The sequence below is a fragment of the Haloarcula sp. CBA1127 genome (assembly GCF_001485575.1).
Classification (GTDB): domain Archaea; phylum Halobacteriota; class Halobacteria; order Halobacteriales; family Haloarculaceae; genus Haloarcula.
The window spans coordinates 2,123,275-2,180,239 of record NZ_BCNB01000006.1 but is presented as its reverse complement, the minus strand read 5'-3'; the positions used below and the strand labels follow the sequence as shown (position 1 = coordinate 2,180,239).

Below are 56,965 nucleotides of genomic sequence, written 5' to 3'. Positions count from 1 at the left end.
GAAGAAGGGGCCGATCTGGGACTCGATTTCGTCGATATCCGACTGCTCCCAGGACCCCCGGCCCTGCAGGAAGTTCGGGTCCATGACGTGGATGTCGGCATCTATTTGGTAGAACTGCTCCTTCCCGACACCGCTGTCGCCCCACAGCTCCTGGATCGAACTCCCATCAACGCTGATGCCCGGGATCTCGTCGTAGTACTGGGTATGATATCGCGACGGTAGCCAGACTCCCTCAGGTGCATCAAGGCCAAGCGCAATCCCCATGTCGGCCCAGCTCCCGTTGTTCGCAACCCAGACCTCCGGGACTGACTCGAAGGTGACCTCGCCGACCGGCTCCATCGAGACGGAGTAGGCCGAGTCCGTCGGTTCCGTGGTCGCTGTCGGAGTTGACTCCGCGGTTGTCGTCCCGGAATCTGTCGCATCATCAGTCGCGCCGTTACTACCAGTCCCGGCCTCGGACTGGCCCGAACAGCCGGCGACGGTACCTGCCAATCCGACCCCGGCCGCAACGATGTACTCTCGTCGGTTCATATCTTTTTAGGCTTGCCTAAATGGTTTAAATCTTCCCATATTTAGGCAGGCCAAAATCGCCCTGAATCGCCAAACAGCACCCCAGCCCCCGGCAGTGAGAATCCACACAAAGTATATCTGTGCGTGCTAACCACACACGAAATATGCAGGAAGCCTGGCTCCAGTTACAATGTCCGGCGTGTTCAGTCGCCTGGGAAGAGCAAGTGTCCGACCTCCCGTCCCCGGAGACACAGTTCGCCTGTGACGACTGTGGGGCCGAACGGTCGCTGTCGGAGTTTATGCGGACCACTCGCGACCTCGAAGTACTGCAGGAGTTTACCGAATCTTAGTACTGCGCTCGCGCCGCCGCCTTCCACTCCTCGCCTCGCTTGACGTTGTTGGGAGGGCGGCGTTTGCCCACGCTCGCCAGCCGTCCGGCCAGCGTCCACTCGTCGACGTACTCGACAGTCGAGCGCTGCGATGACGCTTTAGCGGCCCGCTGGCGGTCGGTCAGGTGAGCGCTGATCGCAGCGGCGATAGCCGCTGCTTCTGCCTGTGAAGCGTCCGCCGGTATCGACAGCGACAGGTCGTCCGGGTCCGCGCTCTCAGTGGTCAGCGCCGTCTCCGTGTCCGACTGTGGTGTATCGTGAGTCGCCATGTTACAGTGGGATGTTGCCGTGGTCTTTCGGCGGCGTGTCCTCGCGCTTGCGCTGCAGGAGGTCGAGGTCCTGAATGAGGCGCTTGCGCGTCTCTTTCGGTTCGATGACGTCGTCGAGATAGCCCCGCTTCGCCGGCCCGTACGGATTGGCGAACTCGTCGCGGAACTCGTCCATCAGTTCCTGCCGCCTGGCGTCCGGGTCGTCGGCGTCCGCGATCTCGTTCCGGTAGAGAATGTTGACGGCTCCCCGCGGGCCGAGCACTGCCATCTCCGAACCGGGCCAGGCGTAGTTCACGTCGCTTCCCAGGAACTTCGAGGACATGACGATGTACGCACCGCCGTAGGCCTTCCGCACGACGACCGACAGAAGCGGGACCGTCGCCTCTGCGTAGGCGTAGATTAGCTTCGCGCCCCGCCGGATGATGCCGTTGTGCTCCTGATCCGTTCCGGGCATGAATCCGGGCACGTCGACGAGCGTGAGAATGGGGATGTTGAACGAGTCGCAAAAGCGGACGAACCGGGCCGCTTTCTCCGCCGCGTCGATGTCCAGCGTTCCCGCGCTCACGCGCGGCTGGTTGGCGACGACGCCGACCGACTGACCGTCCATCCGCGAGAATCCCACGACGACGTTGCGCGCCCAGTTGCCGTGGACCTCGAAGAAGGAATCCTCGTCGACGATGGCGTCGATGACCTTCGTCATGTCGTAGGGCTTGCGCGGAGCCGACGGGACGATGTCGGTCAAGCCGGGAATTTCCCGGTCGGGGTCGTCCCACGGCTTGACCCTTGGCGGGTCCTCCATGTTGTTCGCCGGGAGGTACGACAGGAGCCGGCGGATGTTTTCGAGGGCTTCCTCCTCTGACGGGTACGAGAAGTGGGCAACACCGGATTTAGTGGAGTGCGAACCCGCGCCGCCGAGTTCCTCCTTCGACACCTGTTCGCCGGTCACCGTCTCGATGACGTCCGGCCCGGTGATGAACATGTGGCTGGTGTCTTGCACCATGAAGGTGAAGTCAGTCAGCGCCGGGCTGTAGGTGGCCCCGCCCGCACACGGCCCCATGATAGCGGATATCTGGGGGATGAGCCCGCTGGCTTTGGTGTTGCGCTCGAATATCTTGGCGAAACCGACCAGCGAGTCGACGCCTTCCTGAATGCGTGCGCCGCCGGAGTCGTTGAGGCCGATGACCGGGACGCCGTTCTCGATGGCCCGGTCCATCACTTTACAGATCTTGTCGGCGACGACCTCGCCGACCGAGCCCCCGAGTACGGTGAAGTCGTGGGCGAACAGGAACACCTTCCGGCCGTCGACCTCACCGTAGCCGGTGACAACTGCATCGCCGGCAAAGCGTTTCTCCTCCATGCCGAAGTTCGTCGACCGGTGCTCGACGAACGGATCGACCTCGTTGAACGTCCCGTCGTCGACAAGGAAGTCGATGCGCTCGCGGGCGGTCATCTTGCCCTTCTCGTGCTGGGATTCGATGCGGGCTTCACCGCCCCCGAGTTCGGCTTCGGCTCGTTTCTGTCGCAACTCTTCGACCGCGTCGTCAGGCGCCCCAGTCTCGTCGTCTGGTTCTTCCTGTTGACTCATCCTACCACTCCATCCCGCCGTTAACACCAAGTACCTGTCCTGTCATGTAGCTCGATTCCTCGCTGGCAACGAACCTCACGATGCCGGCGATGTCCTCAACGCGTGCGAACCGGTCGAGCGGAATCTCCCGCAGAATCTTCTCCTGCACGCGTTCGGGCACCTCCTCTAGCATGTCGGTCTTGACAAAGCCCGGCGCGACGCAGTTCGCGGTCGAACCCGTGTGTGCCAGTTCGAGCGCAAGCGTCCGTGTAAAGCCGAACAACCCGGATTTCGTCGTCGCATAGTTAGCCTGCCCTATATTGCCCTGCTGGCCGACGACGCTGGAGATGTTTATGAGTCGGCCGTGGTCGGCGTCGCGAATATCATCATAGAAAGCCTTCGTCCCGTTGAATACGCCGCCGAGGTTGACGTCGATCACCGTCTCCCAGTCGTCGCGGGTCATGTTCTCGAACTTTTTGTCGATGGTGATACCAGCGTTGTTGACGAGCACGTCCGCGGGCCCGAACTCGTCGGCCACCTTCTCACGCATCGCCCGGACTTCATCGAGTTTCGCCACGTCGGCCTGCGCCGCGATAGCGGTGCCGCCGCTGTCGCGGATATCCTCGACGACGGCACGGGCTTCCGCCTTCGAGGAACGGTAGTTGACGACGACGTTGGCCCCGTGAGCACCAAGGTCTTTGGCGATTCCGCGACCGATCCCGCGTGAGGACCCAGTGACGACACAGGTTTGATTATCCAGGTTCATTTGTGGTTGACAGGAGCCCTGTTGCTTCGTACGCTCATCACCTAATCTGGCAAAGCACAGCCAGATAATAGTTCTCCTAATACAACATTAAACGCCAGATTTGGAATATAATGATATGCCAGTTACAGAATAAATGACCGTTAGAAAACAGATTCACGAGGGAATCAAAGTGAGAACGCCAAATCTTTTAGGATGGCCTAAAGAGGTAGGGTCAGTACATGACAGCCGACATCTGCGTGATGGTGCCGACGATTCGAAACCACGAATGTATGCGTTCGTACTTCCAGAACGCACGGGACCACGGGTTCGATCTAGACCGACTGTTCGTCGTACTCATCACTGAGGACTTCTGTGACACCGATGCGATGGAACAGATGCTCGACGAGGAGGGCGTCGACGGGGCCGTTTACGACGGTACCGCACGCGAGGCGTGGTTTGAGACCCACGGCGCGAGCGAGTATTCACACCTTATTCCCGAAGCGAGCCACGCCCAGACGTCGTTTGGCCTCCTCTACATGTGGGCCAACGACTACGAGTACGGCGTGTTCATCGACGACGACACGCTGCCACACGAGGACGCGGACTTCTTCGGCACCCACATGTCGAATCTGGCTTTCGAGGGCGAAATCGAGACGGTCAGTTCCGATGAACAGTGGGTCAACGTTCTCTACCAGAACGAGGACGAACACGGCCTCTACCCGCGTGGCTACCCTTACGCCGCGATGGACGAGACGGTTTCGACGGAAGCGACTCAGGTCAACGACGTGGTCGCCTCGCAGGGCCTCTGGACGAACGTGCCCGACCTTGACGCGGTTCGCATCCTGATGGACGGCGACCTGCAGGGGCAGGCGCAGACCCGTACCAGCGGGGCGGACTTCGGCGATGACTTCGTCGCCGCCGAGGGGCAGTACCTCACCGTCTGCTCGATGAATCTCGCGTTCCGCCGCGAAGTCATCCCGGCGTTCTACCAGCTCCCGATGGACGACAACGAGTGGGACGTGGGCCGCTTCGACGACATCTGGTCGGGCGTGTTCCTCAAGCGGGCCTGTGACGTGCTGGGCAAACAGATCTACAACGGCGACCCGCTGTGTGAGCACAACAAAGCGCCCCGGTCGACGTTCTCGGACCTGACTAACGAGGTCCACGGGCTCGAACTCAACGAGCACGTCTGGGAAATCGTCGACGAAGCCGGTGCAGACGCCGACTCCTACGCCGAAGTATTCGACGCGATCGCCACGGCGATGGCCGACGGCGATTTCAGCGACTGGGAAAACGGTGCCTTCCTTAACTACTGCGGCGAATTCATGCTCGACTGGCTGGAATGTCTCGACGAGCTGGACGCCGCCGCGACGGAACAGGTCCCCGCAACCGCCGACGACTAGAAAGGCCTAAGTTGTTTAGGCAACCCTAAATCAAACAATGAGTGATTCTAACGATATGACTGGACGTAACGCGACGCAGTCTCGACGACGCTTCCTTGCTCTCGGCAGCGCAACTGCCGCGACAGCGCTTGCTGGTTGTTCCGGCATCCTCGGTGGGGGTGACGGCGGCGACGGCGGAAGCGACGGCGAGGCCGGAACCACAACCGGGCAGCAAATTTCCCTGTCGGACTTCCGTGGCTCCGGGCCACTGGTCGCACAGCGAGAGGCCCCCGGTGGCACCTCGATTGAAGACCTGCCGGACCTCAGCGGCGAACTGACGCTGTATCTGGGTGGCGGGGAGGGCGGACTCTATCTTGACCTCATCGAATTGCTCGAACAACGCTACCCGGATTTCACGGCGAACCACCGGCTCGAAGCCTCCAGCGACCTCGCAAACACCATCATCGAGGAAAACGAGGCCGGCGCAAGTCCTGCTGACGTGTTCATGTCCATCGACGCCGGCTCGCTCGGTGCTGTGGCAAACGCCGACGCGACCGCGAGCCTCCCCGACGAGGCGCTTTCGACGGTCCCCGACGCGTATCAGGACAGCGAGGGGCGCTGGGTGGGCATCGCTGGTCGCGCCCGGGCGATCCCGTACAACACGAACCAGATATCCGAATCCGATATCCCGTCGACGGTTCAGGAGTTCCCCGAGGCGGCTGCCCTCGAAAACAGCATGGGCTGGGCACCGAGCTACGGTGCGTTCCAGTCGTTCGTCACCGCAATGCGACTCATTCGCGGCGACGACGAGACGATGTCGTGGCTTCAGGCGATGCAGGACCACGGTATCACCACTTACGACGACGAGTTCCGCGTCTCCAATTCCTGTGCTGACGGGGAACTGGCCGCCGGCTTCGCTAACCACTACTACACGCTTCGGGTCCAGTCGGCCCGCGAAAACTCGCCGATCGGCCTCGCGTTCACCGAGGGCGACGCTGGCGCACTCGTCAACGTTTCGGGCCTCGAAATCATCAACGGAACCGACCAGGCAGACCTGGCATCGAACTTCGTCCGGCACGTCCTCTCGGCGGAGGCACAGGAGTTCTTCGCCACCCGGACGTTCGCGTATCCGATGATTCCGGGTGTCGCACCGGTCGGCGACCTCCCGCGCATCGACGAACTGAACCCACCAGAGATCAACCTGACCGAACTGGCCGACGTGGCCGGAACCGTTGACTTATTGCGGGACGCTGGCGTCCTCTAATATGGGCACAAAAGACCGGTACGAGCGGCTTCGGGAGCAGGCGACGACATCGGAACGAGACTCGTCGCCGCACACGCTGCTCGCAGTGGTCTCACTCGCGATATCGCTACTGTTACTGGCGCCGCTAGTGTGGGTTTTTCTCCGGGCGGGCGAAATCGAGTTCGCGCGTGCGGTCGAACTGTTGACGAGCGATACGACCGTCTCGGTGACGCTGAACACGCTGGCGCTGGTGACTGGCGTCACTGTCGCATCGATTCTCATCGGCGTTCCGCTGGCGATTCTCACCGCCCAGACGGACCTGCCGTTCAAGCGATTCTGGACGATTACGTCCGCACTGCCGCTGGTCGTCCCGAGTTACATCGGGGCCTTCGCGTTCGTTTCAGCGTTTGGCCCCCGGGGCGTCCTCGCGGACCTGCTCTCGCCGCTTGGCATTGAGCAAATTCCGACAATCTACGGCCTGCACGGCGCGATACTCGTGCTGACGCTGTTTACGTACCCGTACGTATTTTTGACCACGCGCGCGTCGCTCCTGTCGTTCGACGGGACCGTCGTCGAAGCCGCCCGGACGCTGAACCACACGCGCTGGGAGGCGTTCCGCCGCGTCACGCTGCCACAGATCGCACCCGGTATCGCCGCTGGCGCGCTGTTGGTTGCGCTATATGCTCTGTCCGACTTCGGGACACCAGCGATTATGCAGTACGACGTGTTCACCCGGATGATATACAACGAGTTCGGCGCTCGCCGGCTTGACTATGCCTCCGTGCTCTCGATGCTGTTGCTCGTGATGGCGCTTGGTATCCTCGCCGTCGAGTCTCGCCTCAGCGCCGGGCGAGACGGTGCCTACGTCAGCAGCGGCTCGCGCCGGCCCGGGCTCATTGAACTCGGGTACTGGAAAGCCCCGGCACTGCTGTTTTGCGGTGCCATCGCATCCCTGTGTCTGGTACTGCCGATCGGTATCCTGCTCCAGTGGCTCCTGCGCTCCGGCACGGGCTACAGCGGCGGTGGCTTCGCGTTCGAGGCGGCCTACGCCTGGAACTCGGTCGGTCTCGCGGCTGCTGCAGCCGCTATTTGTGTTGTGGCGGCGCTCCCGATAGCGTATCTCTCTGCGCGCGGTACCTCGGGCGTCTCGTCGCTTCCCGAGCGAGCTACGTACGTCGGCTACGCCGTCCCCGGTGTCGTGCTCGGCCTGGCGCTAGTGTACCTTGGCCTTCGGTACGTCCCATTCCTGTACCAGAGCGTCATCCTGCTGGTGTTCGCCTACGTGATTCGGTTCCTTCCGCAGGCCGTCGGGACGACCGAATCCTCGATTCTTCAGGTCGACCCGGGTTACATCGAGGCGGCGCGGTCGCTGGGCTATCACCCGCTTTCGGCGTTTCGGAAGGTCGTCTTGCCCCTCGTTGCCCCGGGTATCGCCGCCGGGGCCGCGCTGGTGTTCCTGACGACCATGAAGGAATTGCCGGCAACGCTGATGTTACGCCCGACGGGCTTCGAAACCTTCGTCACGTACATCTGGCTCGTCCAGGGTGCCGGCTACTACGGACAGGCGGCGGTCCCGGCCCTCGTGCTCGTTGGCCTTTCCGGACTCTCCATGCTGGTCATTCTTCGACGGGAGGATACAAGCTAATGTCTCGACAAACACGCACACAGCAAACATCGGACTTCGACGACGTGGACGCAGCGGTGGCAAACCCGAACCGGACCGTGCTGGAACTGGACAATGTCTCCAAAGACTACGGTCACGAAGTCGCCGTCGAGAACCTCTCGCTCGACGTGAAAGACGGCGAACTACTGACACTGCTGGGACCGTCCGGCTGCGGGAAGACAACGACGCTCCGGATGATTGCCGGGCTGGAACGCCCCTCCGACGGACAGATATCAATCGCCGATGAAGTCATCGCCGACGGCTCCTCGTTCCGCAAGCCAGAGGAGCGAAACGTCGGTATTGTCTTTCAGGACTACGCCCTGTTCCCGCATCTCACCGTCGCCGAGAACATCGCGTTCGGCCTGACCGAGATGGAAGAAGACGCCGTCGCGGAACGGGTCGACGAACTGCTCGAGCTGGTCGACCTCTCGGCCCATCACGACAAGATGCCGAGCCAGCTTTCCGGCGGCCAGCAACAACGTGTCGCGCTTGCCCGTTCGCTGGCTCCGGAGCCGGATGTGCTCTTGCTCGACGAGCCGTTCTCGAATCTGGACGTGCGCCTGCGTGTCGAGATGCGCGAGGAGGTTCGCAAAATCCTCAAGCGAGCCGGCGTCACCGCCATCTCCGTGACCCACGACCAGGAAGAGGCGCTGTCGATAAGCGACCGCGTCGCCATCATGAACGATGGGACTATCGCCCAGATCGGCGACCCCGCTGAAGTGTTCGAAAACCCCGAAAGCCGCTTCGTTGCGAGCTTCCTCGGCCAGGCGAGTTTCCTCTCCGCCCGGGTGACCAACGACCGCATCGAGACGGGGCTGGGCTCGTTTGACGTGGAGTTGCTGAACGGGCCAGTCGCGGCGTACAACGGCGCGATGGTGGACGTACTCGTCCGGCCCGACGACCTGCAGGCGATGCCGACAAACGAGTCCAAGGCCGACGGCTACGTCGTTCACCGCCAGTACAACGGCCCCTCGTTCGTCTACCGGGTCGAACTCCACAGCGGCGACGTCGTCCACTGTATGCACAACCACGTCGAGACGTTCGAACCGGGCCAGCCCGTCGAGGTTGACTTGGTCGCCGACCACGACCTGGCCTGGTATCCGACGGAATGAAGCGACTGCGCCAGCCGGGGGTACAGGCGGGGCTGGTGGCACTGCTCGGCGGGGTCGTCGTCTTCGCGCTCGCTCACGTCGTTTTTCCACACCACACAACCAACCACGACGAAGGCGTCTACCTCCAGCAGGCCGCCATGCTGCTTGAGGGGCAGCTGTTCATCTACCCGCCGGTCGAAGAGTCGTTCCGACCGTGGTTTTTTGTGGCTGACGGCGAGCGGCTGTATCCCAAGTACGCGCCGGTTCCGGCGGCGATGTTCGCTGTCGGGAAACTGCTCGGCGGGTACCGCGTCGCGCTCGGCCTGATTTCGACCGGCGCGCTGGCGCTGACGTATCACACCGTCCGCGAGGCTTTCGACGCTCGAACCGGCGTAGTAGCGACCATCCTCATGCTCGGGTCGCCGCTGTTTCTCATTGACGCCTCGGTGTTCCTCTCGTATGTCCCGGCGACGCTCTGGAACCTCGGTTTCGCCGCGGCGTACCTCCACGCCGACCGGACCGGAAGCCGAAAAACAGCGGCCTGTGCCGGCCTTTCGATTGGCATTGCTTTCTTTGCGCGACCATATACCGCCGTGCTGTTTGCGACGCCGTTCATTATCCACGCGCTGTGGTCGCTCCGGACGCGAGACCTGACGCGGTTCACGCGACTGTCGCTGACCGCCGTCGGCGGGCTCACTGGCGTCGCCGCGACGCTTGCATACAACCACGTTGTCACCGGCTCCGCCATGCTGTTCCCCTACGAGGTGTTCGCCCCGCAGGACGGGCCGGGCTTTGGCTACCGTGAGATTCTGGGCTACTCTCGGGAGTTCACCCCGGCGATGTCGCTGGACGCGAATACCGAACTCCTCTGGAAACTCGCCACACAGTGGGTTGTCGCCGGTCCGCTGGGGACGGTGGCAGCAGCTATCGGCCTCGGGGCCGTCGTGCGCCGCGGGATAGACGGCCGACAGGCGGCGCTGGCCGGCGTCCTCCTGACGGTCCCGCTCGGCAATGGCTACTTCTGGGGCACGGTGAATATGCTCGGCGACCTCTCAGACCCGACCGACGGGCTGGTCACCTTTCTGGGGCCGTTCTACCACGTCGATATGCTTGTTCCGCTAACTGCTTTCGGTGCTGTCGGCGTCGTTACCGTCGCCCAGCGGACGCAGCGGCTGGTCACCGGGCGGGTCAGCGCGGACCGGGCCCGTCCGGTCCTGTTCGCGGTAGCGCTCTGTGGCGCGGCGCTGGGCGGCGGCGCGGCCGTTACAACGGCGGCCGAGCCGGTCTCAGATAACTACGAAGTGACCCAGCAGTTCGAACAGGCCTACGAGCCGTTCGAGGAGCGGGACCTCGACAATAGTCTCGTCTTGCTCCCGACGCCGTACGGTGACTGGCTCAATCATCCGTTCCAGTCAGTCCGCAACGACCCGGGCTTCGACGGCGACACAGTCTACGCGATGCAACACCGCCAGTTCGAGGTTATCGACGCCTACCCGGACCGAACCTACTACCGCTACGTGTTCCGCGGCGAGTGGGTCCCGTATCTGGGGCTGCCCGTCGAGCCGCGACTCCAGCCGGTATCTGTGGCGGCGGGCGAGACAGTCCGGACGGACGTATCGGCGTCAGTTCCGGAGCAGGCCGGGCTGGTCTCGATCCGGCTCACAAGCGAGGGTGAGAACGACTACGCGACGGTTACCGGGGCTGACAGGCTCGATTTGCAGCTTTCGACTGACCGGAATCAGACGCGGCTCACCGGCGATGGCATCGACGAGCAGGTCGGCGTGCCGACACCGGAAGACGGGTCGGTCACGCTCATCATGTTCGTCGACTACGGCACCGGCGCAGGGTTCGAATACCGGGCGGAACTCCCAGTTGCACAGACGGACGGCGGCGTCCGAACTCTGACTCCGCGGCTCGAAGTCTGTAAGGACCAGCGTCGCTGCGACGGCGAAGCAGCTTACGTCCCGGGCGCGCACCGCGATGGAATCGGCATGAACGCAACCACGACGGCGGAGAATACGTGAAACCAATGGATGACTGACTACGAACTCACCAGGCGTGACGCACTGAAAGCACTCGGCGCGGCGGGTGTCACCGTCACCGGTGGCGCGGCGGCGCTCACTTGGAACGGATCGGAAAACGACGATACTGACGAGTCAGCTGAGGACGACGCTACCAGTTCCGAACCGGACTTCGGGGGCCACGAGCGCGAGACGTACCGCGCCGTCGCCACTATTGTCTATCCGAGCGAGGTAGCGGGCATAGAGGAGTTCGTCGACAGCTACGTCGCTGGACGGGTCGAGGCAGACCCCGAGCGGGCGACAGACATGGCGACCGCTGTTGCGGATCTGGACGCCTACACTAGAGAGTGGGAGGACACCGTCTTCACTGCGTTAGACACAGAGACGCAGGAAGAAACGCTACGAGGAATGGGTGTCAACGCTTCCGACCCGGACCCGCATGGCGACCCGCGGCACCGCGTGCGCTACTACCTCGTCAACGACCTCCTGTTCGCGCTGTACAGTTCACCGACCGGCGGCGAGCTTGTCGGCATCGAGAATCCGCAGGGCCACCCCGGCGGAACGAGTAGCTATCAGCAGCCACCGAACGACCAGTAAGCCGGGTCCCGTCGCCGATTGCTCGGTCCGTTAGCGGAACTGTTCTTCGAGCGCAACCCGAACAATGGACTTTGCGATGGCGGCCCCGCCGGAGAACGGGTCGAGTTTCGTCTCGCCTTTCCGCTCGTCGTACTCAATAGGACGCTCACGCACGTCGTACCCCCGCATCAGCGGCCGCATAAGGAGTTCGGCCGAGAGGCCGGTGTTCTCGGTCCAGACGATCTTCTGGAGGACCTCACGGCGGTAGGCGCGCATTCCGGTGGTCGTGTCGTGGACGCGCTTGCCCATGAGTACGCTCGCGAGTAGCGCGAACAGTTCGTTCCCCAGTTTGTTCATCCCCGGCATCTGTTCGGCCCCGTAGTACAGCCGGTCGCCGCTAACAACGTCGGCCCCATCATTTATTTCGGCGAGGAAATCGGGCAGACGCTCCATCGGATACGTGTCGTCACAGTCCGTCGTGACGACGACCGGCCGATCCGGTGTCAACACGGCTTCGCGGACCGCCACGCCGTACCCCTGTGGTTCCTGTTCGATGACTGTCGCACCGTGGTCGCGGGCGATCTCTGGTGTCCGGTCGCTGGACCCGTCAACACAGATGACTTCCGCGCGCTCGTCGGTCACTGTCGCGATATCATCAAGAACGGTGCCGATCGCTTCTTCTTCGTTGTACGTCCCCATTACGACCGCGAGGTCGTCGAAGGTGTAGCCGCCCGGCTCTTCGGTCCGCGTGCCCTGAATAGCCATTGCTCATCCGTCAGAACCCACGGTTCTTGAATGTTTAGGTTTGCCAAAATCAGTGATCGGCGAGATACGTCTCTATCGGGGTTGCATCCTCCCAGAGATGCGTAAACAGATCTTTTGCCCATGAAATGGCGCTGTCCGCTTCCGAGACTATCTTCGCTGACGGCCAGGCCCCGTCGAGTTCTGGAAGCGTCAGGATCATCCAGTCGTCGGCGACAGCGAGTGCGTACGGGACCGGTGTGACACGAACGATCGTCTCCTCGTATCGATCTGTATCCAGTGAGACGTCCTCCTTGCCGAGCATCTCGTCGACGACAGCACAGCTCACCACCAGCCTCGAATTAGAGCTGTCTGGCATCGCAGCCTCGTACTCAGGGTGGTAGACGGGCGAGACAACGTCACAACTGGAGACGTTCTCAACGCGGGTGACGACTTCGCGGACGGGACGGTTGATATCGGTCTGTGTACTACGGATGACCGTGTATTCGTCGAGTTCAGGCAGGCGACACCGGAACGGGTGTGGCAGCACTGACGTGTCGTGGGACTCCCAGTACTGGGGGGCCATAGCGAAAAGCTCCTCAAGGCGCTGCTGGCGGTGGATCGTATCCGCGACCAGACGGCCGGTGCCGGTAAGTTGCCACCCGTCATCCATCGAGGTGACCAGACCGCGGCCTTCGAGGTTCGAAAGCGCGTCGTAGATCGCTGACTCGCTCGCAGTGACTGCTGACAGCAGTTCGTTGGTGGCCTTGGCTCCGGGACACAGCGAGCCGATGATATCCGTCCGGACGGACGACGTTCGGACGTATTGAATAAGCGATTCTACGCCCATACTGTCCCCATATACTGTAGCTCATATTTTTCGCACATATCAGTTTCCATTTGTAATGGAATCTTCTTCGACTGGAACACTATTCTCTCGGACACTGGATATTATTGCAGCCAATGTGCCCATCTTTTTTACCGCTCACGACGCAGACACTGTTGCTGTCCACGTACGGCCACGTCCCCGCTGAACGCAATGGAGCACGTTGGTCTCGTGGAATTGCCACGTTCGGGCCCGGCGATATCGTGCCTCTGACATACTTCGCCAGCCCGAAGGGTCATGCAATCACCGTGGGTTGCCCACCCACGGTGCTCATTGTCTCCGCTGTCAACTCGTCCAGCCGTGCCCGTTTATTGTGGACTGCTGTCTCTCGTTTCCGGATCGACCGTCTACAATCGGGCAGCAATCACGAGAAGCACCACAGCCGACTATATGATCAGTTCTCGGGCGGTTCGTCCGTTCCAATTCGGATCTCGTACGCTTCGATATCCTCGAACGCAGCGACCTGTCCACCGACCTCGACCGGCCCCTCTGCCGTTTCGACGACCAGCGTCGCGACCTCGCGGTTCGAACTGAACGACGCCTGGTCCACTTTGCCTTCGACGACCCGGTGGTCGCCCGTTTCGACGTCCCGACCCTCTATAGTTGCGTAGAACTCCCCGTCCAGCGTCACCAGATCAGAGATACAGCGCCTGATCGTCCCATAGCGGCGCGGGAACGGCAGCCCGTCCCCGTCACTGGCAATCGTTTCGGCCGTCGTCCACAGCACTGTGTTGAGGAACCCGGACACCAGAAATCCGAGTTCCGACCGATTGAAGATGACGCCATACCGGTCCGTGTCACCGCGGACGCTCTCGCGGGTGGCGTACATCGAGTAGTTCCCGTCTGCGACGGCGACGACCGGCGTCGTGATACCGCGACGAGCCTTCACCGTGGTCGCGATGGATTCGTAATCGAACCGCGCCGGGTCGGGGGCGTCCACGCTCGGCGAAATGAGAATCTCGATCGCGATGCCGGACTGCTTCCGGCTTGCGAGCCTGTCTTCGAACCGCTCTAGCAGGGCCGGCGTCAAGGATAGCGTCAGTTCGTACTCGGCCGTCTCGATGATGTCTTCGAGATACCGGAGTATCGTCGGCCGGGATTTGACGAGCGAGACAGCTTCGGGCTCTCGGGCGGGTGCCGTGTAGCGCGAGGACAGGTCGTCGACGAGGTCGTCGAGCGAATCCTGAATCCCCTCAAACGCTTCCCGCGGGTCGATAGCCAGGACCTTCATCGGCCGGGACTCCTTGAGTTCGACCAGCCCGACATCGCTGAGGCTTCGAACTGTATCGTACACCCGGGGCTGTGGAATGTCCGTGTTCTCTGATATCTCCGACGCTGTCAGCTCGCCGTGTTGCAGCACGGCCAGGTAGGCTGAAATCTCGTATTCGCCGAGATTGAACCGCGCAATTACCTGTTCGAGCGATGCTTCCAAGTCGTCACTAGACATAGTGGGGCGTTTGCGAGTCGAGTACTAAGAACTTCGGCACTCTCCTCAGCAGACAATTTCAGGACTATTCGCGTGCCTATGCGCTACTGTTCACTGTTCCGTCAAAGCGGCCACCTGCGGACTCCGATTGTTCGAGTTGCTACAGCGAAAAAACTGCGCGCTGCGATGCGTTATTAGTAGGAGCTGGCTATCTGTGAGACAACGTCCGCGGGCGCAGCACCGGAGTTCAGCGACGAGATAGCGGATTCGAGCGAGGACTTGACTGCCGGCGGTGCGGCCAGACCGTGTGCGACGGACGGCGGCTGGGCCTCGCTGTTCTGGAAGTCCGCTATCTGGTCTTTGGAGAAGTCGTTGAACGGGTCGGTGTTCACGTCAGTCCGCGGCGGAATCGACCCCTTCTTCGGGTTGAAGATCTCCTGTGCCTCCGACGTCCCGACGAACTGGCACCACAGCGTGGTCGCTTCCGGGGACGGGTTGTTGACCGGATACGGGAACGAGTCCATGTTGAGGGCGTAGTAGCCATCGGTGCCCGGGAACGTCACGTGATCCCACTCCTCGCCGTACGTGAGGTCGTTCGTGATGTACGTTCCGGCCGCCCAGTCACCCTGATGGAGGAACGCCGCTTCGCCGTTGATAACCTGATTGTTGGCCTCGGTCCAGGAAATCGAACCGGCGTCGCTCGGGATGTAGTCGAGATAGGACTGCGTGGTCTCGACTGCCGACTCCAGCGCGTCGCTGTTGGCGTCGACTTCGCCGTTCTGGAAGATGGCGCTGTAGGTCTCGGCGTCCGTTTCGCCGAGGAGAACCGTCGCGAACATCTGGAAACTGGACCACGGCGACCCAGTCTGGTGTGCCATTCCGGTGTAGCCGGCCTCGTCGACCGTTGCCATTGCGTCGACAAGGTCGGACGGTGTTTCGAGGGAGGTCGGGTCGACCCCGGCATCCTCGACAACCTCAACGTTGTAGAAGAGGTTGTTGATCCGGTGGATGTTGAGCGGGACCGTCACGTAGTTCCCGGCGGGCTGGGCCGCGTCCTTGACACCCTGGAGGTACGCGTCCTCCATGCTGTTCTCCGACCACACGGAGTCGCCGATGTCCTTCAGCAGGTTCGCATCGGTGAACGGGAGCAGATTGTTTCCGGGCCAGGCCTGCCACGTACTCGGGTGGTTGCCGTTCTGCACCCGTGTCCGGATGTTCGCCTGCAGGTTGTCACCTGCACCGCCGGCAATGAGGTTCTCGTCGAACGGAACGTCCGGGTGTTGCTCTTTGAAGGCATCCATGACGGACTGAATCGCTTCCAGTCCGTCGCCTTCACCCCACCAGTGGGCGACCTCAAGTGTGCTATACTGTGTTCCGCTGTCAGTACTTTCGTCACCGCTGCTGCCGTCGCCACTGCTGCCGTCACTACCGTCACCGCTGCTGCCGTCGCCGCTGCTGCCGTCACCACCGTCACTCCCACCGCAGCCAGCCAGCGAGGCCGCACCTGCTGCGCCAGCAATCCGAAGAGCGTTACGCCGCGTCAACCGTTTATTTGAATTGTCGTCAGTCATGGTTGCACCAATACCTCATAATTCCTTATTGAAGATTCGTACTTAATACTTCTGTATAGCGAAAGTCACCATTTCACATTCGGGTTGATCCCGGTAAATCATCTATATTACGTGATTTTTCGTGTTTGAGCGGTAAAACAAATTAATCGTATGTGAGTAAATACCTCACTACATTACATCTGTTAGATTACATTTTACCGACAGATCCGCTTCTAGATGGGGGCTATCCAGGCCATACTGCGACGAAAAAGCTCGGGCGCGGTTCGGCCCGAGGAGTTACAGCGAATCGAACTCGACGACTGCTTTTATCTGGTCGTCCCCGTCCTCGAAGGCCGCCTCGACGTGCTCCGGGTCGGTAACCGTCGTGATCAGATCATCGAGTAACCATTCCGGAAGCTCCTGTAACGTCTCGACGGCGTCCTCGAAGTGCGAGACGTGCGAGTTGACCGTCCCGATGAGACACTTGTTGTGCAGGACGATCTCGTTGTGGAGCGAACCGCCATCGACTTCAAACTCCCACGGCTCCGGGATGCCGAGCAACACGCCGACCCCGTTCTGGTCGAGCGCCTTGACCGTCTGGAACGCGTGTGGGGCGAACCCGGTCGCCTCGTAGATGTAGTCCATCGCCTCGTAGGCATCCGGGAGTTCGTCCACCGGCGTCTCGCGGGAATCGACGTACGTGCTGCCGATCTCGTCGATGATGTCAACCGTCGGGTCAGGACGGTCCCGCCGACCGACACAGTACGTCCGGTCGTACTCCTGGTCGAGCATCCACAGCGTCAACAGTCCGAGCGACCCGTTGCCGAGCACGCAGGCGGCTTCCGGTCGCCAGTCGAACGGTTCCCGGGTCGCGTAGGCGTGCTCGTTGGCCTTCTCGGTGATCGAGAGCGGCTCGACGAGGAAGCCGTACTCCGCGACCGACTCGGGGACGGGTACGAGGAAGTCCGCCGGCGAGGTGAAGTACTCGGCCATGAAGCCGTGGTCGCCGACGATGCCCCGTTCGGTGTACTCGCCGTCCGGTGCCATATCTGGCTCACCCCGGCGGAAGTACTCGTTCGTTTCGCCGTTCGGTTTCCGTCGGACGGTCGGTGCGACGACCTGCCCCGCCTCGAGCCCCGTGCCATTGGGCTCTTCGACGACGCCGACCGCCTCGTGTCCGAGAACCATGTGGTCTGCCCCGTCGGGGAACCCACCGTGGGACCCGTTCAGGACTTCGTGGTCTGTGCCGTCAACACCAACGCGGAGCGTCCGGACGAGTGCCTCGCCCGGATCAGGCGACGGTCGCTCCCGCTCTAGAAGCTGTGGACCGTTGTCATCCCGCGTAACACCAATCACTTTCATGCCAGGCAGAGAGTGAGAACACTGGGGATTAAGTCTTTCTTCAGGTCTCTGTCCTACCGATGCTGACGGCCGCACCAGTTTCGCTGGAGCGGTAGATTCCGTCCATCACGCGCTGGACCCGTAGCGCCTGCTCGACGGTGTTCACCGACGGCGGCGTCCCGTCTCGGACCGCCGAGACGAACCGTGCCTGCTCCTTTCGCTGTGGGTCCGAGCGTTGGGTCTCGATGTCGGTCGTCCGGTGGTGCATCCGGCCGATGTCGGCCGTTTCGAACAGCGTCAGCGACTGGTCTGCGAGGTCGAGCTTCGCGCCTGCGTCCGTCCCGCGAACGTAGTACTCCTGACTGTCCGGCCGGTTCGTCGCCCACGCGACTTCCAAGGATATCGTCGTACCGTCATCACAGCGGATGAAGGCACTCGTCGAATCGTCGACGCTGAACTCGGCTGCGCCCTGATCTTCGCCCCACATCTCGACGTAGGCGTACTCTTCGTCGACGCCGAACTGAGCGCGGGTGTCACCCGATACCTCGGCGACGTCCGGATGGCCAGCAACGTGTAGCGCTAGGTCGATAGCGTGGGCCCCAATATCGATGAGCGACCCGCCGCCCGCCACGTCGCTACGCGTGAACCACGATCCGCGGCCGGGAACGCCGCGACGCCTGATGTAGTTCGCTTCGATATGAGATATCTCGCCCATATCACCCGCGTCGCGGTAGCCCACCAACGCCTCGACCGGATCGGCGAACCGCTTGTGGAAGCCGACCATACAGAACCCGTCGGCCGCTTCGGCAGCCGTAGCGATCCGTTCGGCGCTTTCGAGCGTGTGCGCCAGCGGCTTCTCGACGAGCACGTCCAGCCCCGCCGCAAGCGCCGCGACGACGTACTGCTCGTGGTATCTGTTCGGCGTCGTCACCAGCACGGCATCGACGGACCCGAACATCGCCGCAGCTTCCTCGTACACTGCGGCGTCGTACGTCTCGGAGAACCGGCGGCGCGCATCGGCATCGACGTCGACGCCCGCCGCTATCGAGACCGGCTGGTCGAGCTGTTGGAGGTTAGTACAGTGAATGTCCGCGATGTTCCCCAGTCCGATGATGCCTATCCGAACGGTCTCAGTCATTGGCAATAGTTGTCACCAAATTGAATTAATACAACTGCTTTTCACGCTCTTCGCGTTCCTCTTCCTGTTCCTGTTTCGCCTTCTCTCGCCGTCGACCGCGCCGATACTGGATGATGCCGGGAACGATTTTGTTCTTCAGATCGAGGACGAACGACACGATACCGTACGCCCAGAAGAAAAACAGCACGAGCATCCCGCTCCAATACAGCATCGCGAGGTGGCTACTCATATCAGTCGTCTGATTCTACTTCGCTACTGGATGCAGTGCCTTCGGCCTCGTACGGAATGAGGTCGTGGACGATCGCCTCGCCGGTGGCCGAGTCGAACAGGTGGACGTTCCGCCGGTCGATGACGACCCCGATCTCATCGTCCTCTTCGAGGTCCGAGTCAGGATCGATGCTCATCAGCAACTGGTCGTTCGTCGCCAGTTCCTGAGACATCGACGTTTCGCCGTCGCCCAACAGCAGGTAGGCGAATATCTCGTCGCCCATGGGTTCGAGAATGTCGGCCGTCGCCGTAATCATTCCCGACGGGTCGGGGACCTCCGACTTGAGCTCGCCCGGATAGATATCCTCCGGGCGGATGCCGAGTGTCACGTCGTCACCGACTCTGACGCCTTCGATGGACGACGGATTGAACTCGAGCGAAAAGTTCGGTGTTTCCAGTGCATTCTCGGTGACTGTTCCCTCAACGAAGTTCATCGACGGCGAGCCGATGAACCCGGCGACAAAGAGGTTGTCCGGTTCGTTGTAACAGGTCAGCGGCGGGTCGATCTGCTGGAGCTGGCCCGAATCGAGGACGGCGATCCGGTCTGACAGCGTCATCGCCTCCTCCTGGTCGTGGGTCACGTAGATGATTGTCGTGTCCAGTTCCTTGTGCAGGCGCTGGAGCTCCGTTCGCATATGGACCTTGAGCTTCGCGTCAAGGTTCGCCAGCGGCTCGTCCATCAGGAACACGTCGGGCTCGCGCACGATGGCGCGGGCGATGGCGACGCGCTGACGCTGTCCACCGGACATCTCCTCTGGCATCCGGTTGAGCATCCCCTCTAGCTGGACGATATCCGCAGCTCGCTCGACCCGTCGGTCGATCTCGTCCTGTGGATAGTCCCGTAGCCGCAGCCCGAAGGAGATGTTGTCGTACACGTCCATGTGCGGGAACAGCGCGATGTTCTGGAACACCATCGCGATGCCGCGGTCCTTCGGTGGCAGGTTCGTCACCTCGCGGTCGCCGATGTATATCTCACCCTCGGTCGGGATGGTGAGCCCGGCGATGGTCTCCATCGTCGTCGACTTCCCGCAGCCGGATGGGCCGACGAAACAGATGAACTCGCCGTGGTCGATGTCGAGGTTCATGTCGTCGACCGCGGTGACCACGTCACCCTGGTCGTCGTAGCGCTTCGTTACGTGTTCGAGTCGTACTCTTGCCATTGTGTTACTCCTTGAGTGCGCCTGAGGTCAGTCCGCTGACGATGCGTTCCTGTGCGACGATGACGAGGATGACGACGGGGAGGACTCCGACGATGCTCGCAGCCGCCATGAGGTTGAACTGCGTCGTGTACTGGGTCTGGTAGCTGAGAATCCCGCCGACGATCGGCGACCATTTCGCCGCCTCCGGCGAGGTCGCCATGATCGAGCTGAAGAAGTACTCGTTGTAGACGGCGATGAACGTCAGCACGGCCGCGGTCGCCACGCCCGGCGCGGACAGCGGCATGATGACCCGGAACAGCGCGCCCAGCCGCGTCGTTCCTTCGACCCGTGCAGCGTCCTCCAGTCCGTCTGGAATCTGGCCGTAGAACGTCGTCAGGATGAAGATGGACAGCGGCATGAACAACGCACTGAACGGCAGCACCATCGAACCCGGCGTGTTCAGCATCCGTGGTGGGGTAAACAGCGGAATGGACGTGAACGGAACCGTAATCGGCGCGTTGCCGGCAAACGCCTGAAACAGCGGGATGACGAACGCGGCTGGCGGGAAGTAGCTGATCGCCAGAATACCGAGCATCAGCAGTGCGCGGCCAGGGAACCGAAGTCGGCCGAACACGTAGCCGGCGAGGCTGGCGACGAACAGCACGATGACCGTCGTCGTGACCGCCAGTGCGAAGCTGTTCAACATATACAGGTGGAACGGCACCTGTTCGAAGACCGTGACGAACGCGCCTGGGTTGAAGCCTTTCGGCACCGGGAGCGGGAACGTCCCGCTGACGCCGAAGAGGTTGACCGTCGGGAGGAAACTGCCAGAGAGCAGGTTCCCTTCGGGGGTCACCGCCAGCACGACGAGCCAGTAGAAGGGGAACAGCGTCGTCACCAGGAAAAACACCATCGCTGCGTAAAACAGCGCCCGGTACACTTTGTCCGGGTTCTGGATGGCGCTCTGTGTCCAGCGCTGTAGCGGTCCGTCGCTCGACTGCTCCTGGGTGTCGGTTGGCGTAGCCATGTTAGATCGCGTCCTCCCCTTGCCAGGCGATGAGTCCCATCACGACGATGCCGATAATCGCGGCCGTCACGAACGCGATGGCCGCGGACGTCCCCTCGCGGGTAGTGAACGTCGCGACGACCATACACGACAGCGACGGCACGACGGTACAGCTCGACACCGTATCGATGATGCCGTACACTCGCATCGCTTGTACCGACCGGAACAGCACGGCAACGCCGATAGTCGGCAGGATGAGCGGGAACGTGATGAGCTTGAACTGCTGCCATTTCGTCGCGCCGGCGACCTTCGCCACGTCGTACAGGCCCCGGTCGATGCTCTGGAGCCCCGCCAGAATGAGCAAGGCCATGAACGCCGACGTCTTCCAGATGTCGGCGACGATGATGATAAACGTCGCACTTGCCGTGTCGTTGAGCGTGTTCGTCGGCGCGAGCAATCCGAGGTCAGCGAGCGGTGGCGTCAGGAACCCGACGTTCGAATTGAACATCAGGAAGAAGATTATCCCCTGGATGACGACGGGGACAGCCCACGGAATGATGATAGCCGCGCGAATCCACCGTCGACCGTAGAAATCTTGATCGAGGATGAGCGCCTGTCCGAGACCGATGAGCGTCTCGAACAGCACACTTGTGACAGCGAAGATTATCGTGACGACGAGGGCGCTGTTCAGTAATGCACCTAAGCCAAATCCTTCAGGAAGGAACGTCGTTCCGCCCGGTAGGTACCGGTTCTTCCCGCCGGTGAACAGCTCAACGTAGTTCCCAGCGCCGACGAAGTTAGTGCTCGAAAAGTCCGCCGAGAGCGCGAACAGCGACAGCTCGAAGGTCCGCAACAGCGGGTACAGCGCGACGACACCCAGAAGCACGAACACGGGAATCAACAGCAGATACGCGTACTGCGTGTCGCTGAGGTTCTCCATCCAGCGCATCACGCTGACGAGTGCCCCCGAGCGTCTGGATTCACGGCCGGTTTCTGTGCTCATTCGGTTACCTCCGTCCGTCGTTTGAATGTGTCATGGTAAATAATCACAGGGGTGGTCTTGTAACGCTTGCCTGTGGCTTCAGGTCTGTTCTGTCGATTCGAGCGAGGACTCGAGTGTCGCCATCGCGTCGGCCGAGGAGGCTTCCTGCCCGACTGCGCGGTTTGCTTGCTGTGCGATCTTGCTGGACTGATCGCTCCAGACAGCCGTCACCGGGCGCGGCATCGTGTTGTTACCAGCGACCTGCAGCGTATCCATGTACCGGCCAACGACGGGCACGTTCTGGGCTTCGCTGGAGTTGAACAGTTCAGGCCGCGGCGGCAGCCAGCCCTGAACGGACAGCAGCGTGAGCTGGAAGTCCGGCTCCATGGCGGCGCGAATGACCTTCGTCACGGCGTCTAGCTGCTCGCTGTTGGGGTTGACCGTCATGTGCCAGCCACCGAGGGCAGCCGTGGAGCCACCTGTACCGGGCTGTGCGGCATCGCTCTCGGGCACGGCGTACGGGATGGGCATCGCACCGAGGTTCTCGCCGAGCGCCGGGTCATCGGTTTCCTCGGGATTTCGGCCGCCGAGTGCCAGCGAGTAGGGCCAGTTCCGATGGAAGACGGCGTTGCCGTTGACGAACGGCGCGCGAGCGTCTTCTTCCTTCCAGCCGAGGATTTCGGTCGGGGTAAAGCCGCCACCGTAGCCCTCGAACTGCCCGTCGAACTCCTCGTCGTGGACGAACTTCCGCATCATGTTCAGGGAGTTGATGACCTCTTCGTTGTTGACCGTGATTGGGCGCTCGCCAATCGGCCCAAAGAGGTTGTCGCGGCCGCCGAAGTACGCGCCGCCCCACGAGGACATGACCTCGTTGAACGTACAGCAGGAGGTCCCCTCGTAGATGTCCCACTGGGTGGTGAAGCCGAAGTCAACGTCAGCGTTGTCGTAGGTGTCCGCGGCGATGTTCGACCACTCCTCCCACGTCATCGGCTCGGTCGCCCAGTTGTTGCTTTCGGGGCTGTAGCCGGCGTCCTCAACGAGGTCCTTGCGGTACTGCATCGTCGGGAAGTCCGGGAACACCGGAACGCCGAAGAGGTCACCGCTGCTCGGGTTCCGGGCCGTGTCCGTGAACGCCGAGAAGTAGTTGTCCGACACGTCCGTGAGCAGTTCCTCCGGCAGCGTCTGCGAGAGGTTCTGGAGTTGGCCCCGCTGGATGAAGATATTCGTCCAGCCGTTGTCCATCAGGAACATGTCCGGGTTCGTCTCGCTGGCCGAGAGCAGTCGGTTGTAGTTCGACCGAGCCGCTCCGGTGTCTTGGTCACGCGGGACGAATTCGATTTCGATGGAGTCCGGCAGGCCGTTGTCGTGGAGTGCCTGCTTGATTGCGTCGCCGTTGTTCTGGACGGCCACCGGGTCGAAGCCCCACTGGACCGTCGTCGTCTCGCCACTGCTACCGTCGTCAGTCGAGCCACCGTCACTCCCGTCGCCGCCGTCGCCACCACCGACGAAGTCAGCACAGCCTGCCAGTCCACCGACGACACCTGCTGCTCCGGCAGCACGGACGAACCGTCGCCGGGAGACGCCTGTTGAGTTCCGCTCGCCGCTTGTGCCATTGTCCGACATATCTATTCTGAGCTATCCCGGACACACCTTAAAGGTTGTCCATAATTAACCACAGGTGTTGTTAATTACCGTCGGCAGCCCGGCGATAGTGATACTTTATTGACTATTCGCCACTGTATAAATCTTTCAGTATATATACGCACGGATAGGTCAAACAGCTGTTTGCCACACAGAGAGTCTTAAACGCGTAAACTGAGGGGGAGTTTAGCCACCCTGAGAAAGCAGCGTCTCGTTACTCGTACTCGACGTTCGTAATCGTAATTTCGGTAGCTTCGACTTCCTCGATGACGGCCCCCCAGCCACCGACTTCGTACGTCCCGTCGTCGGTAACCAGCGTCGCACTGATTCGACCGGCCAGTTGTGCCAGTGGGACGGGGTCCTTCCGACCGATGCTACTCCCGGTGTAGTCGATGTCGGTGACCTGCCCTATCAGCTCAACCGACTCTTTCGTTTCCGTGTCGTACCCCACAATGACGGCCTCGATAGTCGCGTCTTCGTTCAACAGCGGTTCGATGTCCCGGACGGCGTGGCGGAGGTCGACGTACGTCGTCGGGGTTTCCGGCGTCCGCTCGGTGTACAGTGTGTCCCAGATCTCCCAGAGACAGGTCAGGAAGAACCAGTGGAAGACGTAAGTGTGGGTCCGGTCCTTGACCAGCACGCCGTACTCGTTGACTGAGTCGTGGTGGGGTGCAAAACACGTCCAGGTCCGGTCGACCAGCACGAAAAACGGGGCTGGAATCTCGCGGTTCCGGGCCTCCGTACAGGTGCCTTCGATGTCGGAAAGCGGCGGTACGTCCTCACCAGCACCCGTGCAGATGCTGAGTTTGATATTCACGCCGCGGTCGTGGGCGGCAATGAGTTCCTCACGAACCGCGTAGAACTGCTCCGGGTCCACACCGACCTGAATCTGGTTTTCGGCTGTTTCGATGAGCTCCCGGGCTCGGCTGACGACCGTTTCGAACCGCTTGACGATACTGACCTCGTGGTCGGATATCTCGGGCTGGTTCCAGCGCTCTTCGATCGTCTCTGCTGCGTCGAGGTACTTGCTCGACCGGGACCGCAGGTCTTCAAGGACTACATCTGGGTTGCGGGCGCGGGCGGTCAGGCTGTCCTGCTGGAACGTCTCGATATACCCCTTCGTTTCCAGGTCCCGGAGTACGTCGTAAATCCGCGGGTCCGGAACGTCACAGGAGTCCGCGATGTCGGTCGCCGATGCGGTCCCCAGCCCAAGCAACGCCACGTAGGCCTCCGCCTGGTACGGGGAGAGACCGGCATCTTCGAGGACATCGGTTAGTTCGCTGTCGTCCATGTGTGTACAGGGAAACTGAGAACGCAGTTAACGTGCATGGTTATCTATCGAAGTCAACGGTCAGTCCTTACCCTCGACCGGCCACTGTGGCTGTTTTGGGGCTTCGATTCGGGCACACTCCTCGTCGGTCAGGTCGACATCGAGTGCACCGACGTTCTCCTCCAGGTGGTCCATCGTCCGCGGGCCGATTATCGGCGCGTCGACGACGTCCTGCTGGCAGAGCCACGCCAGGCTGACCTGTGCCGGCGTTGCGTCCTTCGTGTCAGCAATCGCCTGCACCTCGTCGAGAACCGCCCAGTTTTCGTCGCTGAACCGGTTTGCCGTGTACTCGTCCGTACTCGCCCGCCCCTCGGATAGGTCCTCGTCGCGGTCGTACTTTCCGGCGAGGAAGCCGCCGGCCAGCGGCGACCACGGAATGACACCGACCCCCTCTATCTCGCAGACGGGGAGGAGGTTCGCCTCCTCGTGCCGGTCGACAGCGTTGTACTCCGGTTGCATCGAGACGAACCGCTCGTACCCCTCGATATCCGCGGTGTACAGCGCCTTCTGGAACTTCCAGTTTGCCATCGTGCTCGCGCCGATATAGCGGACCAGCCCCTCGTCGACGAGATACGTCAGCGCGTCCAGTGTCTCCTCAATGGGCGTGTCCTCGTCCCACCGGTGGATCTGGTAGAGGTCGAGATAGTCGACGCCGAGGCGGTCCAGCGTGGCGTGACACTGGTCGATGATGTGTTTCTTCGAGAGCCCGCTCCCGTTCGGCCCGTCGTGCATATCGAAGTACACCTTCGATGCCAGGACCAGTTCGCCGCGGCGAGCGGAGTCGAGCGCACTGCCCAGAATCCGCTCGCTCTCGCCGTTCGAGTACGCGTTGGCTGTATCGAAGAAGTTGATACCAAGATCGAGCGCCCGTTCGAGTATCCGGCGGCTCTCGGTCTCGTCGTTTAGCATCCAGGGCTCCGCACTCCCGAAGTTCATCGTTCCGAGACAGAGTTCAGACACGTCGAGCCCTGTCGACCCGAGCGTGGTGTATGTCACCGGCGAATCGCTCATGACACTTTGTACCACAGCTGTTGTTAAAGAATTTTGGGACTGCATATCGTCGTCCGAACATGAGCCGGGAACCCGCACCGCAGGAATCTGACCCGATGGGAGTACTCGAAACCCTCAGCGACGAGTCCTACACCGGACCGAACAGATGCTGGCCGTGTACAATCCTGAATCTGGGGCTCGTTGGAATCGCTGTCATGTTCTTGCGCGCACGCAACCGTCAGCGGGCGAGCCTGCTGGTCGGCGTTGTCGGCGTCGCGGTGGTCTACCTTCGGGGGTATCTGGTTCCGTACACGCCCGAATTTGCCCCGCGGTTGGTGGCGGCGTCACCGGTCCCCGACGAGTGGTTCCACGGGGAGCCAGCACACGACGCGGCAACGCAGGAAGCCATGGCCCACGAGGAGCGTGACTCGCTGGCCGAGGACGTGGACCTGGACGGCGAAACCATCCTCCGGGAACTCTCGGCAGCCGGCGTCATCGAACTCGAGGGCGAACGGCTGTTTCCCGAAGCAACCGTCGACACTGCCTGGCACGACCGGATGGACGAACTGGCAGCGGAATCACTTGAGGCACTCTCGACGACACTGCAGGCGTCGCTGGAGCAGGTCGGGCACGCGGAGCCGTACGTCGACGACGCGGAATGGGTCGTGCTCGGTTCCGAGCACAAACAGCTCCTGCCTCGTCCGGTCGTCGTCGCCGAGCTTGCAGCGTACGAGGTCCTTGGCGAGCGTCTCAACGACGAACGGCTCAGAATCGCCGGTGCAGAGGCCTTCCGGATGTTTCTCGATAGGTGCCCGGTGTGTGGCTCCGAGCTGGTCGAGTCGTCGTCGGTGTCGTGCTGTGGCGGCCATCTGGGCCCGCGTCAGGACCCCGACGAGACGCTCGTCTGTCCGACCTGCGAGCAGCGACTCTACACCTTTGAAGTGGACGACAACTGAACCAGACACACTGAACGGCCGAACCGGTGTCAGGTCTGGTGTTCAAGACGCTATTCGGGTTCGACCTAGAGAGACGATGGACGGCAAAGAGCGGGAGAATCCCGCCTGACCGCTGGTGCGTGCGGTCCCGCGGACAACCATGCTGTGTGACAGACGGTTGGCGTCGGCCGGGTTGGGATGGGGATGCTGGTGACCTGACGGGATTGCCACCTGGCCCCGGATAGCAGGGAGAGTGTACCCAGCCAATAGATTAGTACAATGACTGTTGTAAATAGATTTTGGTGGGTGAAGAACACTGCCTATTAAATCCTCGCACACGGAGATGATGGTATGAAGAATATCGACGACCTCGTCGACAGCGCGTCCGACCTGGCACAGCGTGGCCTCTCTAAGGGCGAGATTGCTGATGAACTCAACGTCTCCCGGGAGACGGCGAGTTGGCTTGTCGAACGCAGCGGCACCGGCACGGAACCGGAGACGAGCGACGACGGCGGTCCCCACGACATCCACGTCGACTGGTCCGCCGTCGGTCGTGACAGCAACCGGCTGTACCACACGGGTGCGGCGATGGCGGACCTGCTCTCAAAGAAAGGCGACGATGTGGACCTTACCATCGGCATCGAGAAGGCCGGCGCGCCGCTTGCGACGACCGTTGCGCGGGAACTGGAAACCGACCTCGGGACGTACGCCCCGACCAAACACCAGTGGGACGACGACGAGAGCGAGACCAGCGATGGCTCGTTCTCCCGGAACTTCGCGCAGATCCGGAACCGAGACTGCTACGTCGTCGACGACACTATTACGAGCGGCAAGACGATGGGGGAAACCATCGATGCGATCCACGAACAGGGCGGCAATCCCGTGGCCTGCGTCGTGCTAGCTGACAAGCGCGGCGTCGGTGACATCCGCGGCGTCCCGGTGTACTCCCTACTGCAGGTCATCCGAGTCGGCAGCGACGGCGACTCGTAACGGCTCTGACGAGTGGCCCGGCCACGCGTTTTGCCGGGCAGTCGCCGGGCCTGCGCGGCCGCGCGAGAGACTATCCTTTTATTCGTGCCGTGCGTAATTCGCGGCATGACTGTACTGTCGTTCGACGAACAGGGCGTAGATGTCGTCTACGAGGGAACCGAGTTCCGCCTCGAAAAAGCCCTCATCGAGGACGCCATCCAGAAGTCGTATCCCGACGTGACCGACCACGAAGTGCTGCAGATGGTCGAACCGGAACCCGCGCTGTCGGGAGAACCCCAGCGTATCGCCGAGATTGTGAACTGAAGCGGAGATAGTACCCTTCAGGGCAATAGGTCCGTTGTGGGAAAGAAATTCGATAAAGAACCTATATACTGTTTTTGGGCGTTTATAGCCCCGAATATGCGCTAATTAAGCATCCGAGCAGTAGGCATTTAAGCCGTCAGCGCACACTGGGAGATAATGTCAGACCCACGTATCGCCGGGGCCAGCGTGACACATTTCGGGAAACACCCCGAGCGAACCGGCCGAGACCTGTTCGCCGAGGCCGGACTCGAAGCGCTATCGCAATCCGGCATCGACCCGGACGACGCTGAGGCGCTCTATTACGGCAACTTCATGGGAGAGCTCGCGGAACACCAGGGCCACCAGGGCCCGCTGATGGCCGAGGCCATTGGCCTGGACGTTCCGGCGACCCGTGTCGAAGCGGCCTGTGCATCCGCCGGTACGGCCGTTCGTGAAGCCGTCAAGACGATCCGGAACGGCGAGGCGGAGGTCGTCGTCGTCGGCGGCGCGGAACGGATGACCAACATTGGGACGGCAGCGGCGACGGACGCGCTCGCCATCGCCGCTGACGACCTCTACGAGGTCCGCGCCGGGATGACCTTCCCCGGGGCCTACGCGCTGATGGCCCGGTCGTACTTCGACCAGTACGGCGGCTCCCACGAGGACCTCGCGCACATCGCCGTCAAGAACCACGAGCACGCGCTGGTCAACGAACACGCACAGATTCAAAAGGAGATCACGGTCGAGGACGCTACCGAGGCCCCGACGATTGCGTCCCCGCTGGGCCTGTACGATTCCTGTCCGATTACTGACGGGGCCGCGGCCGCTGTCCTGACCACGGAGTCCTACGCCGAGGAGCACGACCTAGACGCCCCAGTTGCCATCACCGGGACCGGCCAGGGCGGTGACAATCTCGCACTGCAGGACCGCCCGCATCTGGCACAGACACCCGCCGCCGACAAGGCTGCGGAGGAAGCATACGAGGACGCCGGCGTCGGCCCCGACGATGTCGACTTCGCCGAGGTCCACGACTGTTTCACTATCGCGGAAGTGTTCGCAATCGAGTCGCTTGGCTTCTACGAGCGCGGCGAGGGCATCGCCGCGGCGCGCAACGGCGAGACGACCCGCGACGGCGACCGCCCGATTAATCTCTCGGGCGGGCTGAAAGCCAAGGGTCACCCGGTCGGCGCGACTGGCGTTGCCCAGTTGGCGACGGTCGCCTGGCTCCTTGACGGATCACACCCGCGGGCCGACGCCGTGCCGGACAGCACCGTCGGCGTCGCACACAACGCGGGCGGCACAGTCGCGTCTACGACCGTCCACGTCATGGAGGTGCAAGAATGACTGAATCCGCACAAGACGGCGAGTACGACGCGTGGCTCGACAGCATCGAATCGGACGACGGGTACTACCTCGAATGTTCGAACGGCCACGGCTGGTTGCCGCCCCGGCGGGTGTGCCCGCGCTGTCACGACCAGGACCTCTCGGAGGTAGGCCTGCCGGAGTCCGGCGAAATCGCGAGCCACACGACGATTACCGTCCCGACGCCGCAGTTCGAAGACGACGCGCCCTACGTCACCGCCATCGCTGACTTCGGACCGGTTTCGGTCACCGGACTCGTCCGTGATGTGGACCCAGAAGACGTTGCCACCGGCGACGTGGTCGGCATCGATGTCGGCGAACGCGTGACGACCGGCGAGAGAGCGGTCGTGTTCCGACCGCGCTAGGCTCAGTTTTCGACTGTTACAGAGGTCACTCTGTCGCGGACCACGTCGACGAACTCACCGGGGTGTTCGACGTGGGGCAGAAGCAGCGAATCGCCAAACACCACGAGCATCGCGTCCGCCTGCTCGGCCAAGTCACGACCCTTCGACAGCGGCGTGATGTCGGCGTCCTCCCCCCAGACCAGCGTCACGGGCACGTCGAGGCTGGCCAGTACGTCACCGAGGTCGTCTTCCGGGTCGAGGAAGCCGGAGACGAACGACGCCGGCGCGAAGCGCGCGCCGGACTGGTGGCCGCTCTGCCACTCGTAGTCGATGACTTCCTCGGTGAGATTGTCCATGTCGTAGTAGCCGTGGTCGGCGTGGAAGTGCCGGATGGAGGGTTTCGAGACGGTGAGGTTGTAGATTGCCTCGCCGATGACGGGGGCGCGCAGGAGCGAGCGGAGCCAGACAGTGCGATTCCCCATCGAACTGTCAGTCGGGCAAATGAGGACGAGTTCCTTCACGTCGACCTCCTGTGCCGCGCTGGCGGCGTAGGCCCCGGTCAGCGACGACGCGACGACAGTCGCGTCGGTGGTGTTGTCCTCGATAAAATCCCGTACAAAGGCCGTGTACAGCGATGCCGAGTACAGCAGCGGCGGCCGGTCCGTCTGCCCGAAGCCCGGCAGGTCCGGCGCGATGACGTGGTAATCCTCCGCCAGCGTGTCGAACACCGTGTGGAACTCGTGGCTGCTGGCAGCGGCGTTGATGCCGTGGAACAACACGAGGTCCGGGTCCGACGGGTCGCCAGCTTCAGTGTACGCGATATCGAACCCGCGCCAGCGGTACGTCCCCTGTTCCCCGTCGAGCATCGGTTCGAACGCGCCGGCCCGCGACTGCAGCACGCGGTTGGCAGCGGCTGTCGCGCCGACCGCACCAACGACCGCACCGAGCGCCTTGCGGAGTTTCATACTGATGACTTGGGGCCCGGAGTATGTTATACATGCTGGAAGATCGTCAGATAGCTGTCGCTATCGGTCCGGGCAGACATGGTTCCGCGGACGGGGCAGTCTCGAACCTAGTTCCCGTTGCGAGGCTCGTCGAGACACTCTCGGAGCGGTTCGAGCACCTCGTCGACGACCGTGTACGGGTCAGTGTGGCGCTCGATGACGGCGTCGACGTACTGTTCGATGCCGCCGCGGCGGTCAAGCTCGTCGACCAGTAGTTCGTTGGCGTCCTCCCGAAGCAGGGTTCGAATCTCGGCGGCGAATCGCTCTCGGGCTTGCCCCTCTCGACGGCCGGTTCGGTCCAGATACGCGCCGTGGTTGGCAAGCGCGTCCAAGAAGTCCTCGACACCCTCGCCCCGATTGGCGACTGTCTCAACGATGGGCGGATTCCACGTCTCCGACTCATCTGCCTCATCGTCGGCGTCATCGGTGGACGTGTCACCATGGTCACCGACGAGTTCGGTCGCGCCGTGATGGCCGGAGTCCGGGCGTCCACTCTGTCCCTGTAGCATCTCCCGGAGTTGCTGGACGGTCCGGTCGGCCCCATCGAGGTCGGCCTTGTTGACCACGAACACGTCACCGATTTCGAGGATGCCGGCCTTGAGCATCTGGACGTCGTCGCCGCTCCCCGGCGGCACGAGCACGGCGACGGTATCGGCGGTGCGGACGATGTCGACTTCGTTTTGCCCGGCGCCGACTGTCTCGACGATGATTTTGTCCTTGCCGAACGCGTCCAGCGCGGTCACGGCGTCGGTCGTCGCCGTCGACAGCCCACCGAGGGAGCCACGAGCAGACATCGACCGGAAGAACATATCCATGTCGCCGGCGTTTGAGGCCATCCGTATCCGGTCGCCGAGCACCGCGCCGCCGGAGAACGGCGAGGACGGGTCGATAGCGATGACGCCGACGGTCTGGCCCTGCTCGCGGTAGGTCGCTGCGACCTTGTCGACCAGCGTGGACTTGCCCGCACCGGGGCTGCCGGTGACGCCGATAACGTCGGCTGTGCCGGTGTGTTGATGGAGGTCGGAGATTATCTCTCGGTACCCCGACGACCGGTTCTCTATCAGTGTGATGACTCTGGCGAGGGCGCTGTGCTTGCCCGCAAGCAGGTCAGCGACGAGGTCGCTCATCGCTCGGGCGCGTTCTCGTGGATGTAGTCGATCATCTCCTCCATGGACGCGCCCGGGCCGAATATCTCGTCGACGCCCTGCCCGCGGAGTTCCTCCTGGTCGTCGTCCGGGACGATGCCGCCGACGAGGATGAGCCGGTCGTCGAACGCGTCGTACTCCTTCAGCCCGTCGAGAATTTTCGGGACGAGCGTGTTGTGCGCCCCGGAGAGGATGGAGATACCGACGACGTCCACGTCCTCCTGCACGGCGGCCTGCACGACTTCGTCAGGCGCTCGGTGGAGCCCTGAGTAAATCACTTCAAAGCCAGCGTCACGGAGCGCCCGTGCGATGACGTGTGCGCCCCGGTCGTGTCCGTCGAGTCCGACTTTCGCCACCAGACACCTGATGGTCCGTTCCGTCTGCTCCTGCTCGACACTCATGCCAGTACGTACCGCGCGGTGTGTTTTCATTCTTGCCCTATTCATCATGACTTATGTTGGTTACGAGCGTCCCTCTGAAAACGGGTCTTGTGGACACTCACGATATCTTCGGTCGTGAGAAGCAAGGGCATCCCAACTAGTCGGTTTCTCATCGGCTGTAACTCACAGAAGCCGGTTTGAAACGAGCGGAGCGGTCAACGGCAGGCACACAGACTACGAGTGAGCCATTCCAGAGAACGACAATTCTAAGTTCGCTGCTAGCGGCGTTTCCACCAGTGCGAACAGTCGCCGTCATCCCCGCGTACAACGAGTCGAACACCATCGGGTCGGTGATCGACGGAACGAGCCGCTACGTCGACGAGGTCGTCGTCGTCGACGACGGGTCGTCGGACGACACCGCGGCAATCGCTCGGGAGCACGGCGCACACGTCGTCACACACGTCTTTAACACCGGCGTTGGCGGGGCCGTCAGGACGGGCTACCAGTACGCAATCCGCCACGGCTACGACTTCGTCGTGCAGGTCGACGCCGACGGCCAACACGACCCGGAGAAGATTCCGACCCTGCTTGACCACGCCGAGGACGCCGACATGGTCATCGGCAGCCGCTACCTGAACGAGAGCATCGACGACTACCCGCTCATCAGGCGGCTTGGAATCACGTTCTTCACGACCGTCGTGCGGAAACTCGGCGGCATCGACATCACCGATGTGACCAGCGGCTTCCGCGTCTACCGTGTGTCGGCACTACAGGACATCCTCCACCGCTCGGACAACCACTGGGCGGTCGAACAGACGCTTGATGCGGCCCAGCGCGGCCAGCGGATCGAAGAGGTATCGATAGAAATGCCGATCCGTGACGAGGGCGAGTCACAGTTCAGCCTCGACACGCTCGTGCTCTACCCGCTCCGGATGACTGACACGGTGTTTCGCGTCCTCCTCTTTCGCTAACTATGGTCTTTGGATTCGACTACTCACTGGTTAACCTCCTGTCGCTGGTCGTCGGGCTGGCGTTCCTCGCGAACGGATTTATCATCGTCAGAAGCGAACGCGAGTCGCTGGAGCTGTTCGTGATGTCGCTACTGCTCGGCACGGGACTCATCGTCGTTGCTATCGTCCCCAACGTGTTCGAGGTCGTGGCGCGGCTGCTCGGTCTGGAGTGGAAAGCCCGGGCCATCCTCGTCATCTCGAACCTGACGCTGTTTGTGGCGGTGACGTACCTGCTCAACCGCATCGGGCACATGTACGACCGGCTGTCGCGGCTGAACGAGGAGCTGAGTCTCCTCCGGAGCGAACTTGAGGAACACCAGCTACAGACCGAGGACAAACAGGATGAGTAACCGCGCGGTGCTGTCGATAGATTTCGAGCTGTTTACGCAGACGCCGGCGTACCGGAGCGCGTCGGGGACGACCGACCGCGACGGCGTCGGCCTTGACGGCGGCCGGTTTTTCAGAGAGACACTCGCAAAGTACGACGCGACGTCGACCGCGTTCGTGGTCTCCTCGGTCGCCGAGTCCCATCCCGACGCCGTGCGGGCACTCGCTGACGCGGGTCTGGAAATCGCCTCGCATACGCACACCCATCAGTTGCTCTCGGATCTCGACAGCGACGGGCAACGAAGGGAGGTGTCACAGTCAAAAGACGTGCTGGAGCGAGTCACCAACGAGCGGATCTCGGGGTTCCGAGCACCCGCCTTCGACATCACCGACGACCACTTCGATCTGCTTTCCGACATCGGATACACGTACGACTCTAGCGTCGTCTCAAGCCGGTCGATTCCGGGGTGGTACGGCGGCGAGTACGACATTCACGAACCTGTCCCAGCGACGGCGGTCCGCCCGGACGCACCGGACAGCATTACCGAGTTCCCAGCGAGCGTCATGCCCGGCCTGCAGTTGCCCCTCACCGGGACCTGGCTCCGGTTTTTCGGCCCACGATACACGATTCTGGGCATGAAACTGCTGGCCCGCCGGGGCATTACGCCGATGTTGTACGTCCACCCGTGGGAACTGGTCGATCTGCCGGCCGTGGAAGGGGTGCCGACGCGGGTGTACGTCAGGACCGGCGACTGGATGCGACGGGCCGTCGAGCGGATTCTGCAGCAGGACTTCGAGTTCACGACCGCACGGGCTGTTTTAGAGGATGGTGAAACGGCCGCGACACGGCTACACAGGGGCGAGACTCTGTGACGAACCGGGCTCGTGATCTGGGGATCACGGTCGCCCAGTACGGACTCGCCGTCGCGGCGCTTTCGTGGCTGCTCACGCAGTTCGACATCGCGAGCGCAATCGACCTGCTCGCCGGCGTCGAGACCGAAACGGCGCTCGCGGTCGTCGCCGTCAGCGTTCTCGGCATCTGTGGCCGGGCCTACTCGTGGCACGCGGTGATTACCCCGCTCACACCGGTTCGATTCCGGACCGCCGCCGGGACGACGCTCATCGTGAACTTCGTCAATCAGTTGCTCCCGTCGCGGCTCTCCGGGCGGCTGGCCGCGCCGTTCGTTCTCCGGAGTCAGACCGGGATGGACTATAGCGACGCCGCAGCCGCCTCAGCGCTTCACACCGCCGTCTTCGCGCTATACTACGGCGTGGCGGCGACCGCAGGGCTCGTGCTGGCGGTTCCACTGCTCCGGCTCGAACTCCTCGTGTTGCTGGCGCTGGCGACAAGCCTCTACTTCGCGGCCGGCCTCGCAATACTGTTTGGCGGCCTCAACCTCACCTATCTGGACCTGCTCATCGGTTGGCTGTCCGGAATCGCAGTCCGGATTCCTCGCGTCGGTGAGGGACTCGCCGCGCGGCTCGACGGCCTGCTCGAATTCACCGACAGCTCGACGACGACGTTTCGGTCCCTCGCGAGCGAGCCGACAGTGTGGCTCCGCTACGCGGTCGGCTGGGCCGTCGACCTCGTGCTTGCGCCCGGTGTCCGCGTCGGCCTGTTGCTGGGAAGTTTCGGCGTCGCGTTCGAGCTGCTGGTCGCGTTGCCGCTGTACCTGCTGGTCGCGTACACCGTGACGCTCCTGCCGCTGACACCCGGCGGCATCGGCGTCACCGAAGCGACGGCGACGGCGGTGTTCGTCGCGCTGGGCATCCCAGCGGAAGTCATCATCCCCATCATCTTCGTCGACCGGTTCATGAGTATCTACCTGCCGTCGCTCGCGGGCTGGTATCCTTCTGTTCGGCTCGATGTCGCGTCACTGACGACGGAGTAGCCCCGAGACGGCCCCAATCAGAACGGCGGGTGACGGCTCGTGTCGCACTCACCGTCACGTTCCAGAATAAGGGTGTACTGGTTCGCCGCGAGTTCCTGCTCATCGGCGAACTGGTCCGTGTGCGGGACGACGCCGAGCCGGAGCAGGTCGGTGAACGAGCCGGGGGTCGGTCGCTGGGGCACGAAGTTCGGCGGCCGCTCCCCGAACTCCGCGACGATTCGGTAGTTGGACTCCTCGTTCAGGAGGGTCCGGAGGTAGACGGCCTGTGCGTCACCGTTTCGGTAGTAGGTATCTTCCTTGAGGTACAGCAGGTCCCGATACCCGACCTGAATGTATCGCGGGCACGCCATCGCTTCCTCCGCCTCCGGGTCCTGGCCGGCGACGTGTCTGGCGGTCAGCGAGTGCGGGACGGCGGTGTCCTGAATGTGGACGCGATACGTCTCCACCACGTCGCCCTCCTCGCCGTGCTCTTCGAGCCACGCCGTCGCCTCGTCGCGGGGCATTGACGCGAACTGCGCCGTCCCGATACCGGCGTAGACAGCCGTCGTTACCAACAGAACAGCCATCACCGGTCGTGCCAGCGATGACGAGCGCTCGCGGAGGTCCACCAGTCGCCCCCCGACGAGCAAAGCGATGAGCGGGAACGTCGGTATGAGGTGGTGCACCCGGAAGTCGTGCCACTGGGAGAACATCGCAACGTAGGCCGTCAGGCCGGTCAGAATGAGGACGGTGCCGTGGAAGGCGGAACCGCGGTCGCGCAACGTGGCGACGGTTGCCACGACACTGGCGGCGGCCGCGGTAACCAGCGGCAGTCCCAGCGCGCTGAAGTAGCCTCGGAGGAACCACCACCACATCGGGGCGTCGGGACCTGTCGGGTGGCTCATTCGCGAGGTCGAGCCGCCGAACACGCGCTCAATAAACGGTTCGGGCCCCGCCACGAGCGCGGTGGGGAACCCGAGCACGATCATAGCGAACCCAAACAAAGCGCCGCTCAGGAGGAGCTTCGGCCGGTACAGCGTCTCCGTCAGCGGTGCGTCGGCAGCATGGGCACGCAGCAGGAAGGCAACGCCGATAAGCAGGATGACCGGCGCGGCCGTCAGTTTGAACGCGATGGCGACGCCGCCGGCGGCGCTCGCCGCCAGAAACAGCGTTCCGTCGTCCGTCTGGACGTACCTGACAAGCAGATACAGCGCGAGGAGGACGAACACCAGCGCCGGCATGTCCTCGCCGGCCTCCTTCGAGATGGTGAGGAAGCCGAAGGTCAGTGAGAGCACGACAGCCGAGAGCCGGCCAGCGTTGCGGCCCTCGATAGCGACGCCGAGGCGGTACGTGAGGTAGACGGCACAGAGCGCGGCTATGACGTTGGTCAGCCGGATGGAGACGAGACTCCAGGTCCAGATCCACTCGGGCGTGGCGGCCCAGACCTCGTAGTGGCCGAACTCCCAGCTGGGGAAGGCGATAGTCGTGAACGCGTCCAGATCTCCAGTGATAGCCGCGACGAGCACGACGGGGAGGATAGCCAGCGCATAGAGGTACAGCGTCGCACCGAAGGGGGCCCGACCCCACTCGATACCGGCCTTGAGTCCCTCGAAAGTCGGTTCTTCGAGGACCGACCCGTAGACGACCATCGCGTCGAGCAAGCGGCTGTACTCGTCGCGGGTCGCGAAGTTCGGGATGCGGTGCCAGAACCAGAATCCGACCATAACAGCCGACAGCAGGAGCACGTAGCGGAGATACGGGTCGTCCCGGAGGTCCGACCGTACCTGTTCGACAGCACGTCGGGACAGTAGCCGCCAGCTACTCATCGTGTCACTGCTCCGGGGTGTGTGTTGAAAAGGCTGCCCTTCTCAGAAGTAGTCAGCATCGAACTCCCGGCGGAGGATGTAGTGGTTTGCGTACCCGCGCACGTACTTCGCAAACAGCGAGAGATATCCTTCGTCTGCCTCTCTACGCGCGGACGTGGCCACGCGGGAGTCGGCGTCGTAGACGATTCGGCCGTACTCTTTCATCCGCAGGGAGAGCTCCGTGTCCTCCATGAACGGAATGTCCTCGTCGAAGCCGCCCGCAGCCTCGAAAGCGTCAGCCCGGAAGCTACAGTTGAAGCCCGGTTGCTGGACGAAGCCCAGCGGCCACGACACCCGATACCAGTAGTCCGACAGCAGCTTGAACAACATGCGGTGCTTGAGGCTGTCTTCGAGTGGCCGCGCGGGGCCACCGACCCCGACCACCTCGTCGTCGGTGTAGTGTCTGAGATGCAGACGGACCCAGTCCTCGGGGACCACCGTATCGGCATCGGTGAACAGCAGAATCGGTGCTGTCGCGGCCGCGGCTCCGCGGTTTCTGGCGATTCCCGCCCCGCCCTCGTCGCACCGAACGACGGTGTCGACGAAGGGTGTGTCGCGGGCCACCTGTTCCGTGCCGTCGTCGCCGCCGACCACGACGACCAGTTCGACAGGCTGTGACTCGAAGGGAGCCAGACAGCGGGCCAGCGACTCCGCCTCGTTGTAGGCCGGGACGATGACTGCAGCGTCCATCTGAGAGGCAGGTACATCGTACAGACAGAAATAGCAAGCGATGCGACGGCCTGTCCCCGGTCTCAGGCAGTCACGAACGCCGCGCGAGGACGATTCCCGCGAGGACAGCGACGAGGGCGATGCCGGCGAGCGTCCCGAACAGCGCCGTCGCGTTCGCAAAGGCCAGAATCGACCCGGCCAGCCCGCCGCCGAGCGCGCCGACCCCGAACACGCCCAGATACGTGTAACCGTACGAGAGTCCGCGCGTGCCGGCAGGCGTGTACTCCGCGACAGCGGCCTGATACATCGGCTGGACGACGAACAGCGCGACGCCCAGAAGCGCACCCAGCACCGCCAGCGGACCGAAGCCCATCGCCGACACCGGAACGAACAGCACTGCAAGGACGGCAAGCACCAGGAACGAACCGGCGATGCCGTACTCGACGGGAATCCGGTCGCTCAGTTTGCCGCCGGCGTACTGGCCGAACACGCCGATGAGCAACAGGCCGGCGTAGAAGTAGTCCTGTGGCTTGAGCGTCTGGCCCGTCCCGGCCTCGATACCGAGCGCGGACAGGACGCCGGGAGGCAACAGCGTCTCTATCGGGATGGGCTCGAAGCCCGGCAGGTCTCGCAGGAGTTCCGGGAGGAACGTGAGGACGCCGCGGTAGTACAGCCCCGAGCACATGACGACGACGAACACCAGCAGGAAGCTCCCGGCCAGCAGATGCTTGCTCTCCGAGAGGAACTCCTCAAGCGAGTCGATACCGCTGCTGGCTTTCGACCCGCCGTCGGTCGCAGCCGTCACCGCCGCCGTCTCGTCGAAACTCGCCCGTGAGGCGTAGACGGCGGCGAGCAACGCAGGGACACCGAGGACGAGTGCGACCGTCCGCCACTCGGCGACCAGCAGGAGAATCGCGGCGACGAGCGGGCCGAGGCCGATGCCGAGGTTGCCGGCGACACCGTGGTAGGCCAGTCCGGTCCCGCGCTGTTCGACGCCTTTGCTGATGAGCGAGAGCCCGGCCGGATGGTAGACGCTGGCCGAGAGCCCCCAGAAGACAAGCGCCAGCGCGATGACGACCATACTGGGGGCCAGTCCCAGCAGGATGTACGAGCCGCCCATGCCGAGCAGACACCCGGTGATGAGCCGCCGGGATCCGATTCGGTCGACGACGATACCGCCAGGGAGCGCGCCCGCCCCGAACAGGCCGTAGCCCAGCGTCACGATGACGCCAACCGTCGCCGTCGTCACGTCGAACTGTGCGATACCGAGGTTGATGAGGTCGAACTCGGTGAGCCAGATGACGACGAATATCGGGACCGCCATCTCGTAGGTGTGGACCAGACCGTGTGCGAGCATGACCAGCGCGGTGATCGCTCGGTCGTTCGCGTTCACACTGTGGTTCGTGTCTGCCGCCGGCAAGTGTGTGACGGTTCCGCGCATCTACGCGTGCGCCTTTTTGACCCCTCCCAAAAGCAGGGGTGGGTTTTTATGTCCGAACAGTATAGGCGGCAAGTGTGAGCAAGATCAAGGTGTCACTTCCGGACCAGGTGGATTCGGACATCCAGCGACTCGTCGAACAGGGCGAGTTCCTCAACCGCGACCAGGCCGTCGAAGACCTCTTGAAGCGAGGGATATCGGCCTACAATACCACGACGGAAGAGACCGAGACGCTCGACGAAGAGATTTTCGACCAGACGGCCTCCGAACAGCAGGACCCAGCGATGCAGGACGATTTCCTCTAGTCGCGGTTCTGTGAGAGTCGGCCGTCGTCCTCGGATGCCCGCTGTCCGGAGCCGTCGTTTTCCTGCCGACGTTGCTTCATTTTTGCGCCGGGTTTCGGACCCCTGTCGACTGACTCGTACGGCGTTTCCGCGATACTCTCTGGGATGATGTACCACGCGAGCGCGCCACCGACGGCGGTTCCACCAACGAAAATCCCGAGTACGGTCAGCAGTTCGGCACCACCGTACATCGTCACTAGCCCCATCGAGACGCCGATGAGAAGTGCGAACCCGACCTGCGTGTATCTGAGAAAGCGTCGCCGGTCGTCGTCCGTCATCGAGGGGCCGACCATTAGCGACCCCCGAGCCCGGTAGCGCGCGTCGGTTCGGGCATCAGTAGAAGCCCCGCTCTACGTCTTCCTCGATAACGTCCTCGAACTCCGCATCGAGTAGTTCCTCCGCTTCCTCGAACGTCTCGGTGAGCTCGCCCATCTGGTCTGGTCGGTCGTGGTGATCGAACTCCATCGGACCGTAGGCTGGGGAATCCATCGCGTCCATCATGTCCTCCAGCAGTGCTTGCGGCGACGTCGGTGCGTCCGCATGCGTTTCGAGGACCGTTTCGAGGTTCTTGGCCTTCTCTTTGGCGTCGTCCTCGTCCTCAGGTCCCTGCTGGACGCCGAAAATGCCGGACCCGTCGTTTGGAAACAGCGGGTCGATATCGTCGTCGATACGGCGGGCGACCTGGGACCCGACGCCCTGTACCTCGAAGGGGTTCTTCGCGTAGGTCTTGAGCTGGTAGACACCGGCGTCGGGGTGACCGAAGTAGATGTCCTCACCAATACCGTTCGCGCGGTCGCCCCCGACGGCACGCCAGTCCCCCGGATTGGCATTGCTCTCCATCACGTCTTCGAGAATGTCCTGCCAGTCGCGAACGCGCATTGTCAGTTCCTCGTTCGGCCTGATCCAGAATGAACCCATCGGTCCCGACCGCCGGGCGGAAGCAGGGAGATCGTGTGTACGGACTGGCCAGCGTGCCCACACGACTGTCGCTGCTATCGGCGACCATACCGGGGATTGATTATCTTTCACGCGGATATCCATGATAACAGCGTTGGGTGTCGCGGTACCGGCGTACGTTACGAGGGGCGACAAGTGGGTACAGCATCCGAGACCGGCCATGGCGGTGTCGACTGGCGGCAACTGGCACTGGTAAGTCTCTGCCTCGTTGGGCTGGTCGTCGCCGCGTTTCTGGCCCCGCCACCGATCACTGAAAGCGAGATCAACAGCGGGGGCGGTGACGGGAGTCACGGCACTGAGCCAGTCACCCAGACGCCAGCCGACACGCGGGAACAACGCCGCGACGGTGGCGGGGGCGGCAGCGTCACCGACACCCAGACACCAGTCGACACGCGGGAACAACGTCGTGACGGAGGTGGGAGCGGCGGCGTCACGGGAGGAACAGAGCCGATTCCGATTCCCGGCGATACCGCCCCGCCCACTGCGGACGGCTGTGGCGTCCTCGTCGAATCAGAGCCGAAAGCCGGTCACCCACTCACCGTTCTGGTGTATCAGGACCTCGAACCGGCGGCCGCGACCCGTGTCTGGTTCAACGACCGATACGTCGGCCGGACTGACCAGAGCGGCCAAGTGACCGCACAGGTCCCGTACCAGCGCGAACTGAACGTAACGGTCGAATCGCCGGGCACAGAGCCATGTCAGTTCTACCGTCGGCCGTACGAGGAAGCGGGCACTGAAACTGCTGACCGCCTCGCGAAACCGAGTGTGTTGTCATTTGGTGGGGCCACCTCAGTCTCAAACGGGGGCGGGCACGCACGGAGTACCCTTGGCGCATTTGGGACGGTTCCTGACGCATCTGGGACGGTCGGTTCGACGGCCCCACGCCAGCAGACAGCGGCCGACAACGACACCGGTCAGTACCGTGTCGGCGGGAGCATCAACGTAACACTACTTGGCGAGCCGTACCCCGGGTCGACTGTCCCGCTCGTCGCAACGGTCGACAGCGTGCCAGTACGAAACGCGACCGTGGCCCGCAACGGCGAGATCGTCGGTCGAACTGACACCGCCGGCCGGTATCAGCTGACAGTCCCCGACAGTGATACCGACGCAGTAACGGTTTCCCGCGGCGAGTTCGAGGGCACCGCACGCGTCGACGTGCTGAACTTACACGTTCGCGTTGTCCCAGCAAAGACCCTCCCGGTACCAGGTGACAGGGCCGCTGTCAACGCCACGATAAACGGAGAGCCGGTCGAGAACGCGACTGTCACGCTCGGCGACCAGCGCCGGGGAACGACTGGCGCTGACGGCGCTGCTGCCGTCTCGCTCCCAGCAAACCCCTCGCTTCCCGTCACGGCGGCAACAGACAGGCAGACAGCGAGAACGACGCTCTGGGGCGCGTACACTGGGACCATCGTGGTAAGTTCGATACTGCTGGTGGCAACCGTCGTGACTGTCGCTATCGCCGCACTGATGTACTCTCCCAAGGTCGCACGCGGCGTCGGTATTCTCTGGACAATCTTCGATTCGCTGTTTGTCATCGGTGTACTCTGGGAACGCGACGGGCTGGTCGTCGCGCTCGCAGTCGTCGGCGTCGCCGCGCTGTATCACTATCGGACGGCTGCTCTCTCGGGCGGACAGGCGGTCGCATACGCGATCAAGAACGGCGGTGAAACGGCGGCTGGCTTCGTCGCCCGCGTCGTTCAGTGGACCCGGCGAACGGCACTCTGGCTCGTCGGCCGTATCGAAGCCACGCTGAGCATGGGCCGACGACTGGCCGTCCGTCTGGCGACGTGGCTCACGTCGCTGCCGCTGACGGTGTCAGGGCTGTGGCGTCGCTTCCAGCGGTGGCTCCGGTCGGCCGGGTATCGAGCGGTCACTGTGGCCAGGGCTGAAAGCACGCCACGCAGGATTGCAACGCTCGGATTCTCGTGTGTCATCGTGACAGTGAGCTATGTTCGCTGGGACGCGGCCGGTGCCGTCGTGGCTGGGGCCGGGGTGGCACTGAGTGCGGTCGGTGTCTACATCGCTGGCCAGGCCGGCGGTACGGACCGCCCGACTACGGCGTCTAGCCCCGGATCGAGCGGGTCGGTCACTGACTCGTCGGACGGCGACGAGTCTGCACTCCCGTCGCTCCGGGACATCTGGCGTGCGTTCGCCAGGCACGTCGTCCCCGGACACTGGCGGACGCGGACGCCCGGCGAGGTGTCCCGGGCCGCAATCGACAGCGGCCTCCCGAGGGCACCCGTCGAAGCACTGACAGAGGCGTTCCGAGACGTCGAATACGGCGGCTATTCGAGCGATAGCCGGCGTGAACAGGCCCGTAGCGCGTACGATGCGCTGGTGAGCGCAAGCGACGAGCAGGAGGACGAAGCGTGAATCGTCGTCACGTTGGGCTGGCAATCGCCGTGCTGTGTGGCCTGCTACTCGTGGCTGCCGGCGCGGTTATCGGGCTGATAGGGACGCCAGAGCCGGCGGATTCCGGGCCGGGTGCGGCGGGTATCCTCGTCCTCCTCGTCTGCGTGCTCGTAGCCTTCTGGAAGCTTTTGCGGACGCCCGACGACCCCGAGATATCACCGTCGCCGTGGGCTGGTGACGACAGATTCACCAGAGAGTATCTGGAGACGACACCGACAGACGACGCCGTCTCCGGAACCGAACTCGCAGAACGCGTTGAAGCGGCGGTTGCGCAGGCCCGCGACGACGGCTCAGTCGACGAGAGCGTCGGCCCCGTTCGGGAACCACTTCGGGCGACACTCACGGAGGCACTGGTCCAGGGTGGTCACGACCCCGACACGGTGAAAGCACAGCTAGCCGCGGGGACCTGGACGGGCGACCCGGTTGCCGCCGCGGTACTGGACGAATCCGTCACGCCGCCGGACCGGCCGTTTCGCGCGCGCCTCCGGGCCTGGCTGTTTCCCGAAAAAGCCGTCCGAAAGCGGTGTGCGCGGGCAATGGCGGCAGTCAGCGTTGCGGCCGACGACGCGTTGCCGACAGTGGTCGGCCAGCGAGCGCCGCGTCCGGTGCCAGTCGTCGCCCCAGCAGTCGCCGACCTGCAGCGGGCGGCTGACGGGAGCCTCCAGCGGGCCGTCGACGGGTCGATTCCCGAGCGGGAAGACATCGAGGCCAGCGCAGACGGCGCGTCTGAAGATGCCCGCGTCGACAGGGACGGAACTGCCGCGGACGGCGCGACCAGCAGTGAACCGGAAACTGGCGGGACGGCGCTGGTTGACGATGACGGAACGAGTACTACAGCGACCGACGGGGCCGATTGGGGCGATGTGATGGAGGTGCAGGACTGATGGGGCGACGAGCCACGCGGTGGCGCGGCGCTATCGTCGCCGCGCTGGCACTCGCCGGAGCGGGTATCTGGGAGGGGAGCGGGACACTGCTGCTGGCCGCGACACTCCCGCTTTCGTATCTGGCCTACGGAGTCCTGTCGACCGCTGCTGTCCCGGAAGCACTCGTCGTATCGCGGGCGGTCGACCCGACGCCAGCGCCCCCGGGGCACCCTGTGGAAGTTCAGCTAACGGTGACAAACAGCGGCCAGCAGACGCTGTCGGACATCCGAGTCGTTGACGGCGTTCCGACTGACCTCGCAGTGCTGGATGGGTCGCCACGCGGCGGCGAGACGCTTGCTGCTGGCGAATCGCTGACGCTCGAATACACCCTCATCGCCCGCCGGGGCGAACACGACTTCGACGAGCCGCGGTTCCGCGTCCGGGGCACGGGTGCCGGCGAGGTCGTGACTGAGACACAACAGGTGGAAGGCGACGACAGGCTGGTGTGCCAGCTTGACGCCCCGGCGCCGCCGCTGTCCGACCAGGGGACCGACCGGGTGGGCCAACTCACCACCGACGCCCCCGGGGATGGCTTCACCTTTCACTCGACGCGGGAGTATCAGCGCGGTGACCCGGCCGGCCGCATCGACTGGCGCGGGTACGCGAAGCGCGGAGAGCTGTCGACGGTCAACTACGAGCAGTGGGTGTCGACGACGGTCGTGTTCGTCGTCGACGCCCGTTCGCCGGCGCGGGTGACCGCCGGGCCCGGTCGCCCGACGGCGGTCGAGCTCGGCGCATACGCGACGACGCACGCACTGACATCGCTGCTGGATGCCGGCCACGAAGTCGGGCTAGCAGTCGTCGGCATCGACGGCAACGGTCCAGCGGGACTGACCTGGCTCCAGCCAGGCGACGGACCCAACCAGCGGTCGCTGGCTGTCGAACGACTGCGAGCCGCTGCCGATGCTGCCGAGAGCGACCCGGCTGGTGGTCAAGCAGACGAGGCCGACACCCAGCGGCAGTTCCGGAAAGTGATGGAGGTGGCCGGACCCCGCTGCCAGCTGGTGCTCGTATCGCCGTTGCTCGACGACGCGCCAGTCACTGCAATGGCGTCGTGGGCGGCGTTCGATTGCCAGCGAACCGTGCTCTCGACGGACGTAACCGCGGCGAGCACCGTCAGCGGACAGTACGAGCACGTCCGCCGTCGGACCCGTCTGGCGCGGTGTCAGGCGTCCGGGGCCCGGACAATCGACTGGCGACGTGGGACACCGCTGCCGCTCATCCTCGATTACGCCTTCGCCGTCGCAGCGCGCCGGCCGAATGGCAGCGCCCAGCCAGGAGGCGGAGCGTAAATGATTGGCGGGCCGCGACTCGACACACCATCGGCCGTCGGCGACGAGGGGCGGCCGCGGGTGACCAGTCTGACTATCGCCGCGCTCATCGTCGCTGCGTTCGCCCTGGCGGCAGGCGTCCTATCCGGCGACCCACAGCTGTTCAGCGGTATCGCACTCCTCGCCGGCATTGCCGTGGCGGGGCTGACCCTGCTGAACCGAGACGGACTGGGACCGACGGTCATTGGCCACCTCTGTTTCCTGCCGGCAGCGACTGGCCTCATTGCCTCGGTCGGGCAGGTGGCAGTCGCCCCGCTTCTCGCGCTCGGTGTCGCCGTCGCAATGGTTGGCGTCGCGGCTGCCTGGACCAACGTGCTCGACAGAGAGACAGTGTCGGCGGCGACGGTGAGCAGCGTCGTCTCGTATCTATTTGCGGTGGTGGGCCTCGTCGTGGGCACTGTCGTCCTCGCGCTCGTGTGGTTTAGCTGGGAGCTGGTGAGCGCTGTCGCCGGTGGGACATCGCCGATGGCCGCCACGGTCTGTCTCGGTGTCCTCGGTGTCGCCGCGTCGGGCTGCCTGTACTTTGCCGTGGCACAGCTCCCACTCGTGCAGTTGACAGCGCGGAGCCACCGCGACGCGATGGCGACCAGACTGAAACGGGGGACTCGGGCGCTCAAACTGGTCGCAATCGGTTCGGCGGCGTTCACTGTAGTCGTGCCGCTGGCGCTGCTGTTTACGCCGTTTGGTCAGCTCGTCGCGTCTCCTCCGTTCAGTCTCGGTATCCGATTGCTGTCGTCGTGGGTCGTTCTCGCGCCGCTTCTGGCAGTCACAGCCGGCGCGTTGCTTGCTGGTAGCAGTGCGATTGTCATCCGAAAGTTCACGACTGAGTTCAACGCCGCTTCGGTGCGGACTGTCGGGGCCGCCATCGCGGCCGCTGGCTATGTCGTGTTGGTAGCGCTGTTCCTCCTGCGAATCGGGATCTTCGGGTTCGCCTCGCTCCCGGCGGTGTTCTTCGGTGCCCTCCTGCTGCCACTGGTGGTGTATCTGCTACTCGTTCTCGTCATCGGCGCGCTCATCTTTGGCCTGTTGCCGGCGCGTGCCGGCCCCGCGGCACTGACCGCTTCGGGACTCATTTGTGCAGGCATCGGTGCGGCACAGGCCGACCTGTCATCGTTACTGGTGTTTGCTGGCGTCGTTGGCGGCCTCGTCGCCTGGGACGTTGGCACGTTCGGCCTAGGGCTGACAGCGGAACTGGGGCATCGGCCGGAAACGCGCCGGCTGGAGCTGTATCACAGCGTGTTCGCCGTCGGCGTCGGTCTGCTCGGTATCGCCGCCGTCGGCATCCTCGATGCAGCGCGCCATGCCGTCGGGTCCGCCGTCGGCTCGCCGGAGACAATGGCACTCGCCGCGGTCGGTGTGTTACTGCTGCTCGCCCCGCTTCGTGGCTAAGGGGCTGCGTCGCTGCTGGCCCGTCCAGAATGTGCCAGCAGTTACTGTGGCTCGACAGACGACGACTAATGGTACACATTGATACTTCGTGAGTGCAACGCATGGGTCATGGCCGGGTTATCGGGGGATTTGAGCGTCGAGGCGGCCTCAGACCACTGCCTCAACATCGTTGAGCGAGTTGAGGAGGCTGTCGTCGTCGAACGCCGAGTGCTGTTCGAGACACTGGCTGGCGTCATCGCCAGAGGGCACGTGCTGGTCGAGGACGTGCCGGGAACGGGGAAAACAGTCCTGGCGCGGGTGTTAGCGGAGTCACTTGGCCTCGAATTCAACCGGGTACAGTTCACACCGGACCTGCTGCCGGCGGACGTGACCGGGTCGAACGTGTACAACGAACACGAGCGGGAGTTCGAGTTCGTACAGGGGCCGGTGTTCTCGAATGTCGTGCTCGCAGACGAGATCAACCGCGCGCCGCCGAAGACCCAGTCTGCACTGCTTGAGTCAATGGAAGAGCGGCAGGTCAGTGTCGACGGGACGACGCATCCGCTCCCGACACCGTTCGTCGTTATCGCGACTCAGAACCCCGTCGAGCAGGAAGGGACCTTCCAGCTTCCCGAGGCCCAGCGGGACCGCTTCAGCGTGAAGACGTCGATGGACTATCCCGATGTTGAGGGGGAAATGGGGCTGCTCGACCGGCGGGCCAACCGGCGAACAATCTCGCCGTCGGTCGAGCCGGTCGTGGACCCAGAGACGGTGCGTGCCCTTCAAGAATGTGCGGAAGACATCCGCGTCGACACCAAGGTTCGTCGCTATATCGTTGATCTGGCGCGGGCGACGCGCGAAGACGACCGGACAGAGATTGGCGTTTCGCCGCGGGGCGTGCAGCGGGTCTTCGAGGCTGTCCGGGCCAGTGCGGTCATCGCCGGCCGGCAGTATGCCACACCCGACGACGTGAAGCGACTGGCGAACGCGACGATGAGTCACCGACTGGTCCTGACGACAGAGGCGACCATCGAAGGGACCGAGAACGCCGACGTGATTCAGGCTGCGCTGGACGCTGTCGACGTGCCCGCAGTCTCGCCGAATGCACCGGATACGGACGACAGGTCGGAACCGACGGCGGCGAGCGAGGCCGAGCCTGCTGACTCTCCAGCGAAAACCTCGCCAGACAATGATTCGCCCGGGCAGCGCCCGTCACAGAGTGCTGCTGGAGCAGAGAAGAGCAAGGCCGGGCAACCGGACGGGGATGGCGACCAGCCCACCGGCTCATCAGATGACACGCAGAGCCGGAGTGACGCGGACGACATTGGACACGGACAGTGAGCGCGAGCGGGTAGCCGAACGGCTTTACTCTCCGGAACAGCCAGAGGGAGTATGGAAAGCGAACGCAACGTCCTCGGCGGGGAGCTGGCCCCCTGCTCGATGGACCCGGAGACGGGATTCATGCGCGACGGGTACTGCTACCCGCTCCAGCGTGACCCGGGCCGGCACGAGATCTGTGCCGTGATGACGGCGGAGTTTCTGGAGTACAGCAAGGCACAGGGCAACGACCTCGTGACGCCGCGGCCGGAGCTGAACTTCCCGGGCCTCGATCCCGGCGACAGCTGGTGCGTTTGTGTCCCGCGCTGGATAGAGGCCCACGAAGCCGGGCGCGCACCACCGGTGAACCTCGACGCGACGAGCGAGGACGTGCTCGAAGACGTGTCGCTGGAAACGCTGCAGGAGTACGCTGCCGATGGTGACTCAGATGCCGACGCGACCGCTGAATGAGCCACACCGCGAACGACTTTTGAGGGACCGCCCCATCGCTTTGGCCGTGCAACAGGGGAGGGCCAAGCGATGAGCGTGGACCGCGTTCGTGGCGTCGTCGTCGACATCGAGGAGCCGAAGACGGTGAACACCCAGTACGGCGAGAGCGACCTCTGTGAGGTGACGATACGCCCCGACCGCGGGGCCGGCGAGCCCACGACGGTCACGCTCTGGGGGAAGTGGACCGAGAACGCCGCCACCATCGAGACGGGCATGGAGATAGCCGTCTACAACCCCGACAAGCGGGAGTATCAGGGCGAGCAGCAGTACTCCGTCGGCGGCGACGCCACGCTGGTCGTCCAGCCGGACTTCCTCGTCGACGTGACTGACATCCGGGCGTGGGTGCAGTGCCCACGGATGTACTACCTCCGGAAACTCGACGGTGCGGAGCACGCCTACCCGCTAGTGAAGGGGACCGTTGTCCACGAGGTCTTTGGCGACCTGCTTCGGGGCCGGGACCTCGACACCGCTATCGAGGAGCAGGTCGACGCTGCGGGCCTCGACATCGGACTGCTGGGCCGAGAGGCCGACGAGGTGGCCGGGGACGTGCGCGACCACGCGTCGGCCATTCAGGGGTGGCTCCAGCAGGGGACGCTCACGGAGACGGATGGAGCGGCGACAGCCGCTGACAACTCGGAGCGGGACTTCAGTCCCGCGGAGAGCGAGTGGCGCTCCGAGATGACGCTCATCTCCGAGCGGTTCGGGATGAAGGGCCGGGCTGACGCCGTCCGTCGCGGGATGCCCGTCGAACTCAAGACCGGCAAGAACACCAAGCGAGAGCCGCGGTTTCAGGACAAGATTCAGGCGACAGCATACGCGCTGATGCTGGGTGAGCGTGCGGCCGGCGCGGACAGCGCCGTCGACGCGGCTCCGGACACGGGCACGCTCCTCTACACCAAGAACGCCGCTGTCGACCGCAACGAGGAGAGCGGTGACCTCTCGCCGGCAAAAGAGTTCTCTATCGGGAGCGGGCTGCTGAACTACGTCGTCCGGACCCGCAACGCGATTGCGGCGATGGAGTACGACTGTAGCGTGCCGACGGGCTACGAGGCCAACGCGAAATGCGAGTACTGCTTCGAGCAGGACACCTGTATGGCTGTCTCCGGCCGCCTCAACCAGGAATCCAAGGCCGGAACGGTCGGCCGGGCAGTACCCGACGAGGAACTGGACTACTTCGAGCGGTTCTACACGGCTGTCGAGGCCGAACGCCGGTCCGTCCACCGCGAGTACGCGAAGCTCTGGGAGCAAACGCCCGAAGAACGCGCCGACAACGACCGGGCGCTCATCGGCCTGGAACCGACCGGTCGCCGGGAACTCGACGGCGGCCGCTGGGAACTCCGGGCGACCGGAACTGGGGCCGTCTCGAAGATTCGCGAGGGCAATCTCGTGCTCGCCAGTGACGGCGACCCGGTGACCGGCAACGCCGAACTGGCGCGGGTCGAACGTCTTGGCGAAGAAATCGTCGTCACGGCTGACGAGCCGCTTGACCTCCGTCGATTGGACGTGTACCCCTCCGAACTGACGACCGACCGGCTCCAGAACGCGCTGCACGACGCCGTGCTCCTCCAGTCGCCTGAGCAGAAGGACGTGCTGTTCGGACGGCGCGAGCCGGAGTTCAAGCCAGTCGAGGAGACGTTCATCGACAACAACGACGCCCAGAACGATGCCGTCCAGCTAGCGGTCGGTGCCGAGGACTTCGCGCTCGTCCACGGGCCGCCTGGGACCGGGAAGACGTACACGCTGGCGCGGATGGTCCGGGCACTGATAGCCCGGGGCGACCGGGTCCTGCTCTCGGCCTTTACCAACCGTGCCGTCGACAACCTGCTGGAAGCGCTGGAGGCCCAGGGGTACACCGATATCGTTCGTGTCGGCACGGAGAGCGGCGTCCGGGAGGATATGCAGAAGTACCGCCTGGAGACCAGCGGCGACCCCGGTGAGTGCGCCGGACGGCTCCAGAGCGCGCAGGTCGTCGCGGCGACGACGGCCACCTGTGGCGGAAGCACGCTCCAGACGCAGGAGTTCGATGTCGCGGTCGTTGACGAAGCCGGCCAACTGACCGAACCGGGGACGCTGGCGGCGACGACGCTGGCCGACCGGTTCGTGCTCGTCGGCGACCACCAGCAGCTCCCGCCCGTGGTCCAGTCCGAGGACGAGACGTTGTCGACCTCGTTGTTCGAACGGCTCATCGACGCCCACCCCGACGCTGGCGTCATGCTGGACCGTCAGTACCGGATGGCCCAGCACATCCAGGCCTTCGCTTCGCGGGAGTTCTACGACGGACAGTTGCGGCCGGCGACCGGCGAGGTGGCCGCCCAGCGGCTCGATGACCTCGACGGCGTTGCGACAGCGAGCTTACCCGAGGTACTCCGAGACCGCGTGGCCTTCGTCGACCCCGGCGGCAGTCAGGTCGGCAACACCAATCCGACGGAGGCTGACCGGATTGCCGAAATCGTCGCGTCGTACCGGTCGGCCGGCGTTTCCGCTGAGGACATTGGCGTCATCGCGCCGTACCGCGCGCAGGTCGCGGAGATTTCCAAGCGCCTGCCAGACGTGACTGTGGATACGGTCGACCGGTTCCAGGGGTCGAGCAAGGAAGTCATCGTCATCTCCTTTGTCGCCACCGGAACCCTCGACAGCCCGATCTTCGAGGATTACCGGCGTATCAACGTCGCACTCACACGGGCGAAAAAAGCGCTCGTCCTCGTTGGCGACGGCGACGCGCTGGCGACCGACGAGGTGTACGGCCGGATGGTCGAGTGGGCGCGGGGCTGACTACGCGTCCGCGTCGGCGGCCCTGTCGCTCGCCCGCAGCTCCGCAACGTGTGCGGTGAGCCGCTCCCGCAACGCGTCTCTGAGTTCTCTTGCGGTGTCCTCGTCGATATCGTACACTTGAGCGACGCCGCCAAGCAGGCTTGACGAACTTGCCGTGTCGGCCCCGACAGTCGCCAGGTCGCGGCGGCGCTGGAACGGCGACCGCGTGACGAACACCGTCTGGAGCCGGTAGTACGGGACGATGCGCGTCGTCCGCCGCCAGAAACCGCTTCGGGTCGCCAGCACGGACTCGTCCAAGTCGAACCCGCGGTGTCGCCAGCGGAGATGGGCTGCCGGCGCAACTATGAGGAGGAGGAGGGCGGCGAGCCACCAGTAGCCGGTCTCAAGCAGCAGCGAATCGACGGCGTAGGCGACTGCGGTGAGTCCGGCCGCCGCCAGCGAAAACCGCGCGAGATAGCGCCGACGGGCGCGCTTCGGCGACCGGTCGAAGTCGAGGTCGCCGAACGGCTCGATGTCACGGGCCAGTTCGTACACTTCCTCGCGGGGGGCCAGCGGGACGGCGACGCCCTGCGTTGACTGCTGGTTCCCACCGCTGTAGCCGGCCGTCTCGACGGCTAGGGTCGCGTAGCCGAACCGCCGCATCAGAACGTTCTCGCGGATGGTGACCGTCTGGACCTTCTCCAGCGGGATGTTGCCGCTGTACCGGCGCAACAGTCCCCGCTCGTACCGGAGGTCGCAGTCGGCCTGCGTGAGCCGGAAGCCGTAGTACTCGATGACTGTCAGCGCCACGCTGACGACGAGTGCGAGCAGGAGGAACTGGACGACGGACAACGCGGCGAAGACAGCGAGTCGCGTGGATTCCGGTGAGCTAGCCAGCCAGCGGACGACAGGCCCATTCAGCGACGCCCCAACGAGGTTCGCGTTGAACCGCAGGACGGCCCAGACAACATCCATCCCCAGCGGGAGCGATGCGAGCGTCAGGACCGGTGCGGCCGGCCGAACGGAGACGAGCGCGTACGTCAGGAGTTCGCGCTGGTCGAACGCGAACAGCAGCGACCCGTCCGGCTGGTCGCGTTCCGCCGTGTCCGAGGCCGAAACCGGGTCCCCGAAATCATCCGCCGTCTGGGCGTCACCGGTGCGTGCAGGCGTGGAGCCGTTCACGCCGGGAAGGTCAGCGTGGGCCGCCCGGCCAGATGTTGCAGTCTCAGACACCGCGTCGGCGGCTCCCGTCTCCGTCCCGGTGGCCTCGTCCCGGTCGTGGGTTCGCACGTAGTTCCGCAGACGTTTGACTTCGGTCTCGTCGACCGCGTCCAGTGTGGCTTCCGTTGCACTGCCACCGGCCGTCTCGAAGCGGACGATTGCGAGTCCGAGCAGGCGGTTGAGGATGTTCTGTTCGACATCGAGGTTCTGGACGCGGCCCAGCGGAATCTGGCGGGACTGTCTGGCGAAGACGCCGGATTCCACGGTGAGCGTGTCCCCGTCGAGTTCGTAGCGAAAGCGGAGATAGCGCGCCAGTGCGTACCCGCTAAACGTCAGCGCACCGAGCAGGCCGAGCAGCGGAACCGCGAACCCCGGCAGTCCGAGCATTCCGGTTCCGAGTGAGCCTCCGAAGAAGCCAAAGAAACCGCCTTGCAGCGCTGCTCTGGCGACGCGCAGGACCGCACTCCGCGGGTGGAGCCGGTTCATACCGCGTCCGTGGCCTCGCTCTCGTTCGCGAGGTCACGGAGTTGTTCGCGTAGTTCGGTCGCTCGTTCCGGTCGTAGCCCGGGAATCGTGATGTCCGCGCCGCGGGTCCCAGCAGTGTAGACGACGACACTCGCCAGCCCGATAGCTCGCTCTACTGGGCCGCGCGTGGTGTCGACGTGCTGGACGCGAACGTACGGGACCGACGTGTCGGTCCGGGTGACGACACCGCGAAGGAGAAAGAGGGCATCGTCTTGCAGGTCAAAGCGCCAGATCCGGTGGGCAGCGACGGCGTGGGCGACACCCAGAAGCACGAGCACAACCCAGCCGCCGACGATGACTGTCTGTGGCAGCGAGATAGCGAACCGGTCGACGAGATACGCGATGACGCCGAGCACCGACGCCTGGATAACTGTCGACAGAACCCACAGCAGTCTCACCCGCGGGTGAAGCGACTCCATGTCCGAATTGAGGGGCCGGCCGCGGATTAACGGTTTGGCTCCGGGGCGAAATTGGAAGCGTTTCGACCCACACACGGGGAAAACAGTGGGCGAAATCGTCCGGAACTTCGAAAAACCTCCTTGTATGCCCCCGACGCCGGACAAGGCGTATGCCACGAAGCCGACGGACGTTTCTGACGACGCTCGCCGCTGCAAGTGTCACGCTCCCGCTCGCTGGCTGTGCCGGCGGTGACGAGCAATCCGGAGACGAGGGGACGGATGCAATGAACGACGAGGCGACTGATTCGATGGAAGGCGACGAACCGAACAGCTCGACGGATGGTGATGCGATGACTGATTCGATGTCGGGCGGCGAGCCGAACGGCTCGATGGAGCAGGTGAACGAAACGGAGTCGATGGACGGCAGCGCAATGACCGAATCGATGGCGGAGTCAGCGGACGGCAAGTCGATGGGTGACGACGAGACGAACGATACTATGGCCGAAAACGAGACGGCGTCGTGAATCGGCCGGTGACGACCGCAGCAGACGCCGCCGGACTACACGCGCTCGTTGACCTGGTCGGCCTCAGTCGTCAGTCGCGACGGCGCTGTCTTCGCCATTTCCGTCCTCGATCTCGTTCAGCACGCGCTGGTGGAACTCCTGTAAGACAGCCGACTCGTCCTCAGCGAGCACCACATCGCTGGCCATCAGCGTTGCGAGGCCGAAGGCTCGCGGCGACGGCGAGTCGACGCGGGTCCGGACCACGTCCACGTCGCCGTCCTGCATCGCACGCAGGACGGTCTCGATGCCGTCGACGTTGAGCTTGTCCTCCAGAATCTCGCGGTAAGTCTCCTCGACGACGGCGAAGTCGCCGAGGTCCTCGGCGAACCCGAGCAGCATCTCCGAGGAGACCTGTTGTTCGCTGGCCGACTTCTCATAGCCCTTGTAGCGTTTGAGTATCATCAGGGACCGCGTGGCGTTGATGCGGAAGTACCGCTGGAGGAGGTCCGTCCCGTCGAGGCTAGCCCGGAGGCCCTCGCGGGCCGTCTCGGGATCTAGATCGCCGACGATTCGCGCGATGTCCACCTTGCGGTTCAGCGGCATCGAGAGCGTGAAGCCGTTGTCGGCGACAGCGACCTGAACGTTCGCACTGGCCGCCCGAGCGATGTGGTAGGCCAGCAGGCGTGAGAACCCGTCGTTGAACCGCCGGCCGTAGTTCGAGTGGACGTGGTAGTGCCGTTCATACTCGTCGTGGTCCAGCGTCTCCTCGATGACGAGGCGGTCGGTCGTGGCCACGCTGTCCGGGCCGGCGTAGGCTACCTGCTCGCGGAACATCCGCGCGATGGCCCGGACGCTATTCTCGTCGACGGGGAACGTCCGGAGCCAGTTCCGGACTTCCGACATCCCGCCGTCGGCCAGTCGGTCCAGCAGTTGGCCCTGGAAATCGAGGATCTCGCGGCCGAGGTCGTACGACAGCGGGAGGCGCTCTGAGAACCACGACGGGACCGTCGGGCGGGCGGCAGTCCGGTCGACGTACACCTTCGACCCGCGGCGGTAGCGGTACTCGAAGTTGTTTCCGCCCAGCACGAACACGTCGCCTTTCTCTAACGTGTCCAGATACGATTCGTCCAGTTGGCCGACCCAGCTATCGTCGCTTCGGGTGACTACGTCACAGGTAAACGAGTCCGGAATCGTCCCGATGTTGGTCATGTAGATGACCCGCGCGAGCCGGCCGCGTTTGCCGATGAGGTGCTCACCCACGTCGTAGTCCTCGTAGTGGTGCTCGCCGTCGGGCGCGTCGTTCGTGTCCCGCCAGATTTTGGCGTAAACGTTCTTATCCTCCATCCCCGGGTAGTCGGCGGTCATATACCGCATCAGCCGTTCCCAGTCCCCGTCGTCGTAGTCCCGGTACGGGTAGGCCCGCCGGAGGACACTCTTGAACGTCTCCTCGGGGCGGACATCGTTGATAGCCATGCCGTATATCTGCTGGGTCGCCACGTCCTGTGCGTTCTCAGGGATGAACACGCGGTCGACGAAGCCCCGTTCGGCCTTTTCGAGCATCACCGCACACTCTACGAGTTCGTCGCGGTCCAGTGCGATGACGCGGCCCTCGACAGTCTCGCCGAGTTGGTGGCCGGCGCGGCCGATGCGCTGGAGCAACGCGGCCACGGATTTGGGCGAGCCAACCTGCACGACGAGGTCGATGTGAGGCATATCGATGCCCAGTTCCAGACTGGTCGAGGTCGTCACCACATCGAGTGACCCCTCCTTCAGCGACTCCTCGATGTTGCGGCGTCGCTCCTTCGAGAGCGAACCGTGATGACAGCCGGAGTTGGACTCGTCGTAATCACCGAACTTTTCACGGAGGTTGTGCAGGACGCGTTCGGCTCCCGAGCGCGTGTTCGTGAACACGAGCGTGTTGGTGTGAGATTGGATGTGGTCGTGGAGCTGGGTGTAGAACCGCTCGGTGACGATATCCCGCGGCGTGTTGATGAGGTCGTCGGCCGGACAGGACAGCTCCATGTCGAAGTCGCGGGCGAACCGCGTGTCGACGATTTCGTAGTCGCGGGGGTCGCCGCCGGGCTCCTCACAGCCGACCAGAAACTCCGCGACGGTGTCCAGCGGCTCGACGGTCGCCGAACAGCCGATGCGTGTCGGGGATGTCTCGACCATCTCCTCTAGGCGCTCCAGCGACACCGAGAGGTGCGTGCCGCGCTTGTTCTCGGCGAGGCTGTGGATCTCGTCGACAATGACGTACTCGATGGTTTCGAGTTTCTGCTTGAACTTCGGGGAGTTCAGCAGAATTGCGAGGGTTTCCGGCGTCGTATTGAGGATATGTGGTGTCGTTTCCAGCATCGCCTGCCGTTCGCTGTCGCTGGTGTCGCCGTGGCGGATGGCGTGCCGGATTTCCACGTCCTCGCCGCGCTCGTCGAGTTTGGCCGTGATACCGTCGAGTGGCTGTCCGAGGTTTCGGTGGATGTCGTTTGCCAGCGATTTCAACGGTGAGACATACAGACAGTAGACGGAGTTCTCCAGTTCGTCCTCGCGGGCCTTCCCGAACAGTTCGTTGATGATGCCGGTAAAGGATGCGAGGGTCTTGCCGCTCCCCGTCGGCGCACAGATGAGCGCGTTCTCGCGCTCGTGGATGAGCGGGATGGCCTCTTTCTGTGGCGGCGTGAAGAAGCCGCCGTTGCCCGGAACGAACTCGCCGAACTGCTCGACCCACCACTCCTGGACGACGGGCGCGAGGCGGTCAAGCACCTCGCCATCGTCGATGTCGACTGCCTCCGGGTCGAACTCCGGGTCCGTCGCTGCGAGACGCTCGCGTCCTCCCATTGTCGGCTCTTACCGACCTGTAGGACTGCCGGGGCAAGTGGGTTCCGCCATCTCC

53 protein-coding genes (1 of these 53 cut by a window edge) are annotated in these 56,965 nt (G+C 63.5%); 25 read left to right on the top strand and 28 right to left on the bottom strand.

Annotation, left to right across the window (positions count from 1 at the left end; genetic code table 11):
- Window positions 1-531: the 5' end (the start) of an ABC transporter substrate-binding protein gene (locus AV059_RS15470; RefSeq protein WP_058995832.1), read on the bottom strand. The gene continues 636 nt to the left of window position 1, outside the view; only the first 531 of its 1,167 coding nucleotides appear in the window; it begins with the start codon at window positions 529-531; the stop codon falls past the left edge of the window.
- A 143-nt stretch (window positions 532-674) separates the two neighbouring features.
- On the opposite strand from AV059_RS15470, the gene AV059_RS15465 reads away from it, so the two are divergent.
- Complete coding sequence (locus AV059_RS15465; protein WP_058995830.1) at window positions 675-860, top strand: hypothetical protein; 186 nt, start codon at window positions 675-677, stop codon at window positions 858-860.
- Here AV059_RS15465 and AV059_RS15460 read toward each other — a convergent pair.
- Genes AV059_RS15460 through AV059_RS15450 form a run of 3 tightly spaced genes read right to left on the bottom strand, consistent with a single transcriptional unit; the run spans window position 857 to window position 3,498 of the window.
- Window positions 857-1,168, bottom strand: a complete 312-nt coding sequence (locus tag AV059_RS15460) for a hypothetical protein (RefSeq protein WP_058995828.1) — start codon at window positions 1,166-1,168, stop codon at window positions 857-859. The genes AV059_RS15465 and AV059_RS15460 overlap by 4 nt on opposite strands.
- A 1-nt stretch (window position 1,169) precedes the next feature.
- Window positions 1,170-2,753, bottom strand: a complete 1,584-nt coding sequence (locus tag AV059_RS15455; protein WP_058995826.1) for an acyl-CoA carboxylase subunit beta — start codon at window positions 2,751-2,753, stop codon at window positions 1,170-1,172.
- A 1-nt stretch (window position 2,754) separates the two neighbouring features.
- On the bottom strand, window positions 2,755-3,498 hold the full coding sequence (locus tag AV059_RS15450) for a beta-ketoacyl-ACP reductase (RefSeq protein ID WP_058995824.1): 744 nt from the start codon (window positions 3,496-3,498) through the stop codon (window positions 2,755-2,757).
- 218 nt (window positions 3,499-3,716) lie between these two features.
- On the opposite strand from AV059_RS15450, the gene AV059_RS15445 reads away from it, so the two are divergent.
- Genes AV059_RS15445 through AV059_RS15420 form a run of 6 tightly spaced genes read left to right on the top strand, consistent with a single transcriptional unit; the run spans window position 3,717 to window position 11,474 of the window.
- Entirely contained in the window at window positions 3,717-4,880 is a 1,164-nt protein-coding gene (locus tag AV059_RS15445; protein WP_058995822.1) for an alpha-1 4-glucan-protein synthase, read from the top strand.
- A gap of 55 nt (window positions 4,881-4,935) precedes the next feature.
- On the top strand, window positions 4,936-6,123 hold the full coding sequence (locus AV059_RS15440; RefSeq protein WP_058997637.1) for an extracellular solute-binding protein: 1,188 nt from the start codon (window positions 4,936-4,938) through the stop codon (window positions 6,121-6,123).
- A gap of 1 nt (window position 6,124) precedes the next feature.
- Complete coding sequence (locus AV059_RS15435; RefSeq protein WP_058995820.1) at window positions 6,125-7,747, top strand: iron ABC transporter permease; 1,623 nt, start codon at window positions 6,125-6,127, stop codon at window positions 7,745-7,747.
- Window positions 7,747-8,877, top strand: a complete 1,131-nt coding sequence (locus AV059_RS15430; protein WP_058995818.1) for an ABC transporter ATP-binding protein — start codon at window positions 7,747-7,749, stop codon at window positions 8,875-8,877. Before AV059_RS15435 ends, AV059_RS15430 begins: the two co-directional genes overlap by 1 nt.
- Window positions 8,874-10,880: a glycosyltransferase family 39 protein gene (locus AV059_RS15425; protein WP_058995816.1), complete on the top strand. Its 2,007-nt coding sequence runs from the start codon at window positions 8,874-8,876 to the stop codon at window positions 10,878-10,880. The genes AV059_RS15430 and AV059_RS15425 overlap by 4 nt, the downstream gene beginning before the upstream one ends.
- Window positions 10,881-10,889: 9 nt before the next feature.
- Window positions 10,890-11,474: a gluconate 2-dehydrogenase subunit 3 family protein gene (locus tag AV059_RS15420; protein ID WP_058995813.1), complete on the top strand. Its 585-nt coding sequence runs from the start codon at window positions 10,890-10,892 to the stop codon at window positions 11,472-11,474.
- A gap of 30 nt (window positions 11,475-11,504) precedes the next feature.
- On the opposite strand, the gene AV059_RS15415 is transcribed toward AV059_RS15420, so the two are convergent.
- The 13 genes from AV059_RS15415 to AV059_RS15355 all read right to left on the bottom strand — a co-directional run bounded on the left by AV059_RS15415 (window position 11,505) and on the right by AV059_RS15355 (window position 25,911).
- Window positions 11,505-12,218, bottom strand: coding sequence for a dolichyl-phosphate hexose transferase (locus AV059_RS15415; RefSeq protein ID WP_058995812.1), 714 nt, complete (start codon window positions 12,216-12,218; stop codon window positions 11,505-11,507).
- 49 nt (window positions 12,219-12,267) lie between these two features.
- Window positions 12,268-13,044, bottom strand: coding sequence for a winged helix-turn-helix domain-containing protein (locus AV059_RS15410; protein WP_058995810.1), 777 nt, complete (start codon window positions 13,042-13,044; stop codon window positions 12,268-12,270).
- A gap of 430 nt (window positions 13,045-13,474) precedes the next feature.
- Window positions 13,475-14,527, bottom strand: coding sequence for an HTH-type sugar sensing transcriptional regulator TrmB (trmB, locus tag AV059_RS15405; RefSeq protein ID WP_058995808.1), 1,053 nt, complete (start codon window positions 14,525-14,527; stop codon window positions 13,475-13,477).
- A gap of 173 nt (window positions 14,528-14,700) precedes the next feature.
- Window positions 14,701-16,077: an ABC transporter substrate-binding protein gene (locus AV059_RS15400; protein ID WP_058995806.1), complete on the bottom strand. Its 1,377-nt coding sequence runs from the start codon at window positions 16,075-16,077 to the stop codon at window positions 14,701-14,703.
- A 276-nt stretch (window positions 16,078-16,353) separates the two neighbouring features.
- Window positions 16,354-17,418: a glucose 1-dehydrogenase gene (locus AV059_RS15395; protein ID WP_058995804.1), complete on the bottom strand. Its 1,065-nt coding sequence runs from the start codon at window positions 17,416-17,418 to the stop codon at window positions 16,354-16,356.
- A 40-nt stretch (window positions 17,419-17,458) separates the two neighbouring features.
- The gene (locus AV059_RS15390) at window positions 17,459-18,535 is read right to left on the bottom strand and encodes a Gfo/Idh/MocA family protein (RefSeq protein ID WP_058995803.1); all 1,077 of its coding nucleotides are present in this window, start codon (window positions 18,533-18,535) and stop codon (window positions 17,459-17,461) included.
- A 25-nt stretch (window positions 18,536-18,560) separates the two neighbouring features.
- Window positions 18,561-18,764, bottom strand: coding sequence for a hypothetical protein (locus AV059_RS15385; RefSeq protein WP_058995801.1), 204 nt, complete (start codon window positions 18,762-18,764; stop codon window positions 18,561-18,563).
- 1 nt (window position 18,765) lies between these two features.
- Window positions 18,766-19,962, bottom strand: a complete 1,197-nt coding sequence (locus AV059_RS15380; RefSeq protein ID WP_058995799.1) for an ABC transporter ATP-binding protein — start codon at window positions 19,960-19,962, stop codon at window positions 18,766-18,768.
- A gap of 4 nt (window positions 19,963-19,966) precedes the next feature.
- A complete protein-coding gene (locus tag AV059_RS15375; RefSeq protein ID WP_058995797.1) occupies window positions 19,967-20,968 on the bottom strand; it encodes a carbohydrate ABC transporter permease in 1,002 nt (333 codons plus the stop codon).
- Between the two features lies 1 nt (window position 20,969).
- The gene (locus AV059_RS15370) at window positions 20,970-21,950 is read right to left on the bottom strand and encodes a carbohydrate ABC transporter permease (protein WP_058995796.1); all 981 of its coding nucleotides are present in this window, start codon (window positions 21,948-21,950) and stop codon (window positions 20,970-20,972) included.
- Window positions 21,951-22,028: 78 nt separating this feature from the next.
- Window positions 22,029-23,552 carry an extracellular solute-binding protein gene (locus AV059_RS15365; protein WP_058995793.1) on the bottom strand — a complete coding sequence of 508 codons (1,524 nt, stop codon included), beginning with the start codon at window positions 23,550-23,552 and terminating at the stop codon, window positions 22,029-22,031.
- 232 nt (window positions 23,553-23,784) lie between these two features.
- Window positions 23,785-24,861 carry a TrmB family transcriptional regulator gene (locus tag AV059_RS15360; protein ID WP_058995791.1) on the bottom strand — a complete coding sequence of 359 codons (1,077 nt, stop codon included), beginning with the start codon at window positions 24,859-24,861 and terminating at the stop codon, window positions 23,785-23,787.
- 60 nt (window positions 24,862-24,921) lie between these two features.
- Complete coding sequence (locus tag AV059_RS15355) at window positions 24,922-25,911, bottom strand: aldo/keto reductase (protein WP_058995790.1); 990 nt, start codon at window positions 25,909-25,911, stop codon at window positions 24,922-24,924.
- 59 nt (window positions 25,912-25,970) lie between these two features.
- On the opposite strand from AV059_RS15355, the gene AV059_RS15350 reads away from it, so the two are divergent.
- From AV059_RS15350 to AV059_RS15330, 5 genes are all read left to right on the top strand, one after another.
- Window positions 25,971-26,846 carry a hypothetical protein gene (locus AV059_RS15350; protein WP_058995788.1) on the top strand — a complete coding sequence of 292 codons (876 nt, stop codon included), beginning with the start codon at window positions 25,971-25,973 and terminating at the stop codon, window positions 26,844-26,846.
- 330 nt (window positions 26,847-27,176) lie between these two features.
- Window positions 27,177-27,815, top strand: a complete 639-nt coding sequence (gene gfcR / locus AV059_RS15345; RefSeq protein ID WP_058995787.1) for a transcriptional regulator GfcR — start codon at window positions 27,177-27,179, stop codon at window positions 27,813-27,815.
- A 105-nt stretch (window positions 27,816-27,920) separates the two neighbouring features.
- The gene (locus AV059_RS15340; protein WP_008309112.1) at window positions 27,921-28,118 is read left to right on the top strand and encodes a DUF5800 family protein; all 198 of its coding nucleotides are present in this window, start codon (window positions 27,921-27,923) and stop codon (window positions 28,116-28,118) included.
- A 156-nt stretch (window positions 28,119-28,274) separates the two neighbouring features.
- Window positions 28,275-29,441, top strand: coding sequence for a thiolase domain-containing protein (locus AV059_RS15335; RefSeq protein ID WP_058995784.1), 1,167 nt, complete (start codon window positions 28,275-28,277; stop codon window positions 29,439-29,441).
- Window positions 29,438-29,824 carry a Zn-ribbon domain-containing OB-fold protein gene (locus AV059_RS15330; protein ID WP_058995782.1) on the top strand — a complete coding sequence of 129 codons (387 nt, stop codon included), beginning with the start codon at window positions 29,438-29,440 and terminating at the stop codon, window positions 29,822-29,824. Before AV059_RS15335 ends, AV059_RS15330 begins: the two co-directional genes overlap by 4 nt.
- Window positions 29,825-29,826: 2 nt before the next feature.
- Here the strand turns inward: AV059_RS15330 and AV059_RS15325 are convergent, their stop codons facing one another.
- From AV059_RS15325 to AV059_RS15315, 3 genes are all read right to left on the bottom strand, one after another.
- Window positions 29,827-30,768 carry an alpha/beta fold hydrolase gene (locus AV059_RS15325; protein WP_058995780.1) on the bottom strand — a complete coding sequence of 314 codons (942 nt, stop codon included), beginning with the start codon at window positions 30,766-30,768 and terminating at the stop codon, window positions 29,827-29,829.
- A gap of 107 nt (window positions 30,769-30,875) precedes the next feature.
- Complete coding sequence (gene meaB / locus AV059_RS15320; protein ID WP_058995778.1) at window positions 30,876-31,934, bottom strand: methylmalonyl Co-A mutase-associated GTPase MeaB; 1,059 nt, start codon at window positions 31,932-31,934, stop codon at window positions 30,876-30,878.
- Window positions 31,931-32,353 (bottom strand): cobalamin B12-binding domain-containing protein, encoded by a 423-nt coding sequence (locus tag AV059_RS15315; protein WP_004592670.1) that lies wholly within the window; start codon window positions 32,351-32,353, stop codon window positions 31,931-31,933. Before AV059_RS15315 ends, meaB begins: the two co-directional genes overlap by 4 nt.
- 275 nt (window positions 32,354-32,628) lie before the next feature.
- On the opposite strand from AV059_RS15315, the gene AV059_RS15310 reads away from it, so the two are divergent.
- From AV059_RS15310 to AV059_RS15295, 4 genes are read left to right on the top strand one after another with little or no spacing between them, the layout of a single operon-like run.
- On the top strand, window positions 32,629-33,303 hold the full coding sequence (locus AV059_RS15310; protein WP_058995776.1) for a glycosyltransferase family 2 protein: 675 nt from the start codon (window positions 32,629-32,631) through the stop codon (window positions 33,301-33,303).
- Window positions 33,304-33,305: 2 nt separating this feature from the next.
- Window positions 33,306-33,692, top strand: a complete 387-nt coding sequence (locus AV059_RS15305; RefSeq protein WP_004961262.1) for a DUF2304 domain-containing protein — start codon at window positions 33,306-33,308, stop codon at window positions 33,690-33,692.
- Window positions 33,685-34,542 (top strand): polysaccharide deacetylase family protein, encoded by an 858-nt coding sequence (locus AV059_RS15300; protein WP_058995773.1) that lies wholly within the window; start codon window positions 33,685-33,687, stop codon window positions 34,540-34,542. Before AV059_RS15305 ends, AV059_RS15300 begins: the two co-directional genes overlap by 8 nt.
- On the top strand, window positions 34,539-35,561 hold the full coding sequence (locus tag AV059_RS15295) for a lysylphosphatidylglycerol synthase transmembrane domain-containing protein (protein WP_058995771.1): 1,023 nt from the start codon (window positions 34,539-34,541) through the stop codon (window positions 35,559-35,561). Before AV059_RS15300 ends, AV059_RS15295 begins: the two co-directional genes overlap by 4 nt.
- Before the next feature lie 17 nt (window positions 35,562-35,578).
- Here AV059_RS15295 and AV059_RS15290 read toward each other — a convergent pair whose 3' ends face one another.
- The 3 genes from AV059_RS15290 to AV059_RS15280 all read right to left on the bottom strand — a co-directional run bounded on the left by AV059_RS15290 (window position 35,579) and on the right by AV059_RS15280 (window position 39,515).
- Window positions 35,579-37,366, bottom strand: a complete 1,788-nt coding sequence (locus AV059_RS15290) for a glycosyltransferase family 39 protein (RefSeq protein ID WP_058995769.1) — start codon at window positions 37,364-37,366, stop codon at window positions 35,579-35,581.
- Between the two features lie 42 nt (window positions 37,367-37,408).
- Entirely contained in the window at window positions 37,409-38,095 is a 687-nt protein-coding gene (locus AV059_RS15285; protein WP_058995768.1) for a glycosyltransferase, read from the bottom strand.
- Window positions 38,096-38,165: 70 nt separating this feature from the next.
- Window positions 38,166-39,515, bottom strand: coding sequence for an MFS transporter (locus AV059_RS15280; protein ID WP_058995765.1), 1,350 nt, complete (start codon window positions 39,513-39,515; stop codon window positions 38,166-38,168).
- A gap of 74 nt (window positions 39,516-39,589) precedes the next feature.
- On the opposite strand from AV059_RS15280, the gene AV059_RS15275 reads away from it, so the two are divergent.
- Window positions 39,590-39,817: a ribbon-helix-helix domain-containing protein gene (locus AV059_RS15275; protein WP_004518043.1), complete on the top strand. Its 228-nt coding sequence runs from the start codon at window positions 39,590-39,592 to the stop codon at window positions 39,815-39,817.
- Here the strand turns inward: AV059_RS15275 and AV059_RS15270 are convergent.
- Complete coding sequence (locus tag AV059_RS15270; RefSeq protein ID WP_058995763.1) at window positions 39,814-40,149, bottom strand: hypothetical protein; 336 nt, start codon at window positions 40,147-40,149, stop codon at window positions 39,814-39,816. The two genes, AV059_RS15275 and AV059_RS15270, sit on opposite strands and share 4 nt — an antisense overlap.
- 40 nt (window positions 40,150-40,189) lie before the next feature.
- Window positions 40,190-40,735 carry a hypothetical protein gene (locus AV059_RS15265; RefSeq protein WP_058997634.1) on the bottom strand — a complete coding sequence of 182 codons (546 nt, stop codon included), beginning with the start codon at window positions 40,733-40,735 and terminating at the stop codon, window positions 40,190-40,192.
- Between the two features lie 213 nt (window positions 40,736-40,948).
- Here AV059_RS15265 and AV059_RS15260 point away from each other — a divergent pair, with 213 nt between their 5' ends.
- The 7 genes from AV059_RS15260 (at window position 40,949) to AV059_RS15230 (ending at window position 51,449) form a co-directional block, all read left to right on the top strand.
- Window positions 40,949-43,189, top strand: a complete 2,241-nt coding sequence (locus AV059_RS15260) for a DUF4129 domain-containing protein (RefSeq protein ID WP_058995761.1) — start codon at window positions 40,949-40,951, stop codon at window positions 43,187-43,189.
- Window positions 43,186-44,112: a hypothetical protein gene (locus AV059_RS15255; RefSeq protein ID WP_058995759.1), complete on the top strand. Its 927-nt coding sequence runs from the start codon at window positions 43,186-43,188 to the stop codon at window positions 44,110-44,112. The genes AV059_RS15260 and AV059_RS15255 overlap by 4 nt, the downstream gene beginning before the upstream one ends.
- A complete protein-coding gene (locus tag AV059_RS15250) occupies window positions 44,112-45,443 on the top strand; it encodes a DUF58 domain-containing protein (protein WP_058995757.1) in 1,332 nt (443 codons plus the stop codon). Before AV059_RS15255 ends, AV059_RS15250 begins: the two co-directional genes overlap by 1 nt.
- A complete protein-coding gene (locus AV059_RS15245) occupies window positions 45,444-46,871 on the top strand; it encodes a hypothetical protein (protein ID WP_058995755.1) in 1,428 nt (475 codons plus the stop codon). It begins immediately after the preceding gene.
- Between the two features lie 108 nt (window positions 46,872-46,979).
- Window positions 46,980-48,191, top strand: coding sequence for an AAA family ATPase (locus AV059_RS15240; protein WP_058995753.1), 1,212 nt, complete (start codon window positions 46,980-46,982; stop codon window positions 48,189-48,191).
- A 51-nt stretch (window positions 48,192-48,242) separates the two neighbouring features.
- Window positions 48,243-48,638, top strand: a complete 396-nt coding sequence (locus tag AV059_RS15235) for a DUF2237 family protein (protein WP_004961237.1) — start codon at window positions 48,243-48,245, stop codon at window positions 48,636-48,638.
- A gap of 69 nt (window positions 48,639-48,707) precedes the next feature.
- Complete coding sequence (locus AV059_RS15230) at window positions 48,708-51,449, top strand: AAA domain-containing protein (protein ID WP_058995751.1); 2,742 nt, start codon at window positions 48,708-48,710, stop codon at window positions 51,447-51,449.
- On the opposite strand, the gene AV059_RS15225 is transcribed toward AV059_RS15230, so the two are convergent.
- Both AV059_RS15225 and AV059_RS15220 read right to left on the bottom strand, forming a co-directional pair.
- Complete coding sequence (locus tag AV059_RS15225) at window positions 51,450-53,135, bottom strand: PH domain-containing protein (protein WP_058995748.1); 1,686 nt, start codon at window positions 53,133-53,135, stop codon at window positions 51,450-51,452.
- Entirely contained in the window at window positions 53,132-53,593 is a 462-nt protein-coding gene (locus AV059_RS15220) for a PH domain-containing protein (RefSeq protein ID WP_058995746.1), read from the bottom strand. Before AV059_RS15220 ends, AV059_RS15225 begins: the two co-directional genes overlap by 4 nt.
- 149 nt (window positions 53,594-53,742) lie before the next feature.
- Between AV059_RS15220 and AV059_RS15215 the strand changes: the two genes are divergently transcribed.
- Entirely contained in the window at window positions 53,743-54,096 is a 354-nt protein-coding gene (locus AV059_RS15215; protein WP_058995744.1) for a hypothetical protein, read from the top strand.
- 63 nt (window positions 54,097-54,159) lie between these two features.
- Here AV059_RS15215 and AV059_RS15210 read toward each other — a convergent pair whose 3' ends face one another.
- Window positions 54,160-56,910 carry an ATP-dependent helicase gene (locus tag AV059_RS15210; RefSeq protein ID WP_058995742.1) on the bottom strand — a complete coding sequence of 917 codons (2,751 nt, stop codon included), beginning with the start codon at window positions 56,908-56,910 and terminating at the stop codon, window positions 54,160-54,162.
- Window positions 56,911-56,965: the final 55 nt, after the last annotated feature.

Excerpts from the sequence above, each read along its gene's own strand:
- AV059_RS15365 (WP_058995793.1), bottom strand. The coding sequence starts at position 23,552 with ATGTCGGACAATGGCACAAGCGGCGAGCGGAACTCAACAGGCGTCTCC.
- AV059_RS15375 (WP_058995797.1), bottom strand. The coding sequence starts at position 20,968 with ATGGCTACGCCAACCGACACCCAGGAGCAGTCGAGCGACGGACCGCTA.
- AV059_RS15450 (WP_058995824.1), bottom strand. The coding sequence starts at position 3,498 with ATGAACCTGGATAATCAAACCTGTGTCGTCACTGGGTCCTCACGCGGG.
- AV059_RS15290 (WP_058995769.1), bottom strand. The coding sequence starts at position 37,366 with ATGAGTAGCTGGCGGCTACTGTCCCGACGTGCTGTCGAACAGGTACGG.
- AV059_RS15440 (WP_058997637.1), top strand. The coding sequence starts at position 4,936 with ATGACTGGACGTAACGCGACGCAGTCTCGACGACGCTTCCTTGCTCTC.
- AV059_RS15225 (WP_058995748.1), bottom strand. The coding sequence starts at position 53,135 with ATGAACCGGCTCCACCCGCGGAGTGCGGTCCTGCGCGTCGCCAGAGCA.
- AV059_RS15220 (WP_058995746.1), bottom strand. The coding sequence starts at position 53,593 with ATGGAGTCGCTTCACCCGCGGGTGAGACTGCTGTGGGTTCTGTCGACA.
- AV059_RS15415 (WP_058995812.1), bottom strand. The coding sequence starts at position 12,218 with ATGGCTATTCAGGGCACGCGGACCGAAGAGCCGGGCGGCTACACCTTC.
- AV059_RS15330 (WP_058995782.1), top strand. The coding sequence starts at position 29,438 with ATGACTGAATCCGCACAAGACGGCGAGTACGACGCGTGGCTCGACAGC.
- AV059_RS15380 (WP_058995799.1), bottom strand. The coding sequence starts at position 19,962 with ATGGCAAGAGTACGACTCGAACACGTAACGAAGCGCTACGACGACCAG.
- AV059_RS15370 (WP_058995796.1), bottom strand. The coding sequence starts at position 21,950 with ATGAGCACAGAAACCGGCCGTGAATCCAGACGCTCGGGGGCACTCGTC.
- AV059_RS15400 (WP_058995806.1), bottom strand. The coding sequence starts at position 16,077 with ATGACTGACGACAATTCAAATAAACGGTTGACGCGGCGTAACGCTCTT.
- AV059_RS15335 (WP_058995784.1), top strand. The coding sequence starts at position 28,275 with ATGTCAGACCCACGTATCGCCGGGGCCAGCGTGACACATTTCGGGAAA.
- AV059_RS15215 (WP_058995744.1), top strand. The coding sequence starts at position 53,743 with ATGCCACGAAGCCGACGGACGTTTCTGACGACGCTCGCCGCTGCAAGT.
- AV059_RS15285 (WP_058995768.1), bottom strand. The coding sequence starts at position 38,095 with ATGGACGCTGCAGTCATCGTCCCGGCCTACAACGAGGCGGAGTCGCTG.
- AV059_RS15280 (WP_058995765.1), bottom strand. The coding sequence starts at position 39,515 with ATGCGCGGAACCGTCACACACTTGCCGGCGGCAGACACGAACCACAGT.
- AV059_RS15455 (WP_058995826.1), bottom strand. The coding sequence starts at position 2,753 with ATGAGTCAACAGGAAGAACCAGACGACGAGACTGGGGCGCCTGACGAC.
- AV059_RS15325 (WP_058995780.1), bottom strand. The coding sequence starts at position 30,768 with ATGAAACTCCGCAAGGCGCTCGGTGCGGTCGTTGGTGCGGTCGGCGCG.
- AV059_RS15265 (WP_058997634.1), bottom strand. The coding sequence starts at position 40,735 with ATGCGCGTTCGCGACTGGCAGGACATTCTCGAAGACGTGATGGAGAGC.
- AV059_RS15410 (WP_058995810.1), bottom strand. The coding sequence starts at position 13,044 with ATGGGCGTAGAATCGCTTATTCAATACGTCCGAACGTCGTCCGTCCGG.
- AV059_RS15230 (WP_058995751.1), top strand. The coding sequence starts at position 48,708 with ATGAGCGTGGACCGCGTTCGTGGCGTCGTCGTCGACATCGAGGAGCCG.
- AV059_RS15210 (WP_058995742.1), bottom strand. The coding sequence starts at position 56,910 with ATGGGAGGACGCGAGCGTCTCGCAGCGACGGACCCGGAGTTCGACCCG.
- AV059_RS15340 (WP_008309112.1), top strand. The coding sequence starts at position 27,921 with ATGACTGTACTGTCGTTCGACGAACAGGGCGTAGATGTCGTCTACGAG.
- AV059_RS15420 (WP_058995813.1), top strand. The coding sequence starts at position 10,890 with ATGACTGACTACGAACTCACCAGGCGTGACGCACTGAAAGCACTCGGC.
- AV059_RS15445 (WP_058995822.1), top strand. The coding sequence starts at position 3,717 with ATGACAGCCGACATCTGCGTGATGGTGCCGACGATTCGAAACCACGAA.
- AV059_RS15240 (WP_058995753.1), top strand. The coding sequence starts at position 46,980 with ATGGCCGGGTTATCGGGGGATTTGAGCGTCGAGGCGGCCTCAGACCAC.
- AV059_RS15425 (WP_058995816.1), top strand. The coding sequence starts at position 8,874 with ATGAAGCGACTGCGCCAGCCGGGGGTACAGGCGGGGCTGGTGGCACTG.
- AV059_RS15385 (WP_058995801.1), bottom strand. The coding sequence starts at position 18,764 with ATGAGTAGCCACCTCGCGATGCTGTATTGGAGCGGGATGCTCGTGCTG.
- AV059_RS15465 (WP_058995830.1), top strand. The coding sequence starts at position 675 with ATGCAGGAAGCCTGGCTCCAGTTACAATGTCCGGCGTGTTCAGTCGCC.
- AV059_RS15460 (WP_058995828.1), bottom strand. The coding sequence starts at position 1,168 with ATGGCGACTCACGATACACCACAGTCGGACACGGAGACGGCGCTGACC.
- AV059_RS15250 (WP_058995757.1), top strand. The coding sequence starts at position 44,112 with ATGGGGCGACGAGCCACGCGGTGGCGCGGCGCTATCGTCGCCGCGCTG.
- AV059_RS15390 (WP_058995803.1), bottom strand. The coding sequence starts at position 18,535 with ATGACTGAGACCGTTCGGATAGGCATCATCGGACTGGGGAACATCGCG.
- AV059_RS15305 (WP_004961262.1), top strand. The coding sequence starts at position 33,306 with ATGGTCTTTGGATTCGACTACTCACTGGTTAACCTCCTGTCGCTGGTC.
- trmB (WP_058995808.1), bottom strand. The coding sequence starts at position 14,527 with ATGTCTAGTGACGACTTGGAAGCATCGCTCGAACAGGTAATTGCGCGG.
- AV059_RS15360 (WP_058995791.1), bottom strand. The coding sequence starts at position 24,861 with ATGGACGACAGCGAACTAACCGATGTCCTCGAAGATGCCGGTCTCTCC.
- AV059_RS15355 (WP_058995790.1), bottom strand. The coding sequence starts at position 25,911 with ATGAGCGATTCGCCGGTGACATACACCACGCTCGGGTCGACAGGGCTC.
- AV059_RS15395 (WP_058995804.1), bottom strand. The coding sequence starts at position 17,418 with ATGAAAGTGATTGGTGTTACGCGGGATGACAACGGTCCACAGCTTCTA.
- meaB (WP_058995778.1), bottom strand. The coding sequence starts at position 31,934 with ATGAGCGACCTCGTCGCTGACCTGCTTGCGGGCAAGCACAGCGCCCTC.
- AV059_RS15430 (WP_058995818.1), top strand. The coding sequence starts at position 7,747 with ATGTCTCGACAAACACGCACACAGCAAACATCGGACTTCGACGACGTG.
- gfcR (WP_058995787.1), top strand. The coding sequence starts at position 27,177 with ATGAAGAATATCGACGACCTCGTCGACAGCGCGTCCGACCTGGCACAG.
- AV059_RS15300 (WP_058995773.1), top strand. The coding sequence starts at position 33,685 with ATGAGTAACCGCGCGGTGCTGTCGATAGATTTCGAGCTGTTTACGCAG.
- AV059_RS15245 (WP_058995755.1), top strand. The coding sequence starts at position 45,444 with ATGATTGGCGGGCCGCGACTCGACACACCATCGGCCGTCGGCGACGAG.
- AV059_RS15235 (WP_004961237.1), top strand. The coding sequence starts at position 48,243 with ATGGAAAGCGAACGCAACGTCCTCGGCGGGGAGCTGGCCCCCTGCTCG.
- AV059_RS15270 (WP_058995763.1), bottom strand. The coding sequence starts at position 40,149 with ATGGTCGGCCCCTCGATGACGGACGACGACCGGCGACGCTTTCTCAGA.
- AV059_RS15435 (WP_058995820.1), top strand. The coding sequence starts at position 6,125 with ATGGGCACAAAAGACCGGTACGAGCGGCTTCGGGAGCAGGCGACGACA.
- AV059_RS15315 (WP_004592670.1), bottom strand. The coding sequence starts at position 32,353 with ATGAGTGTCGAGCAGGAGCAGACGGAACGGACCATCAGGTGTCTGGTG.
- AV059_RS15350 (WP_058995788.1), top strand. The coding sequence starts at position 25,971 with ATGAGCCGGGAACCCGCACCGCAGGAATCTGACCCGATGGGAGTACTC.